The 57,671-nt window shown below is 33.7% G+C and carries 57 protein-coding genes and 1 pseudogene (1 of these 58 running past the window's edge); 4 read left to right on the top strand and 54 right to left on the bottom strand.

Going from position 1 to position 57,671, the window contains the following annotated elements; all coding sequences use genetic code 11:
• Positions 1-347: 347 nt before the first annotated feature.
• The 6 genes from BX659_RS12500 to BX659_RS12525 form a co-directional block, all read right to left on the bottom strand.
• On the bottom strand, positions 348-1,736 hold the full coding sequence (locus BX659_RS12500; RefSeq protein ID WP_097018549.1) for a hypothetical protein: 1,389 nt from the start codon (positions 1,734-1,736) through the stop codon (positions 348-350).
• Between the two features lie 73 nt (positions 1,737-1,809).
• Positions 1,810-2,616 carry an outer membrane lipoprotein-sorting protein gene (locus BX659_RS12505; protein ID WP_097018550.1) on the bottom strand — a complete coding sequence of 269 codons (807 nt, stop codon included), beginning with the start codon at positions 2,614-2,616 and terminating at the stop codon, positions 1,810-1,812.
• Positions 2,617-2,636: 20 nt separating this feature from the next.
• A complete protein-coding gene (locus BX659_RS12510) occupies positions 2,637-5,336 on the bottom strand; it encodes an efflux RND transporter permease subunit (protein WP_097018551.1) in 2,700 nt (899 codons plus the stop codon).
• 22 nt (positions 5,337-5,358) lie between these two features.
• A complete protein-coding gene (locus tag BX659_RS12515) occupies positions 5,359-5,802 on the bottom strand; it encodes a MarR family winged helix-turn-helix transcriptional regulator (RefSeq protein WP_097018552.1) in 444 nt (147 codons plus the stop codon).
• A gap of 232 nt (positions 5,803-6,034) precedes the next feature.
• Complete coding sequence (locus BX659_RS12520; protein ID WP_097018553.1) at positions 6,035-7,222, bottom strand: MFS transporter; 1,188 nt, start codon at positions 7,220-7,222, stop codon at positions 6,035-6,037.
• A 196-nt stretch (positions 7,223-7,418) separates the two neighbouring features.
• Positions 7,419-8,207 (bottom strand): HAD family hydrolase, encoded by a 789-nt coding sequence (locus tag BX659_RS12525; RefSeq protein ID WP_253250769.1) that lies wholly within the window; start codon positions 8,205-8,207, stop codon positions 7,419-7,421.
• Positions 8,208-8,760: 553 nt separating this feature from the next.
• On the opposite strand from BX659_RS12525, the gene BX659_RS12530 reads away from it, so the two are divergent.
• Positions 8,761-9,837, top strand: a complete 1,077-nt coding sequence (locus tag BX659_RS12530; protein ID WP_097018554.1) for a GGDEF domain-containing protein — start codon at positions 8,761-8,763, stop codon at positions 9,835-9,837.
• Positions 9,838-10,059: 222 nt separating this feature from the next.
• A complete protein-coding gene (locus BX659_RS12535) occupies positions 10,060-10,749 on the top strand; it encodes a hypothetical protein (protein WP_097018555.1) in 690 nt (229 codons plus the stop codon).
• 389 nt (positions 10,750-11,138) lie between these two features.
• Here BX659_RS12535 and BX659_RS19055 read toward each other — a convergent pair whose 3' ends face one another.
• Positions 11,139-11,318: a hypothetical protein gene (locus BX659_RS19055; protein WP_097018556.1), complete on the bottom strand. Its 180-nt coding sequence runs from the start codon at positions 11,316-11,318 to the stop codon at positions 11,139-11,141.
• Between the two features lie 805 nt (positions 11,319-12,123).
• Here BX659_RS19055 and BX659_RS12550 point away from each other — a divergent pair.
• A complete protein-coding gene (locus tag BX659_RS12550; protein ID WP_097018558.1) occupies positions 12,124-12,630 on the top strand; it encodes a hypothetical protein in 507 nt (168 codons plus the stop codon).
• A gap of 156 nt (positions 12,631-12,786) precedes the next feature.
• On the opposite strand, the gene BX659_RS12555 is transcribed toward BX659_RS12550, so the two are convergent.
• From BX659_RS12555 to BX659_RS12565, 3 genes are all read right to left on the bottom strand, one after another.
• Positions 12,787-14,319, bottom strand: a complete 1,533-nt coding sequence (locus tag BX659_RS12555; protein ID WP_097018559.1) for a YifB family Mg chelatase-like AAA ATPase — start codon at positions 14,317-14,319, stop codon at positions 12,787-12,789.
• 11 nt (positions 14,320-14,330) lie between these two features.
• Positions 14,331-14,684: a YraN family protein gene (locus BX659_RS12560; RefSeq protein WP_097018560.1), complete on the bottom strand. Its 354-nt coding sequence runs from the start codon at positions 14,682-14,684 to the stop codon at positions 14,331-14,333.
• A gap of 316 nt (positions 14,685-15,000) precedes the next feature.
• Positions 15,001-17,832: a PAS domain-containing sensor histidine kinase gene (locus BX659_RS12565; RefSeq protein ID WP_097018561.1), complete on the bottom strand. Its 2,832-nt coding sequence runs from the start codon at positions 17,830-17,832 to the stop codon at positions 15,001-15,003.
• Positions 17,833-18,114: 282 nt separating this feature from the next.
• Here BX659_RS12565 and BX659_RS12570 point away from each other — a divergent pair, with 282 nt between their 5' ends.
• On the top strand, positions 18,115-18,414 hold the full coding sequence (locus BX659_RS12570) for a hypothetical protein (RefSeq protein WP_106231886.1): 300 nt from the start codon (positions 18,115-18,117) through the stop codon (positions 18,412-18,414).
• Positions 18,415-18,430: 16 nt separating this feature from the next.
• Here the strand turns inward: BX659_RS12570 and BX659_RS12575 are convergent, their stop codons facing one another.
• From BX659_RS12575 to BX659_RS12780, 44 genes and pseudogenes are all read right to left on the bottom strand, one after another.
• The gene (locus tag BX659_RS12575) at positions 18,431-18,670 is read right to left on the bottom strand and encodes a hypothetical protein (RefSeq protein ID WP_253250770.1); all 240 of its coding nucleotides are present in this window, start codon (positions 18,668-18,670) and stop codon (positions 18,431-18,433) included.
• Positions 18,663-19,445 carry a ribonuclease HII gene (locus BX659_RS12580; RefSeq protein WP_097018563.1) on the bottom strand — a complete coding sequence of 261 codons (783 nt, stop codon included), beginning with the start codon at positions 19,443-19,445 and terminating at the stop codon, positions 18,663-18,665. Before BX659_RS12580 ends, BX659_RS12575 begins: the two co-directional genes overlap by 8 nt.
• 129 nt (positions 19,446-19,574) lie before the next feature.
• On the bottom strand, positions 19,575-20,423 hold the full coding sequence (gene ylqF / locus BX659_RS12585; protein ID WP_097018564.1) for a ribosome biogenesis GTPase YlqF: 849 nt from the start codon (positions 20,421-20,423) through the stop codon (positions 19,575-19,577).
• On the bottom strand, positions 20,423-20,929 hold the full coding sequence (lepB, locus tag BX659_RS12590) for a signal peptidase I (RefSeq protein WP_097018565.1): 507 nt from the start codon (positions 20,927-20,929) through the stop codon (positions 20,423-20,425). The genes ylqF and lepB overlap by 1 nt, the downstream gene beginning before the upstream one ends.
• A gap of 152 nt (positions 20,930-21,081) precedes the next feature.
• On the bottom strand, positions 21,082-21,426 hold the full coding sequence (rplS, locus tag BX659_RS12595) for a 50S ribosomal protein L19 (RefSeq protein ID WP_097018566.1): 345 nt from the start codon (positions 21,424-21,426) through the stop codon (positions 21,082-21,084).
• A gap of 126 nt (positions 21,427-21,552) precedes the next feature.
• Positions 21,553-22,128 carry an RNA methyltransferase gene (locus BX659_RS12600; protein ID WP_097018567.1) on the bottom strand — a complete coding sequence of 192 codons (576 nt, stop codon included), beginning with the start codon at positions 22,126-22,128 and terminating at the stop codon, positions 21,553-21,555.
• 1 nt (position 22,129) lies between these two features.
• Entirely contained in the window at positions 22,130-22,873 is a 744-nt protein-coding gene (trmD, locus tag BX659_RS12605; RefSeq protein ID WP_172431931.1) for a tRNA (guanosine(37)-N1)-methyltransferase TrmD, read from the bottom strand.
• A gap of 6 nt (positions 22,874-22,879) precedes the next feature.
• The gene (rimM, locus tag BX659_RS12610; RefSeq protein WP_097018569.1) at positions 22,880-23,386 is read right to left on the bottom strand and encodes a ribosome maturation factor RimM; all 507 of its coding nucleotides are present in this window, start codon (positions 23,384-23,386) and stop codon (positions 22,880-22,882) included.
• A gap of 114 nt (positions 23,387-23,500) precedes the next feature.
• Positions 23,501-23,731 carry a KH domain-containing protein gene (locus BX659_RS12615; protein WP_097018570.1) on the bottom strand — a complete coding sequence of 77 codons (231 nt, stop codon included), beginning with the start codon at positions 23,729-23,731 and terminating at the stop codon, positions 23,501-23,503.
• Between the two features lie 35 nt (positions 23,732-23,766).
• A complete protein-coding gene (rpsP, locus tag BX659_RS12620) occupies positions 23,767-24,036 on the bottom strand; it encodes a 30S ribosomal protein S16 (RefSeq protein ID WP_097018571.1) in 270 nt (89 codons plus the stop codon).
• A gap of 94 nt (positions 24,037-24,130) precedes the next feature.
• Positions 24,131-25,477: a signal recognition particle protein gene (gene ffh / locus BX659_RS12625; RefSeq protein WP_097018572.1), complete on the bottom strand. Its 1,347-nt coding sequence runs from the start codon at positions 25,475-25,477 to the stop codon at positions 24,131-24,133.
• On the bottom strand, positions 25,474-25,839 hold the full coding sequence (gene ylxM, locus BX659_RS12630) for a YlxM family DNA-binding protein (RefSeq protein WP_253250771.1): 366 nt from the start codon (positions 25,837-25,839) through the stop codon (positions 25,474-25,476). Before ylxM ends, ffh begins: the two co-directional genes overlap by 4 nt.
• 164 nt (positions 25,840-26,003) lie before the next feature.
• Positions 26,004-27,131, bottom strand: a complete 1,128-nt coding sequence (ftsY, locus tag BX659_RS12635; RefSeq protein WP_097018574.1) for a signal recognition particle-docking protein FtsY — start codon at positions 27,129-27,131, stop codon at positions 26,004-26,006.
• 12 nt (positions 27,132-27,143) lie between these two features.
• Positions 27,144-28,277 (bottom strand): peptidase S7, encoded by a 1,134-nt coding sequence (locus BX659_RS12640; RefSeq protein WP_097018575.1) that lies wholly within the window; start codon positions 28,275-28,277, stop codon positions 27,144-27,146.
• A gap of 94 nt (positions 28,278-28,371) precedes the next feature.
• A complete protein-coding gene (smc, locus tag BX659_RS12645; RefSeq protein WP_097018576.1) occupies positions 28,372-31,944 on the bottom strand; it encodes a chromosome segregation protein SMC in 3,573 nt (1,190 codons plus the stop codon).
• A 245-nt stretch (positions 31,945-32,189) separates the two neighbouring features.
• Positions 32,190-32,450, bottom strand: a complete 261-nt coding sequence (locus BX659_RS12650) for a stage V sporulation protein S (protein ID WP_097018577.1) — start codon at positions 32,448-32,450, stop codon at positions 32,190-32,192.
• Positions 32,451-32,544: 94 nt separating this feature from the next.
• Positions 32,545-33,561 (bottom strand): elongator complex protein 3, encoded by a 1,017-nt coding sequence (locus BX659_RS12655; protein WP_097018578.1) that lies wholly within the window; start codon positions 33,559-33,561, stop codon positions 32,545-32,547.
• Entirely contained in the window at positions 33,548-34,285 is a 738-nt protein-coding gene (locus tag BX659_RS12660) for a pseudouridine synthase (protein ID WP_097018579.1), read from the bottom strand. Before BX659_RS12660 ends, BX659_RS12655 begins: the two co-directional genes overlap by 14 nt.
• Positions 34,286-34,356: 71 nt before the next feature.
• On the bottom strand, positions 34,357-35,478 hold the full coding sequence (locus BX659_RS12665) for a D-alanyl-D-alanine carboxypeptidase family protein (RefSeq protein WP_253250772.1): 1,122 nt from the start codon (positions 35,476-35,478) through the stop codon (positions 34,357-34,359).
• 58 nt (positions 35,479-35,536) lie between these two features.
• Positions 35,537-35,983 carry a GerW family sporulation protein gene (gene ytfJ / locus BX659_RS12670; protein WP_097018581.1) on the bottom strand — a complete coding sequence of 149 codons (447 nt, stop codon included), beginning with the start codon at positions 35,981-35,983 and terminating at the stop codon, positions 35,537-35,539.
• On the bottom strand, positions 35,964-36,620 hold the full coding sequence (locus BX659_RS12675) for a DUF2953 domain-containing protein (protein WP_097018582.1): 657 nt from the start codon (positions 36,618-36,620) through the stop codon (positions 35,964-35,966). The genes ytfJ and BX659_RS12675 overlap by 20 nt, the downstream gene beginning before the upstream one ends.
• A gap of 305 nt (positions 36,621-36,925) precedes the next feature.
• Entirely contained in the window at positions 36,926-37,495 is a 570-nt protein-coding gene (scpB, locus tag BX659_RS12680; RefSeq protein ID WP_097018583.1) for an SMC-Scp complex subunit ScpB, read from the bottom strand.
• Entirely contained in the window at positions 37,489-38,256 is a 768-nt protein-coding gene (locus tag BX659_RS12685) for a segregation and condensation protein A (protein WP_097018584.1), read from the bottom strand. The genes scpB and BX659_RS12685 overlap by 7 nt, the downstream gene beginning before the upstream one ends.
• A gap of 16 nt (positions 38,257-38,272) precedes the next feature.
• Positions 38,273-39,259, bottom strand: coding sequence for a tryptophan--tRNA ligase (gene trpS, locus BX659_RS12690; RefSeq protein WP_097018585.1), 987 nt, complete (start codon positions 39,257-39,259; stop codon positions 38,273-38,275).
• Positions 39,260-39,355: 96 nt separating this feature from the next.
• Positions 39,356-39,982: a site-2 protease family protein gene (locus BX659_RS12695; protein WP_097018586.1), complete on the bottom strand. Its 627-nt coding sequence runs from the start codon at positions 39,980-39,982 to the stop codon at positions 39,356-39,358.
• Between the two features lies 1 nt (position 39,983).
• Positions 39,984-42,617, bottom strand: coding sequence for a CBS domain-containing protein (locus tag BX659_RS12700; RefSeq protein WP_097018587.1), 2,634 nt, complete (start codon positions 42,615-42,617; stop codon positions 39,984-39,986).
• A 276-nt stretch (positions 42,618-42,893) separates the two neighbouring features.
• Positions 42,894-44,357 carry an SPOR domain-containing protein gene (locus BX659_RS12705; RefSeq protein WP_097018588.1) on the bottom strand — a complete coding sequence of 488 codons (1,464 nt, stop codon included), beginning with the start codon at positions 44,355-44,357 and terminating at the stop codon, positions 42,894-42,896.
• 370 nt (positions 44,358-44,727) lie between these two features.
• Positions 44,728-45,255 (bottom strand): hypothetical protein, encoded by a 528-nt coding sequence (locus tag BX659_RS12710; protein WP_097018589.1) that lies wholly within the window; start codon positions 45,253-45,255, stop codon positions 44,728-44,730.
• Positions 45,256-45,744 carry a hypothetical protein gene (locus BX659_RS12715; protein WP_097018590.1) on the bottom strand — a complete coding sequence of 163 codons (489 nt, stop codon included), beginning with the start codon at positions 45,742-45,744 and terminating at the stop codon, positions 45,256-45,258.
• A 2-nt stretch (positions 45,745-45,746) separates the two neighbouring features.
• Complete coding sequence (locus BX659_RS12720) at positions 45,747-46,271, bottom strand: PilN domain-containing protein (protein ID WP_097018591.1); 525 nt, start codon at positions 46,269-46,271, stop codon at positions 45,747-45,749.
• A gap of 25 nt (positions 46,272-46,296) precedes the next feature.
• Positions 46,297-47,154, bottom strand: a complete 858-nt coding sequence (pilM, locus tag BX659_RS12725) for a pilus assembly protein PilM (RefSeq protein ID WP_172431932.1) — start codon at positions 47,152-47,154, stop codon at positions 46,297-46,299.
• Between the two features lie 58 nt (positions 47,155-47,212).
• Entirely contained in the window at positions 47,213-48,715 is a 1,503-nt protein-coding gene (locus BX659_RS12730) for a LamG-like jellyroll fold domain-containing protein (RefSeq protein WP_106231888.1), read from the bottom strand.
• A gap of 43 nt (positions 48,716-48,758) precedes the next feature.
• Positions 48,759-49,280, bottom strand: a complete 522-nt coding sequence (locus BX659_RS12735; RefSeq protein ID WP_172431933.1) for a type II secretion system protein — start codon at positions 49,278-49,280, stop codon at positions 48,759-48,761.
• A gap of 23 nt (positions 49,281-49,303) precedes the next feature.
• Positions 49,304-49,717, bottom strand: a complete 414-nt coding sequence (locus BX659_RS12740) for a type IV pilus modification PilV family protein (RefSeq protein WP_097018595.1) — start codon at positions 49,715-49,717, stop codon at positions 49,304-49,306.
• 239 nt (positions 49,718-49,956) lie between these two features.
• On the bottom strand, positions 49,957-50,388 hold the full coding sequence (locus BX659_RS19605) for a type IV pilin protein (protein WP_097018596.1): 432 nt from the start codon (positions 50,386-50,388) through the stop codon (positions 49,957-49,959).
• Positions 50,389-50,502: 114 nt separating this feature from the next.
• Positions 50,503-51,735: a type II secretion system F family protein gene (locus BX659_RS12750; protein WP_097018597.1), complete on the bottom strand. Its 1,233-nt coding sequence runs from the start codon at positions 51,733-51,735 to the stop codon at positions 50,503-50,505.
• A gap of 144 nt (positions 51,736-51,879) precedes the next feature.
• A complete protein-coding gene (locus BX659_RS12755; protein WP_097018598.1) occupies positions 51,880-53,568 on the bottom strand; it encodes a GspE/PulE family protein in 1,689 nt (562 codons plus the stop codon).
• 289 nt (positions 53,569-53,857) lie between these two features.
• Entirely contained in the window at positions 53,858-54,793 is a 936-nt protein-coding gene (locus tag BX659_RS12760) for a DMT family transporter (protein ID WP_097018599.1), read from the bottom strand.
• A gap of 163 nt (positions 54,794-54,956) precedes the next feature.
• Positions 54,957-55,340 carry a RidA family protein gene (locus tag BX659_RS12765; protein WP_097018600.1) on the bottom strand — a complete coding sequence of 128 codons (384 nt, stop codon included), beginning with the start codon at positions 55,338-55,340 and terminating at the stop codon, positions 54,957-54,959.
• A 29-nt stretch (positions 55,341-55,369) separates the two neighbouring features.
• A complete protein-coding gene (ilvA, locus tag BX659_RS12770) occupies positions 55,370-56,572 on the bottom strand; it encodes a threonine ammonia-lyase (RefSeq protein ID WP_097018601.1) in 1,203 nt (400 codons plus the stop codon).
• A gap of 235 nt (positions 56,573-56,807) precedes the next feature.
• Entirely contained in the window at positions 56,808-57,242 is a 435-nt protein-coding gene (locus BX659_RS12775) for a TetR/AcrR family transcriptional regulator C-terminal domain-containing protein (protein WP_253250773.1), read from the bottom strand.
• A pseudogene (locus BX659_RS19705) lies at positions 57,237-57,293 on the bottom strand (TetR/AcrR family transcriptional regulator); the annotation flags it as partial. The gene BX659_RS12775 and the pseudogene BX659_RS19705, both read right to left, overlap by 6 nt.
• 3 nt (positions 57,294-57,296) lie before the next feature.
• Complete coding sequence (locus BX659_RS19710) at positions 57,297-57,389, bottom strand: TetR family transcriptional regulator (RefSeq protein WP_253250774.1); 93 nt, start codon at positions 57,387-57,389, stop codon at positions 57,297-57,299.
• A gap of 138 nt (positions 57,390-57,527) precedes the next feature.
• Positions 57,528-57,671, bottom strand: partial view of a patatin-like phospholipase family protein gene (locus BX659_RS12780; RefSeq protein ID WP_097018602.1) — the end only. Its footprint extends 1,698 nt past the window's final position; only the last 144 of its 1,842 coding nucleotides appear in the window; its start codon lies beyond the right edge, outside the window; its stop codon occupies positions 57,528-57,530.

Below are 57,671 nucleotides of genomic sequence, written 5' to 3' on the forward strand. Positions count from 1 at the left end.
GAAGCATTTGAAGACCAAGTAAGAGAAATTTTATATAACTAAATACACAAATTATTACAGTTTGAAATTAGTTCAATTTAATATTGCAATTTAAGATTATTATTCTAATTTAAATATATATATTTAATTCCAAGGTGAAATTTAATGGGGATAATGATACTAAAGTTGGATGAGTATAGGATATTTTAACTTTATAATATATTTTTATTCCATTAAAAGAGAAATGTGACTACTAAAGAGTAAAAAATCTTATAATTAGGTATTTTATCCTAAAGTATCTAATTACAAGATTTCATTTTATTAAAAAAATAAGCCCCTGCCTTTTGGCAGGAGCTTATCTTCTAGTTTTAAAATTCATAATTTACTACCATTGAGATATAATCATTTTCATCAAATTGACCAAATAATGTATCACCATCACCTTGAAATAATTTATAATTGAACTTGATACTGGTATCATCTTTGACAATAAACTCTAATTGGTTATCTAAAATATAGTCTTGACTTTCTAGATTATACATTAAAGATACTTCTGGTAGTATTCTCTGATTATTAAAATCATCAGAGACCTTTAATACCATCATATTTGTAAAATAATCTTCACTATAATCTATATCTGCTGGATTATCATCTACCTTATCCTTGTCTAAAATCAATTCACTCTTAACTTGAAGATTAACATTTACATTATGTAGTGCAAGGTCTCTATCTCCACCAATAATCCAAGCCAGCTTATTATTATGAACTGTGGGATCATCCCCATTTCTATCATCTGTTAAATAATAAGCTAACTCTCCTCGAGAGTTGATACCAAACAATACTGAACTTAACTCAGCCCCCAAGACTGTTACCTCGTCATAATGTAGATCAAGGTCATTTAAAAATGCTTGGGAATCTCTATAGACTCCTTTCTCTAACTTTGCAATAGCACTTTTGTCCATACTAAGATTTTTCAAGCGACCTTGATAGATTGAAAAGCCATAATCATATCCACCTTTGGAGTTGGTATATCTTAAAGCCAACTGACCATCTTTAAACTCATTACTCTCATCACCTGCTAAGCTATCTTCTATTTCTAGGGCATCTGTTAAGCCAAACTCCTTAACAGCTATAGGCTTTAGTTCTTTCATTTTGCTAACCTTAGAGAGCATCCAATCTCCTTCTCTATCTAATTTATTTGCTGTAAATTCTGGTGTATAAACTGCTTCTAATTTTCCAGTACCCAAATAATAATTTAATTTGACCATATTCTCTGCTATTTGGCGATCTAAGTACTCAGGATTGATAAAATCAGTTAAATCCTCTCCATTTAAATTATCTACTACATGTAACTTATCACCTTTACCCCAAACCACCTTCATCTTGCCTGCTTCTAGATCAAAGTCATCATAATATAATCTGATAAAGGCTTCATCTAAAGCTACATCACCATTATCATCAAAGGCTAGTGTAGCCTTTATATCAGAATTATCTCTGCTATAATCTAATCCTAACTCTAATTCAGCCTCAGAGTTTATAGGATAACTTAAGTCACTATCTGATTTTTTATCTAAGATACTTCTAATTTTATATTCCAAGCTTCCTGAAAATTCAAGACTAGAAGTATTTTCATCTCCAAAACCACTGTCACCAGAAGAGCTATCTTGCTCAAAGGCATTTTCAAAGGCACAGATCTTTGCTGTAGATAAACTGAACATTAGAGTAAAAACAATCAAGAATGTCAATAATCTTTTCATTATTTAACCTCCTTTTATATTAAAGGTGGAGTAATTACTCCACCTTTAAGTTTCTATTCCTTAATTAATCTTCTTATCTTCCTGTCTTTAAGAACCTTTTAGTAAATCTCGCAGGGCTAATCTTCTTATTGTATTCAATATAAGGTGCCCCTGATTTGCCTCTAATAATATATAACTTAGTAGAATGTCCACTCTCCATATCTTTCATAAGTGCATCAAACACAGTCCAGATACCATCTATCTTCTTAATGTTATGCTTTACTGTAAGTAACTTCTGTAAGTTACCTGTTTTTTTACTATACATTTCTACCCTTACAGGTACAAAATGTTCTTTTGTTACCCAAGAGATTCTTTTGGCATATTGGGCATCCTTTGAATTCTTAGGAATACTTTCAACCACATAACAATCATAATCACCTAACTTCTCTTCCCTTAAAATCTTATGACTATCCTCATCTACTTCTCTACTAGACATATCATCATAGGTAAAATCAGATCCCACAAAGGATTTACTACCTTCTGATGATGAAATCCTTCTAACCCTGCCTAAAGAAGGTAAATAAATCCATTTATCATCATCACGACCGTCATTCTCAACCTGTAAGAACCTTGTTCCCTTAATAGAAGCAGGAGTTCTAAATTCCATTACCACCTTTGACAAGTCCTTAGCCTGATTGTAGGTAATCCCCCAAACTTCTATTTTACGAGCTTGCACCTCACCATTATCATCTATCAAATCCATTCCCATTAAAGCATGCATACTGTCACCATCATTAATAATATCCTTTGCTTTATCCATAACATCTCTTCCAGTCATAGCAAATGCCTGACTAGTCAAGGCTAAAATCACAATTAAAACCACGATTGATATTCTTCTCATCTTTTAATACCTCCCACTTATTAATTTAATGTAGCAGAAGCTTCATTATCCTCCACCCTGCTATTTTTACTGATAAATTTTGGTTTAATAAGATTCAACAAGATTGGCAAGACAGTCATTGAAGCCACTGATGAGCTAAACATTGTAATACTTACTAATAGACCTAAATTTACTAAAGGGTTAAAGTTTGAGAATAATAGTACTGCAAAACCTGTAGCTACTGAAACTGCATTAAAAACAATTGCCTTTCCTGAAGTAAACAGGGTATTTTTAGTTACTACCTCTAAATCATCAGTCTCTCTTCTCTCATCTTCATAGGTTGATAGAAAGTGAATAGTATAATCCACTCCAATACCAATAGCAATAGAGGCCACCATTGCTGTCCCTATATCCAGCTTAATCCCCAAAAAGCCCATCAATCCAAAGTTAACCAACAAGGAGATTGCTAGAGGTATGATACCAAATATTCCAGCTACAAATGATCTATAAGAAAGTGCAACAATAATAAATACAATTAGCAAAGATACAATGATACTTCTAATCTGGCTAGATACTATCAAATTATTGACTGCTAAAGACATATCAGCTGTACCAGCTACTGTCACCTCATAACCTTTTGGAAAGTTCTTCTCAACATATTGATCTACTCCTTCTTCAATAGTTTTAGTTGTGATATTACTTGCAGTTTTAATCTGTACCATCATCCTTGCTTTAGAGGGATCTAACTGATAATTAATTAAGTCATCTAAGCTTCCTGAATACATCAATAAATACCCATTAATTAATTGAGAAAGTTGCTCTTTACTACTCTTATTATATTTATCTAAATCATAAGGAATTTCATTATAGGCTTCCCCTTGATAGTTCAGCTTCTTATTGATTAATTCTACAAACTCTTCTGCTGTTAAATTTAACTCTTTAGCCTTAAGCAAAGCTTGATTAAATAATAGAGCCAGTTCTTTTTCTGATAGTTTTTCAGTTGATGGTCCCTTTATCTTCACCTCTGCACTATTTTGCTTTACAGAGCTATTAGAGGTATCCTCTCCGAAGTTACTAGTTGTTTCTTCGCTAAAGCTATCACTATTCTCTCCAAAACTACTTGTCGTCTCTTGGCTAAAACTACTAGTATTCTCTTCAAAGCTACTATCCTGTTTATAGGTTGTTTTCTTCTTTTGACTAGATGTTTCTGCTGGATAGTGCATAACCTTATTCATCCTTTTCACAAAATCTGCAAAGGAGGTTACCTTGCCTACCGCTGTAAAGTTATCCTTTAAATAAATTCCTAGCTGATCCATCTTCTTTAAGATATCAGGGTCTGTTAATGCTCCTCTCTGATTACCCTCAATCAGTACATTAAGAATATTTGTACCATTTAAATTGTCATTAGCAAATTTATCAGCCTGTCTAATCTCAGTTTTCTTTTTAAACATCTCAACAAGTATACTATCAGTAACCACCTTTGACATACCTATAATTGAGAGTATAATTATAACTAAGGTAAAGGCTAGAACTCTGATTCTTCTTTTAGAAAAATACTGATATAACCCCATTAAAATCCTGTTTAACAGACCTTCCTGCTTATCATCCTTATCTTGATACTTTAACTCTTTATTTCTTACTATCAAAATTGCTGGTATTAAAGTAATTGCTACTATCAGAGCTGTAGCCACACCTATTGCTGTAAAGATTCCAAAATATTTAATCGGCATTATCCGACTTGTAGCTAACGAACCAAAGCCAACTATTGTTGTTATTCCTGCCAAAGCTACTGGCTTTCCTACCTTTGTAACAACTTCTAAGACGATTTCCTTATTCTCCTGTGGACTTAATTCACCTTTAGAGCTTCTAATTTCATCATAATAATGGCTAATAATATGTATTCCATAGGCACTTCCTACTGCTATTAATAGTACAGGAATTACTGTAGATACCATAGTTAGATTAATCCCGAATATAGCCATAATCCCTAATGCCCAGACAGTACTAATCAATACTGTCATAATTGGTAATACTACTCCTCCTAAATTCCTAAAAGAAAGATATAATGATATAAGTACTACCAAAATTACAAAAGGAATCAAACGCTTTAAATCACTTTGCATATTCTCCCCTAATAATACTGTTACTGCTGGAGAGCCTGCTATATAGAACTTTAAATCATCCTGCTTATATCCTTTTAATATATCCTTAATCTTAAAATAGACATCTTCTTTTGCTTTAATGTCTACTCCAGCCTTTAATTTAATCATAATTTGGCTTGCTTTAAAATCATTGGTATAAAGATTCCCCTTATAGATATCCCAAGAGATTAGCTTTCTCTTTATCTCTGAAATTTCTTGAGAGTTTTTAGGAATCTCTTTGGCTAAAGGTGCTACTTCTAGCCCTTCTGCTGTTCCATCTATATAATCAGCATTAGATAGCGATTTGACATCATTAACATTCTTGATGTTTTCTAGTTTATCTGTCAGCTCACTAATCAACTTAATATTATCTTTGTCTAAGATAGTGCTTTTTTTAGCATCAATAGCTATTACCATTGTCTCTGAACCACCATAAATATCCTCCATCCTCCGATTAGCAACTCTTGATGGATGATCATTAGGTAAGAAGATATCAACCTCATTATTTATCTTTAAATCCGGAAGTTGATAGGCAAAAAATGCTGTCAAGATAAAGATTATCACTATAATTAATTTGGAATGATTAAAAATTTTATTCAATTTAATCCCTCCTTAAGCAAGATTATAGAATTTTAAATTCATCATCTTTAATCTTATTGAACAATATCTCTAAATTCTTCAATATAATATCTACCTCTTCTTCTGGAATCCCCTCCATTATTATAGAAAACCACTCTCGGTATGTATCTTTAATTAAATTCCTTAGTTTATTTCCATTATCACTTAAATAAATCAAGTAGACCCTTTTATCATCTTGTGAGCGTTTTTTAAAGATATATCCACCTTTAATTAAACTTTTAATTCCTCTAGAAATTGTAGACTTGTCAACACCCATCTCAGAAGTCAACTCTTCTTGATTAATCCCATCACCATTATTATAAAGATAGATTAAAATGCTAGATTGACTCCGATTTAAATTATAATCTTTTAACCTCTCACTAATAAATTTTTCATTATGCTTATGAATACCTAAAATCCACTTTCCAACTGGTTTATTTAACTCCATCTTGACCTCCTTCAAGAAAATTAATCAAATAACTGTTACTTTTAATTTGGTTGCGTCTGCAACTATTATATTAACATAAGTTAGTTGCACTTGCAACCATTGCGTTTTCTAGTAGATTTTTATTTAGAAAATATATCTTTAAAATTAAAAAAAGAGCATATATAGGATATGCCCTTAATGATAAATTTCTTAAAAACTAAAATACTTTAACACGAATTGTACGAATTAGAATTTAATCCATCTTAAATAATCGATATCTATCTAAATATTTATTTAGATAGATAATCAACCCTGCCAACAATAAAAAGTATGATATAACTACTCCATAACCAAGTCTTATACCAAATAAATCATTACAAAATCCAATAAATAGATTACCTAAAAGAATAGCTCCTATACTCCCTGTGGTCATTGTAAGACCAATGATAGTAGGGAGATTCTTATCAAAGATTTCAAACATCGTTGCTTGCATTGTGGGGAAATGGGTAGCTATAAATAATCCTGAAATGGAGAAGAAGATAGCAAAGGAGTCAGGACCAAAAATCCCTAATAAGACAGAGATTAAGGAACCGATAGCTGAGATTAATACTAAACGTAAATACCCTACTCTCTCTACTATCACACTTGCCAAAAAACGCCCTGTACTAAATAAGATAAAGAATAATGAAAAATAAAAACCTGCCTCAACTTCACTTCTTCCTTGAATTTCCTTTAAATAAAGCACCAACCAAGTAACAACACCTAACTCTCCACCACCATTAGCCAAGAACATTAAGGCAAAGACTCTTACCCTAGCATCCTTTAATACTCCTCTAAAGCTGATATCTTCCTTCTTTGTATTCTCACTTACTGTATCTGCTTTAGGAAATTTAGAATACATAGTAAAAATAAGAATAGCTGATACCAATATGATTGAAAAGGTATAAATCATCTCCCATTCAAAGCCTAGACCTAAAATGGCATTGGCATAAATAGGAGTAATTACTCCACCTATTCCAAAGAATAGATGTAAGCGATTCATCATCTTACCCTTGTTTCTAGTAAACACTTCAGAGGCTAGAGTATTCATCGAAATATTTATAATACCTAAACCTATACCTATAGTCAAAATAACTATAATAAGTAAATAATACTGACTAATATAGTTAAGCCAGATAAAGCTTAAAATTGACAACAAGGTTCCTGCTATTAGTACCTTCTTTAAACTGAACCTCTGTATCGAGATTCCACTTAAAAAATTAGCAATAATTCCTCCAATAGAGAGACACCCTAGAACAAGCCCTAGCTTAGAGTGGTTAATTTGATAATCCTGCTGTATTAGAGGACCAATCTGACCTCTTAAATTGGCTATAATTCCAAAGATAAACATCATAAAAAATACTAGTATAATCAATTTCTTGCGATTAACATTATTTAACATATCTTATCTGCTCCTATTCTTATATTCTAAAATTATATTCTTCACTCAATAACACTTACTGATACTTTTATCAAATAAATTTCATTATATGCTTAAATATAATGTCTATAATAAATTTGATTTAGATAAACAAAAACCAGATAATCTACCATTTTATTGGTCAATCATCTGGCAAATATGTAGCTTTTATAATATATTAGAAATTTTCTTTAATATAGTCTACAAACTGCCCCAAGCTTCCTCTCCAATCTGGAATAATCTCTTCTTCTGACCCTCGATCAATTAAATAGTCTTCTACTAAGAAGGTTTTAATCCCTAGTCTACCTGCCACAATATCCTCTTGCAAGTCATTACCAACTAAAATACATGATTTAGCACTAACATCCAATTTATCAATCACCTCTTGAAAGTAGGCTAAATTAGGCTTAGCATAATGCATCTCTTCATAGCTGGTTACTAGCACAAAATCTTCAGGATTTAGACCAGCCCAGCTAATCCGCTGCAAGATAGCCTCTCTTGGAAATAATGGGTTAGTAGTTATAGCCATAGTATAACCTAAGTCTTTCAATAACTCTATCATCTCTAAAACCTTAGTATTAGCCTTGACATTCTGACCTAGTAACGGAAATTTATCTTTGTAAAAGCTGTTAAATCTACTTTTGGTAGCTTCTATATCCTCTACTTCTATCATAGAAAAGAAAGAAGCCATAAAAGCCTCTTCATTGGTCAAAGTCCCATCATTTACTATCATCTCTTGAGTAGACTTCATCAACACCTTGATAAATAATTCTGGTTTAGCCAAATCTGTAAACTCTCCTGTCAAAGCCTTAAAATACCTATTCAAGAAATTATCAAAATCTATCCTCAATAAGGTTCCATCTAAATCAAATAAGATCATATCCCTTTTCTCCATCAAACCAGCTCCTATTCTAATTGCTACTATAATTAAAATTTTCTCTACACTACTAGATTCTATACTAATCACGACTATCCTGTTGTTAATCTAAATAAATAAAATATATTATGAGTTACACTTGTTTATATAGATCTTCAAATCTAAAGTGATGCTTAACTTTTACTTTTTAAAAAGTAAACATAACTTCTTAGGTTCCGCCTAAAGGCAGGTTACTTTTAGCATTGCCCCAAAAGTAACCAAAAGATCTAGAAAAGAATTAAGACTCACTCAGCAATCAAAATATTAATTATTCACATTAGATTGGGTTCTCTAATTAAAACTTCTTAATTGTACTCTAAATTCAAACTCAATTTTTGCTTCACTCAAACAATAATTCTTTTCGACTTTAAAATCTTTTTAGCTGTAAATTATACATTATTGATTATAAATTCAAAAGTGTCGCTTTATCTTTATATAACAGTATATTCAAATTTTAGAACTCCAACTATATATGCCAATAAAACAATTATACTGGTTATAGACCCAAAATCAAAATATTGATATTTGCTAGCAGCTATTATATAATTTTAATGAGAATCATTGCCATTTTTCTAAATTTTAATATAAAGGAGCTATTAGTCTTATGCTAAAAGACCTCTTTATCAATAGTAGTATTTTAATTTCCTTCTTATTTTTGGGTGGAGAGATCTTTAAAGATACTACACTATCCCCTTCTGCTCCACTCAAAATAAGGGTTTTTGGTGGTATTGTCTCAGGACTTTTAGGCAGTATATTAATGATTTTTAGTGTAAGAATCTCTCCTGAGATAGTCTTGGATTTACGACACTTTGCAATTATTATTGTAGCTATCTATGGTGGACTAAGCTCCTCTATAATAACTGCTCTGATAATAGCTGCCTTTCGCATCTATTATTTTCCTATTGGTTCTTTATCAATAACAGCAGGCTCTATTATTGTCTTATTAGGGATAATTAGTGGACTAATCAGCCAACTGAATACCTCCCAAAAAAGAAAGTGGTTATATATGAATATAGTTAATATGGCAATTATATCTACAGACCTATTGCTTGCTGCTAAGGAGAATGACTTGGTCTTAGAATCAACTATTTATTTTATAATGATGTCTATAATTACAGGCCTATTAGTGTATCACTTTTCTAATTACATTACAGTATCAAATAGCCTTTATAAAAAATTTAAAATCGAGGCTACTCAAGATTTTCTGACTGGTCTTAATAATGTTAGAAGCTTTGATAATAAACTCAATGATATGATAACAAAACTAGACAAAAATAAGGAAGACCTCTCTATTATCATTCTAGATATTGACCACTTTAAAAGAATAAACGATACTTATGGCCATGTGGCAGGTGACTATGTCTTAAAAGAATTGGCTAAAGTTCTGTCTAGTTCATGTAGAGACCTTGATATAGTATCAAGAACTGGTGGGGAAGAGTTCTGTATCCTACTACCTGATTGCCCTAACAAAAAAGCCATAGCAGTAGCAGAACGGATTAGAACGAATGTAGAAAAGCATCAATTTGTCTTATCAGATCAACAAAAAATAAATATTACTGTCTCTCTTGGAATAACTACTTATCCAGATAAGACCACAAATTTAAATAGTATAGTCGAAGAAGCAGACTATGCCTTATATCAGGCTAAACAGACAGGAAGAAATAGAGTATGCACAGGTTGATAATTAATAAATCCAAACCATAATAACTCTTAAAGTAGAGTATCTTATGGTTTGGATTTTTATATTCTCTTCTCAAAAATTATTAATTACTATAATTCAATTTCATAATTGACTTAATTTAATAACTATATATTCTTAAAACAAAGGTGTTTTAAAGCTAATATAGAATTAAAATTAATACATCAAGGAATATTAAAATCATAGAGAAAGGTGGCTGATATTTTGTTTGATAATAAAGAGGATCAGAATAAAATAATCGACCTAAATCAAGAGGAAATTGAAATAAAAACAGAGCAGGTAAATGAAAATAAATCTAAGGTTAACTTTGAAGAGAATACTACCATTAGTGATAAGCCTTTGAGTGAAAGATTCTCTCATTATTTTCAAACCATTTCCTCTTATAGTAAAAGAGCTCTATCAATTTTATTTTTAGTAGTTTCAATGCTCTTTACCGGTGTATTGATTATAGAATTATATACTAAGAACTTCTCACTACTTTGGTCTGATAAACCAGCTAAACTTATAGCTCTTGCACTAACTACAACTATCCCTGTTTACTCAGTCAATATTCTCCTTCTAACTACCCTAAATGCTTTTAAAAACACCTTATTCTCTAAAGAAGAGATCAGCGAATTGAAGGTAAGCTTGACTAGAAATATATTCTCTGGAACCTTATTCTCTTTTACTTTAATCCTAATACTCCTAAATTATGACTTCTTTAGCTACAAGATACTCTTTAGTGATAGAGTCTTAACTATTGCTGACTTTATTAGACATATTCTAGTCCTAGAGATAACAGTATTTTTAGGAATGTTCTATGAGAAGATTAGAAAGAAGTATCTTCTTTATGGATTGCTAATCATCTCAACTCTGCTGATTTATTTTACTATTAGGTATATTATCTATACTTAGAATTATATGTCTGATATGTTTTTACAAATTTAAACATTCTCTTGTTGTATATATTTCAATCAGTGTAATTCTTTTAGTAATAACATAAGCTATTAGATTAAAGATAATTATAGAAATTATTAAAAAAGCCATCTCGATCTTCCTCCTTACGTTACAACCTTTAATTAGTCTGTAAAATCCTTAAAGGCAGACCAAATAGATATAATAGAGCATAAGCAAATATAAAGTAAAGAATCCATGCTAAAATTGGTCTTTTATAATGGAGCCTGAGCATCGGAAACATCACAAAATAGAATATTAAACTATATAAATACCTCCACCCATTATGATAGGTTATATAACCTAATGTAAATAACCCTCCTTCAAGCATGGCATAGCCGCTAATAAAACTACCTATATGAATCAATTTCTGCTTTAATTTTTAGGTTAATTAGACAAAAAACTATAACTATCGCTGGAAAGATTGTAAAGATCCATAGTATATCCAAAAAAGTATGGGTAAAGACTGGAGACTCCCATCGCCATAACTTTTCATCCTTAGTTAAGAAATTATAGATTAAATCTCCCATGCACATATATAAAACTGTGGGATAATATTCTCTCCATTTCTTCCAATCACCTTACTTAAGCATAATTTCCAAAAATAGAATAGATATACAGATGTGCAATATCTCCATAGTTTTTAACCTCTCAGTGTTTCTATGATTGATTACACTCTAATCTAATAATAGCTTTTGTTAAGGTAAGTTTTATATTCATGATCATATTTATTCCTATATTAATTTATAATTTGAGAAAAGATAGTGAATATATAGAATAAAATATCTACTTCTATCTTAAGATAAAGGAAGATAAGCTTATAAATAATAGAATTCTCTTACTAATAAATCTGGAGGATATAATAATGATTATCGTATTTTTGCTTGCCCTAACTATAGTATTAATCATCACTTTCTTTAGAATTGAAAAAAGTTTAAATTTATTTCAAAATATATTTATGTACTTTGTACTATCCTTTTTAATCACAACATCTTTTGATATATTGATACTAAATTTAGAGTATATTAAATTGTCCTCTAATTTTTATTTAGTACTTTTATTTTTCTTGATGCAGACAAGCTTTTTTCCCTTAATAATTATTCTATACTTTAATTATCTCAGTGCTAGTAAATCTAGACTACAAAAATTTAATTTGATTATTCTCTGCTTAGCTTCACTTTTTCTTATAGAATATACGCTGTTATCTAATAAAATTATTATCTATAAGAAATGGACTTCATTAAAAAGTGCCCTTTATTGGATTTCATTATTGTTAATTATCTATCTTTTAAACAAAGCCTTTAATAAATCTATTTCTGATGAGGTCGATTGCTAATGCTACCTTTACCTAAAAGCTTTGATAAAAATGAAATTTTTCTTATAACTGTGTTATTCTTATTAATATTAATCATTCGTTTTCTTCCCAAACGTTTCCCAAAGGTTATTACTATTTTAATCTTATTAGAAGCATTTACTATAGCACGCTTAGCAGATCATCTCTTAGCTTCTGCTCATGTAATGGGGATAGATTTTTATGATATTATGGATACTGGAAAATATGAATTCTTTGGACTATTTACTTATTTGATCTTTGCCCCTTTTGGATATTTATTTGTTTACCTCTATGATTGGATAAAACCTAGAGGCGTCTACCTCTGCTTATATATAATAAGCTGGTCACTATTTTCAACCTGCTTTGAATGGATAATGGTCCTTTTTGATATATATAAGTATAAAAACTGGAACCTTGCTTATTCTTCAATTGTATACTTAGTAGTTCAACCGTTAACTATATTATTTTTTGAATTCCTGATAAGAGAGTATAATAAAATGAAAGAATAGAGTTTATCCTATAGCTTTAAAGTATAATTCAAATTTATCATTATATAGAGATATTACGACAGTAACAAGTGACGAGAGGAGATTTTTACTCGTTACCTGTCACTCGTTACTGATTACTAAACTGTCGCAATACATCAATTAAATTTCACTTTAAACTCATACTCCACCAATATACTTTCTATCTAAACTCCGATATTGTATTGCTTCAGCTATATGTTCTGATAAGATTATCTCTTCACCTGCTAAATCAGCTATAGTCCTAGCCAATTTCAATATCCGATCATAGGCTCTAGCACTTAGGTTTAACCTGGTAATCGCCTGCTCCAATAAATTAACGGCAGCTTGATTCATAATACAGTATTTCTCTACCATCGAGCTAGTCATCTCTACATTGCAGTTAATCTCTTCAGCTTTAAACCTAGCTGCTTGAAGCTCTCTTGCCACTTCTACCCTCTTTTTGATATCAACAGAACTTTCACTTTTTTGATAATTAGTTAACTCTTCAACCTCTAAGCGAGGAACTTCAAGGTGAATATCAATTCTATCAAGCAAGGGACCTGATATTTTGCTAAGATAGCGATTAACTTGCTTAGGAGTACAAGCACATTCCTGTTTGATATCCCCATAATAACCACAAGGACAGGGATTCATCGCTGCAATCAGCATAAATTTAGCAGGATAATCTAAACTAGTTAATGCTCTTGAGATAGTAACCCTTCCTTCTTCTAAAGGCTGGCGTAAAACCTCCAATACATTCTTCTTAAACTCAGGCAGTTCATCTAAAAATAGAACACCATGATGAGCTAAACTGACCTCACCAGGCTTTGGAATCCTCCCACCTCCAATTAGACCAACATCAGAGGTTGTATGGTGGGGACTACGAAAGGGTCGATTGGTAATTAGAGATTTTTCCTTTGCCAGCCGACCCATTATACTGAAAATCCTAGTAACTTCAATAGCTTCTTCTTTAGTCAAACTAGGCAATATAGTAGGTAATCTCTTAGCCAGCATCGTCTTTCCTGACCCTGGCGGTCCAATCATAATCAGATTATGACCACCTGCTGCTGCAACCTCTAAGGCTCTCTTAGCAGCTTCTTGCCCCTTAACATCAGAAAAGTCAATCTTATACTCTTGATTATTAGACAATTGATAATTCTCTTTAATAGCATCAATCTTTAAAGTCCCATTAAGATAAGCAATAGTCTCCTCTAAATTCTTGACAGCAATTACTTCTAATCCCTCTACTACAGAAGCCTCCTGAGAATTTTCAACTGGTAGAATAAAACCTTTTTTAGCTTCCGCTTTTGCCGCCAATGCCATCGATAAAACCCCTTTGACACCTCTAATCTGGCCATCTAAAGAGAGTTCTCCAATCAATGCATAATCATCCAATCTCCTATTATCTATCAGGCCTGAAGCTGCTAAAATAGAGATTGCAATAGGTAAGTCAAAAGCTGCTCCTTCCTTTTTAATATCGGCAGGGGCTAAATTGACAGTTATCCTCTTAATTGGGAAGGGGTAACCAGAGTTCTTAATGGCAGAACGTACCCTCTCCTTGGCCTCTCTAACAGCCACATCAGGCAATCCTACTATATTAAAAGCAGGTAATCCCTTAGCCAAATCAACTTCCACCTCTACCAGATATCCATCTATTCCTAATACTGCATTACTTATAGCTTTTGCTAACATTTAACTTCCTCCTAACAATAAAAAGCATTCTTAAATAATTCTATCTCCCTATCTCTTTTGTCTCCAGAGATTGCTACTACATCAAAACGAAAATCACTCTCTACTTGCTTATTACTCAAATAGTATCTAGCTACTTGCTCTAACTTCTTCTGTTTTCTATAATCAACCTTCTCCTGTGGGTTCATATATGATTTATTGCTGCTTAATTTAACCTCTATAAAGACTAGATAGTCCTTTTGCAAAGCTATTAAATCTATCTCTCCATAACGGCACCAGAAATTCTCTTCTATAATCTGATATCCTTCTTTTTCTAGAAATAATTTAGCTAATTCTTCTCCCATTCTGCCTAAACTTCTTGTGTCCAAAAAAATCCCCCCTAACCTTATTACTAAGATATGGTAACCTTTTCATCTATAATTATACATAAATATCCAATATTCATTAATAAGAAATACAGCATCATAGTTTAATGGTTATATCAGGCTAAAGGTTAATGAAGAAAATTGTATTTAATATACAATGCTAACATAATCTTTTTAGGAATCAAGTACTTATTTTTCTCCTTTTGCATATAATAAGATTAAAGGTAATCTTCAAGGTTACCTTTTAATATAGATAGCCCCATCAAGTAACTTGATGGGGCTTTTATTTTAACATAAATTCAATTATAAGAACTAATAACTATAGACCATAAACATCAGAAAATTCAAGATTAATTATATCAACTAAATTTCCTATATTATTATTAACAGCTATCTTATTATCTTCCTGTTTCAATTCAACATCTGGTAATTCAATAATAAAGTTACTTCCTTGACCATACTGACTCTCTACCTTTATACTCCCATTGTGTAACTCCACCAACAGCTTGACAATAGCAAGACCGATACCACTTCCCTCAGTATTTCTACTAAAGGATTTATCAATCTGTCTGAATCGATCAAAAATAAACTCTAACTTGCTAGCTTCTATTCCAATTCCAGTATCACTAACAGAGATTATAACCTTATTATCTGCTTGATATAACTCCACCATTATCTTATCACCTTCATTTGTAAACTTTACAGCATTAGATAATAAGTTTAAAATAATTCTCTCTATAGCAAAGAAGTCACAGACTATTACCTTTTTATCAAGTTTTGAATCAAATTCTAATATTCTATCCTTGTTCTTAATATACTCTGCTGTAGAGAGGGTAATTTCTCTAACTGACTCTACTATATCTTGATTTTTTAAATCTAACTTAAAGGAATTAGAATTAATCTTAGTGATATCTACTAAATTATTGACCAGTCTTAACTGCCTATATCCATTCTGTTTAATAATATTAAGATATCTTGTTACATCTTCTTGCTCTGCAGCTGGCAGCTTCTTTTTATGATACATCTCTAGCATTTGGGCAGCTGAGAAGATTAGATTTAGAGGGGTCTTTAGCTCATGGGTCAAATTAGCAAAAAACTCTACCTTCAATTTATTATATTCTAGCTTCTCTTCTAATAGTTTACGTTCAGTAATATCCACACCTGTACTAAAAATAGCTTGCACAACTCCATTGTCATCTTTTAAAATAGAGATATACCAAGCTATTATCCTCTCTCTGCCATCCTTAGTTAAACAGCTAATCTCAATATAGAATGGTAATTTCAATCTCTGGGCTAATATATTGTTAAGAGTTTGATCTACCTCATCTCTCTCCTCTTTTTTAATAAACTCCAATACCTTAGTGCCAATAATCTCTTCCCGATTATACCCAAACACATCTTCAGCTGCTTGATTAGCCATTACAAATCTCTTCTGTCTATCCATAACTATAAAAGAGATTTCACTAATATCTAATATATGGAGTGAGGAAAAGATCAAGCTCAAAGGCTTTTTTAATTCAGGAGGAAAGTTTAGAAGGTCATCAATATTAATTATACTCTTTTCCAATCTCTCTTCTAATAACCTCTCTTTAGTAACATCTATCCCTGAACTTACTGTTCCTGTAACGTTTCCATTCTTATCTTTTAAGATTGCATTATGCCAAATTATTATTCTAGTTTCGCCACTTCTACTTACTAGAAGGTTCTCTGTTGTCTTAGTGATAAAGATTTCCCCTTCTTCATACTTCTCTCTATTGACAACTCTATTTTTAAATAAATTCTTTACTGCTTTTCTATCCTCCTGTCTCATAAAATTATCAAACCAGTTCTTACCTATTATCTCTTCTTTAGGATATCCTAAAAGCTTACAGCCTTTCTTATTAATCATTGTTACCTTCTGTTCTAAATCCAATGCTACAAAAACCACATCAGCCATATCTAAATAACTATGTAGCTTTTCTTTTTCAAGCCTTAATTTAATAGTTCTCTCTGCTACCTTCTTCTCTAGCTCTTCCTTTATAAGCAATAATTCACCTTCTACTCTTTTGCGCTTGAATATATTGATACTGAGAATAATCACTAAAAAGAGTAGAATAATTATAGAAAAGATGATAACTTGAAAGATCGGCTTATCTTTATTTTTCATAAAAAATGATTGGTCTCTACTTATAATAATACTTTCTAGAGGTAAATTAGAGACTTTAATACCAAACCTCTTCATCTCTTTATAGTCAAACATATACAGATTAGGGATATCTTTTATAACAGATATATTATTGATATCCTCTCCAGATAGAACTTTATTAGCTAACTCATTAGCAAAGACCCCTTGATAATGACCATTAGTCAACTTGCCACCTACAATTCCATGTCCTAAAAAGAACTTCCAAAGACTATAGATTGGTACTTGGCTATTGCTGGCTAATAAATTACTAGTATCCTTTAGTGAGAGTCTATTACCATTTTTATCATTAAAGCCTCCTGCCAAAATTACTATGTCACCTTCAGCTAGACTTCTAACCTTCTCTTGAGCTATTATTATACTCTCTGCTCTAATAATCTCATATTCAACCTCATTATTGTAGTGTAATAGCTCTTCTTTTAAAATCTCATCTTTAACAGTTCCTATAGAGGTATCATCTACAAATAATACTACTTTATCTATATCTGAATGTAATTGTAAAGCAATGTCTAGAGTACCTATCAGATCTACTTTCTCTACTACACCTGTAAAGCCTTGCTTTCTTGCAAGAAGTTTATCGTCAAAATTATTTACTCCACAAAAGACCACCGATGCCTGAGGAAATAAATCTTCTTTATATCTCAATAAAAAATCAAAAGCTGCATTGTCAACAGCAATAATAAGGTCAAATTGATAATTTTGATATTTAGACTTATAGATATCATATAATCTATTAAGATAAGACTCACCGTTAGCATGATGAATATCCATATACTCAATATGAATATTATTCTTACCAGAACCCAAGCCTTTAAGCAAAGTATTGTTAATATCATCTTCCCAATTATACCCTCTATAATAGGAGTTTAAAATTAATATCTCATTATCCTCCAAAGCCTCCACATAAGAAATAAGATTTAATATGATTAAAAATAGAATGAATAGGTATATTTTTCTAGCTATTTGCACATCTAAGAACCCCTTTATCTAATGTATTATTTTCTATTTGTTTCTATTTAATTCTATATAAAAGAAAATAAACCTTCTCTATATTAAAAAAACGGTTTCCTTATCAGAAAATCATCCTATAAAAATAACTAAAGAGCCTCCTTTTGACTAAAAGTCAAAAGGAGGCTCTTGACAACCATTCCCCTTTAAATAATACTTCATTTATGATTATGACTTATGTTATAATTATGGTAAAAGAAATTAAATTTACAGTTAATAGACTGAATAAAGGAGTGACAACTTATGGAAAACAATACAACTATTCAAGAATATATCGAAAAGAAGTTAGAATACAGTAATGTCTTATTAAATTTTACAGAAATGCTAGTAATGATGACAAAAAAGGACTCTACAATCAAAATTGAAAAGGTTGAGGCTGAAGAGCTAGCAGAAGAATTTGATCAAGAATTATGGGGATTAGACCTGACAATCAGTATAGTACTAGGTAATGAAGCCTATGGAAAGACAGAATTATTCCTATTTGAAGATAAAGAGAAAAGAGATAATTTATATGATTATTTAAATCAATTAGTCTCTCTTTAAAGAATTATTAAAGACCCTAAACTCTTATATCTATAGAGTTTGAACCAAGTCCATCGTTTTTATTTAAGACTTTAAGCAGTAGCTTACCATTATACCAGCCCTTGATCTTGACTTTAATCTTCTCCCCTTCTTCTAGCTCTGCCTTACAACTTGCTTCAATTGCCCTTCTACCAAATTTAATAACCACGCTCTCTGCTTTAACCTCCAATACCGTACCTTCTATGATATCTCCTGCCTTTAGCATATTATCACCCATTCATGGATTCTCTGACTATCCCAAAGGAAGTACGGTGTAAGGGAGTTATTCCATATCTCTTTAAAGCTTGGATATGCTCTCCTGTACCATATCCTTTATTTGAAGCAAATTTATACTGTGGATACTCCTTATCATATTCAACTAACATTCTATCTCTAGTGACTTTAGCTACAATTGAAGCTGCTGCAATAGAGACGCTATGGGCATCACCTTCAATGATTCCTGCTTGAGCAATAGTGATATCTGGAATCGTTTCAGCATCGACTAATAAGTACTCTGGTCTATGCTCTAAACTATTTATAGCTTCTCTCATTGCCTGATATGTAGCCTGTAGAATATTAATCTCATCAATCCTGTTATTATCAACAATTCCTACACCTATATCTATTGCCTTCTCTTGAATTATTCCAAAGAGCTCTTCTCTCTTCTTCTCAGATAACTTTTTAGAGTCATCTAAGCCTAAAATCTGTTCATCCTCTGGCAAGATAACTATAGCCGCCACCACAGGTCCTGCTAAAGGTCCTCTTCCTGCCTCATCAATACCCCCAATTATCCTATATCCCTTCTGCTTTACTCTCCTTTCATGAACACTCATCTTCTCATACTTTGCTCTTAGCTCTTCTTCTTTTCTCTGTTGTCGTATCAGTTGTTGGGCTAAGCGCTGTACACCCTTTCTTGAATCTAAAGCTAGACTTTCAACTAATTCATCAGCAACCTCTTCCATCTCATCTAACTTAACTTTAATCTCTTTGATACTTAAATTAGATAAATCCATGATTTATTTACCTCCTTTATAATTCAGTAATGAGTAATGAGTAACTAGTAACTAGTGACAAGTAACTACTAATAATCTACAATAAAAGTTTTTACTCGTCACCCGTAACTTGTTACTTCGTCACTAACCTTATCCCTGTGGTGGTAACTCTAAGGTTAAATTACCAAACTTACCATCTCTGAACTCTTTAATGATTATATCTGAAGTTCGATCACGATCAATTCGACCACCAGACTGCAGGCAACCACGCTTTCTACCAATATCGGCTACCAATTCATAGGTGTCAGGATTTAAATAATCTAATTTAAATCTCTCCTCTAACTTCTCTGGGGCAACTTCACTTAATAGTTCCACCAATTTATAAGCAAGTAGTTCACTATCAAAGATGGTCTCTTTAATCGCTCCAGCAAGAGCCAATCTAAAACCAACCTGCTGATCTTCAAATTTAGGCCATAAGATACCAGGTGTATCTAATAACTCAAAACCTTTTTTAAGCTTAACCCACTGCTGACCTCTAGTAACCCCAGGTCTATTACCAGTTTTAGCACTACTTTTATTACTTAATTGATTAATTAATTGGGATTTTCCTACATTAGGGATTCCTACAATCATCATTCTAATATTCCGTTCATTTCTACCCTTCGCTTTTAAAGCTACAAACTCTTTATCCATTAAATCCCTAGCCAACTTCAAAATTTGACTTACCCCTTGTCCTGTCAAAGAGTTGACTGCTACTGTAGGAGCAATATTAGCAAAATACCTTTTCCAGCTTTTAGTCTGCTCTGGATCAGCCAAATCAATCTTATTAAGGACTATCACCCGTTTTTGATCTTTTAAAATATCATCTATATCTGGGTTTCTACTGCTAAAGGGAATTCTAGCATCTAATAGCTCAATAACTACATCTATTAACTTTAATCTATCCTCAACCTGCCTTTTGGCTCTTACCATATGACCTGGATACCATTGTATTGTCATTAGTTCCCCTCCCTAATTAGCGCCATTCTATTTAAAGGCCAGAAAATAACAAATGCTTTTCCTACTATATTCGCCTGAGGAACAAATCCCCAAAACCTACTATCTTCACTATTATTACGATTATCACCTAACATAAAATAATGACCTTCAGGGACTTTAACCTCAGGAAAATCAGTATAGCTTCTCTCTAATGTATAATCCTCCTCTAAAGGCTTATCATTAACATATACCTGCCCTTCTACTATCTTCACTCTATCACCTGGCAGACCGATCAATCTCTTGATAAATCTACGCTTGGGATCGACTGGCCACTTAAAGACGATTATTTCTTGCCTTCTAGGTTCTCGGAATCTATAGATAAACTTGTTAGCAAAGATTCTGTCACCTGGCTTTAAGGTTGGTAGCATCGAACCTGATGGAATATAAAAGGCCTGTACTACAAAGGTAATGATAAAAAAGGAGATTAAAAGAGCAATTACTATCGATTTTAAATATTCCTTAAACAATTCAACTCCACTCCCTTGCTATAAAATAACTAATTAATATATCGACCTGAATTCAAATTTAAGCTTAAGTTAAACTCAGACTTAAAGCAATTATTTAGAATAGAAAAAAAGGACAGGCTTAAATAGCCAGTCCCTCTTGTAATCTAAGTTAATTAGAATCTCTTTTCTTTTACTTGAGCAGCCTTACCTCTACGTTCTCTTAGGTAATATAATTTAGCTCTATTTACATCTCCACGTCTTGCCACTTCAATCTTAGCAATTTTTGGAGAATGGATTGGGAAAACACGTTCAACTCCAACTCCAAAGGAAATCTTTCTTACAGTGAAAGTCTCTCTGATTCCTCCACCTTGCTTTTTGATAACGATTCCTTGGAAAATTTGGATTCTCTCTTTCCCACCCTCTTTAACCTTTACGTGTACTTTAACAGTATCACCAGAGTTAAATGCAGGAACATCATTCTTTAATTGTTGGCTTTCAATAGCATCAATTATGTTCATTAGTCTTGCCTCCTCTCTCAAAACGTTCTTAAACCCTTAGGGCCAGAGGACCGTCTGTCTTCACACTAGGATATTATAACACAAGAATTTCTAGATTACAAGAGAATTTATTAAATTGTCATAAACTTAACTAAACCAGCTTTCACCTAACAGCCTATCGAGTATAATAGCAGCAGCACTTCTAACCGATAGATGATTATAGTCTCCTCTACCATAAATTGGCTCTAAAATATACTCTGTTGAGTTCATTACCTCTTTGGTTAGACCCCATCCTGTCCCTAATAGAACTAAATAAGGTCTATCACCACTATGTATCTTCTCCCTTAAGTCTTTATAAGTTATTGTATTAGGATAAGTTCTAGCATCAGTAGTTATCAGGATCGGCTCTTCTTTTTCTATGCTTTTGATATCTGCTATAACCTCGGCCAATTCTGCCTTAATATCAAGGATGCTAAAGGCCTCTTTTCTATCTGGATTATATTCTGCCCCAAAATCCCCTGACCAATACTCCTTCATTCTACCTACTAACTTCTGTTGTGAGTCTAGATGATTAACAATATAATATTTATTTACATCATAGGTTTTACTAGAGCGGGCAATATCATGTAAGTCAAAGTTGGTAACGGTAGTGGTAATAACCTCCATCCGCTTATTATAAACAGGATTATGTAATAATGCTAGATAAAATCTAGGCTCTCCCATCTTATCCCTCCTTTTTTAGTTCTTCTCTTATTTCTGCTAATAACTTTTTATCTTCAGAAGATAGTTCAACCTCTTCTAATAAATCTGATCTTCTTAGTAATGTCTTTTTCAGAGCCTCTTTTCTTCTCCAGCGAGCAATCTTCCCATGATCACCACTTAATAAGATATCAGGAACTTCTAAGCCTCTAAACTCCTGTGGGCGGGTATATTGGGGATAATCTAGTATCCCATGATAGAAAGAATCCTCAATATAGGACTCATCACTTCCTAACACCCCTGGTACCATTCTAGAGATAGCATCGACTAAAATCATAGCAGGCAACTCTCCACCTGTTAAAACAAAATCACCAATTGAGATCTCATGGCTAACTAGCTCACCTCTTACTCTTTGGTCAATACCTTCATAATGACCACATAACAAGACCAATCTCTCCTTCTTAGCAAAATCCTTTGCCATCTTTTGATTAAAGGTCTTACCTTGTGGTGTTAAGAAGATAACTGGAACATCTTCATCTATCTCTAAGCTATCAACTGCTCTAAAGATAGGCTCTGGCTTCATCACCATTCCTGCCCCCCCACCATAAGGGTAGTCATCAGCTTGCTTATGTTTATCAGTAGCATAAGCACGAATATTGATAGTCTCTACCTCAATTAACTCTCTCTCTTGTGCTTTATTTAGGATACTACTTCCTAAAACTCCTTCGAACATTTCAGGAAATAGTGTCAAAATCTCAAACTTCATCATATCACCTTACCTTAATCCCGGTAATAGTTTGACTACCATCTTTTGTTCACTTAAATCTACATTTAAGATAACATCTTTAATTGCAGGTAATAATAATTCTTCCCCATCATTATTTACTATATAAACATCATTAGCACCAGTCTCTAAAACCTCTTGTAAAGTTCCTAGATACTCTCCATTTTTAGTATAGACCTCTATCCCTATAATCTCATCTACATAATAATCATCTTCTGCTAGCTCTACCTTCTCTTCTTCAGCTATCTGGATTAAATAACCTTTATGGTCAATAGCCTCAGAAATCCCATCAAAGCCTTCAAATTTTAAAATAACAAACTGCTTATGATACCAAACATCCTCTAGATAGACCTCTTTTTTGATTCTATTCTTAACTAGATAGACTCTATCTAACATTTCAAACCTTTCAATAAAATCTGTTAAAGGCTTAACCCTAACTTCTCCTTTATTTCCCTGATGACGAATAATCTCTCCTATAGTAATGAGTTTTTCAGCCATAAGACCCCTCCTTTTATTATATCCGATATAGCTATAAATTAAAGTATTTATAAGAAATTAGCAAAAGGCTAGAGATTTACTCTAGCCTTTTATCAAATAAGTCGATTTTATAAATCAATCTACAATTTTTACTGAAACATGTTTATCAGTCTTAGTTGCTGCCGCACCAATGACAGTTCTAATAGCTTTGGCAACTCTTCCACCTTTACCAATCACCTTGCCCATATCATCAGCAGCCACCTTTAACTCTAAGATCGTAGATTGACCCTCTTCTTTTTGATTTATCAGAATCTCTTCAGGATTGTCCACAATATGTTTAACGATTGTTCGCAATACCTCTTTCAAAAAGAGCACCTCCAAAGCTGAACTTTAAGCTAAACTTATTTTCTCTTCATTTCGTCAAACTTTTTCATGATTCCTTGACGACTTAAAATATTTCTTACAGTATTAGAAGGTTGTGCCCCATTGCTTAACCAATTTAATGCAGCCTCTTCATTAACTTTAACTGTTTCTGGATCAGTTGTAGGGTTGTAGTATCCAAGCTCTTCGATAAATCGTCCGTCTCTAGGCTTACGAGAATCAGCAACAACTAATCTATAAAAAGGATTTCTTTTAGAACCCATTCTTTTTAATCTAATCTTAACTGCCATTATACTTCACCTCCTTTAATTTAATAATTTACTTTATATGAAAGCTGTGAATAACCTTAATCTTAAATTACTCACACTCATCATTATCTCTATTTTACATAAAAGGTAGTTTGAATTTACCTTTAAGCTTACCTGAGCCTAATCCTTTACTCATCTCACCCATCTGTTTCATCATCTTTCTAGTCTGCTTGAATTGCTTTAATAAACGATTTACATCTTGAACCGTTGTTCCACTTCCCATTGCAATTCTGCGGCGACGACTACCTTTGATCAATTCAGGATTACGACGTTCCTCTATTGTCATAGAATTAATAATTGCTTCAATTTTATCTAGCTCTTTTTCATCAACTTGAATCCCTTTAAGTTGTTTTCCAACACCAGGAATCATTCCCATTATCTCCTCAAGAGGTCCCATATTTCTGACCTGTTTCATCTGGTCTAAAAAGTCCTCAAAGGTAAATTCTTGTTTTCTTAACTTCTCTTCTAATTCTCTAGCCTTCTTCTCATCAAATTGAGCTTCAGCCTTCTCAATTAGAGTTAAAACATCACCCATCCCCAAAATTCTAGAGGCCATACGGTCTGGATGAAATTCTCTTAAATCTTCTAATTTCTCTCCAAAACCTCCAAATTTAATTGGCTTTCCTGTTACTGAACTGATAGACAAAGCAGCACCACCACGAGCGTCACCATCTAACTTAGTTAAAACAACACCATCAACACCCAAAGCCTGATCAAAGTTTTCGGCAACATTAACGGCATCCTGCCCAGTCATAGAATCTACCACCAATAATATCTCATGGGGCTTTACAGCCTTCTTAACATTCTTTAGCTCATCCATTAAGGCTTCATCTATATGTAAGCGACCCGCAGTATCTATAATTACTACATCATTACCATTAGACTCTGCATGGCTAATAGCCGCTTTAGCAATATCTACTGGGTCTTGCTTATCTCCCATAGTGAATACTGGCTGCTCTACTTTCTCACCTAATACCTGTAACTGCTTAATTGCAGCTGGTCGATAGATATCAGCAGCTACTAATAGAGGATTCTTTCCTTGGGATTTTAATAATTTAGCTAATTTACCAACAGTGGTCGTCTTACCAGCACCTTGCAAACCAGCCATCATAATAATAGTTGGAGGATTAGAAGCAAAAGTTATCTTACTTTGAGTTCCTCCCATCAACTCTGTTAGCTCTTCATTAACTATCTTAATTACCTGCTGAGCTGGAGTCAAACTAGTTAATACCTCATGCCCTACAGCTCTCTCTTCAATCTTTTTAACAAACTTCTTAACAACCTTAAAGTTTACATCAGCCTCTAATAAAGCCAACTTGACCTCTCTTAAAGCTCCCTTAACATCCTTTTCTGACAGCTTACCTTTTCCTTTTAATTTATCAAAAGCTCCTTGTAGCTTATCTGCTAATCCTTCAAAGATCACATCAATTCCCCCTCTTGGTAGGCTTGCAATCTAGCCAAAACACCTTTTAACTTCTCTACATCATCTTCTTCCAATCTGGGTTCTATCTTCTCTACCATATTATTTAATCTATCAAGTTCATCTCGAATACCATCATAATATTTAAGTAATCTCAACTTCTCTTCATAATCCTCTAAAGACTCTTCTGAACGCTTTAGATTATCATAAACTGCTTGGCGACTAATCCCCTGCTGCTTGGCTATCTCACCTAGAGATAAGTCATGGTGATAATATAACCTAATAAACTCCTGCTGCCTTTCAGTTAAAAGTGGTGCATAAAAACTGAATAATCTGGCAACTCTAACAACCTTATCTATATTCAACAACAAAATCACCTTCATTTACTGTTAAGGAATTTCCCTTTACAGATGATAATATAACATATGGATAACCTATTGTCAAGAAAAATCATTTTAGTTTAAGCTTAAATATGAGCTAAGATTTATTCAATCCTAGCTTAATTTCAAACTCAAGCTTAGACTTAATACTATCCATTAAACAGTGCTTCAATAAAGGATTCTGCTTCAAAGTCCTGTAAATCTTCTGCAGACTCCCCAACACCAATTAGCTTAATAGGAATTCCTAGCTCCTCTTTAATTGCAATTACCACTCCACCTTTAGCTGTTCCATCTAGCTTAGTTAGAGCAATACCATCTATAGCTACTGCATCATTAAATAGCTTGGCTTGATTGACTGCATTTTGACCAGTAGTTGCATCCAATACTAACAGTACCTCTACTCTCATCTCACCGGCTTCACGAGTAATTACCCTTTTGACCTTCTCTAACTCTTGCATCAAGTTAGATTGGGTGTGTAATCTACCAGCAGTGTCAACAATCAATAAATCTACACCTCTAGATTTGGCTGCTTGTACAGCATCATAGGCTACAGCTGCTGAATCTGCACCTTCTTGGTGGGCAATGATATCTACTCCTACTCTAGAGCCCCAAACCTTTAGCTGATCGATAGCCGCAGCTCTAAAAGTATCCCCAGCCCCTAACAAGACCTTCATTCCTGCCTCTTTAGTTCTCTGAGCTATCTTACCAATAGTTGTAGTCTTTCCAGCACCATTTACTCCTACTACCATTAATATAGTAGGTTGCTCACTATCCTCTTTTTCTTCACCTTGGCTTAATATCTCAATCAATTGATTCTTAAATAACTCATTTAAATCCTTAGGCTCTTTTATATTCTCTTCTTTAGCTTTCTCCCTTAAATCATCTACCAAGTTCATTGTAGTATGTACACCAACATCTGCTTGAATTAAAATCTCCTCTAACTCTTCAAATAGCTCTTCATCAATACTAGTAAATTTACTAAAGAGGTTCTCTACTTGTGCTACAAAACCATTTCTAGTCTTACTTAGCCCCTTCTTTAATCTACCAAAGAAACTTAGCTTCTGCTCTTCTTGTTGAGGTTCTTTAACCTCTGCTACTTCCTCTTCAATCTTCTCTTCCTCTTGTTGAGCTACTACTTCTTTCTTTTGACCAACTTCTTCTGTTATCTCTTCTTCTTGGGGCTGATTAAGCTCTTCAACTCTAGTAACCTCTTCAACCTTTTGAACCTCTTCTTCTTTCTTCTTTTTCTTAGCAAATCCAAAAATCTTCTTTAACATAAATCTTCCCCCTTACTTCAATTCTAATGGTTTACATAGATCTGTATACTCTTGAGCAATTCCAAAACGTCTTTTTCTAATCTCTGCTTCCTCTTCTGGGGTCTCAGCAAGATAGTATTTTTGACCTACCTCTTCATATTCATCAGCTAACTTAGCTACCTCTTCTCTTAGCTCAATCACAGTAGCACCTTTGATATTACCATCCTTATCATGACCGATAGCTATTACTGGTCTTCCCCAACTGCCTGGTCCAGCCATGGCATCACCCATATGCATTACTCCAGTTCCACCAGGATGGGTATGTACAATTGCAACATTATGAGGAATAATATTAGTATAAGCCTCTTTTAAGGAGATACCTGAGATATCAGTATAGCTAGATGCTAACATCCTAGAAGGAACATAACCCATACCCCCAACAACTATCTCTCCTTTTTGGATGATATGACCATCCACAATCTCTCCAATCGCTGCAACTTCTCTGCCCTGCTCCACTTCAGTAGATTTGGCAACTAAGCGCTTGGCAAACTCTTTATCAATAGTGTTGACTTCAATTGCTGGTATCTGCCACTTCTTTTCTGGAACCTTGGCTAAAGAAACCTCATCCTCAGGGATATCTACTTGTTCTAACTCTTTGCAGATATCTAGATAATTCAATTGTAAATTGAAGGACTCTCGTAAAATCTCCCTTTCTTCCTCCATAGTCTTAGCTGTTAACCTATGTAATTGTATATCCTCAGATTCAGTAGCTAAATCAAAGTATTCCTTCTTAGGATAAATCAACCCTACTCCAGCCGCCTTACCCATCTTCACTCCAATACTAATTAGTGGTATATTAAATACATCAAGACCACCTGTACCTACAATAATACCAGTCTTGCCTGGATTGGTAGTAATAATCACTGCATTTTCAGGCAGCTGATTGATAATCTCCAATAAAGCTTCTCCCTCAGTCTTAGCCACCTTAGACAGCATCTGCCGATAAGGGAGTCCTGATATTCCACCATTGACTATTTCTGTCATCGAATCGATATACCCCTCTTGATTAATAAACCCTATCGCTCCTGCCGAACGACCTTGGCTTAGATGATTACTTCTATCAACCAATCGCTCTACTATAAAAGCTGCTATTCCCTTGACTTTCATTATACGCCCTCCTTTTAGACTATATTTTTCCTGTTTATCTAAGACAATATACTATAATATTTTTGGCTGATAGCTACTAGCTAGTGGCTATCAGCTACTCTTCATAATCTCCAACCTCATCTACCTTCAATGATAATAACTGTGAAACCCCAGATTCTTGCATAGTCACCCCATATAAGGCATTGGCAGCTGCCATAGTCCCTTTTCTGTGGGTAATGACAATAAACTGGGCAATCTCTGACAATTGATTTAAATAGTTAGCAAACCTATTTACATTAGCATCATCTAAAGGGGCATCAAGCTCATCTAAAACGTAAAACGGACTTGGATTGACCTTTAAAAGTGAAAATATTAGTGCTGTTGCAGTCAATGCCTTCTCCCCACCAGACATCAATGATAACTTTTGTAGCTTCTTACCTGGTGGTTGAGCATTAATCTCAATTCCTGTCTCTAATAGATCATCTTCATCCTCTAATGCCAACTGCGCCTGACCACCCTCAAATAAATCTGTAAATATCTTCTCAAACTCTACTTTTACTTGATTAAAGGTCTCTAAGAACTTCTCTTCCATCTCATCCTCTATCTCTTTAATTACCTCTTCTAAAGATTCTTTAGATTCAACTAAGTCCTGATGCTGCTCTTGTAAGAAATTAAATCTTTGACTTAGGGTTTCATACTCTTCAATCGCTCCTAAATTAACTGGCTCTAACCTCTTCATTGAACTCTTAAGCCCTTTAATCTCTTTTTCAACCTGATTTTGATTAGTAATCTTTTTAATATCAACACTTGCCGCTTCAATACTCAGTTCATACTCCTCTTGCAACTTAGTTTGAATATTCTCTAGTTTAACCTGCAACTGCGCTACATCAATTTCAATCTTATTATACTCTTTTTGTAGCTTTTCATATCTAGCTCTAATATCCTTAGATTCCTGTTGATATGAATTGATCTTAGCTTTAATCTCTGAAATCTCTATTCTAAATTCATCAAGAAGATTCTTTAAGCGGACAACCTCCTTGCTCATCTCTTCCTTCTCTTTATCTAGCTCTTGCTTTCTGAAATTAAGTTGTTTATCCTTATCCATCAAGCGTTTTATCTCTTCTTCTTTATTAGTAATTTCATCCTTAGCATAGGCTATTGCCTTCTCTTTAGACTCTAGCTCTTCAGCCAAGCTTCCTTTTTCTTGCCTTAAAGCAGCTATACTTACCTTCAGCTCTGTAATCTCATCTGTGTATAAAGCTTTAGTTGCCTCTAGCTTTTTTATCTTCTCTTCTAGCTCTATAACCCTCTCTTTAATACTAGAATCATCATTGTTCAATCTACTTAAAGCTTGAGATAACTCTTTGCTCTCAGACTCTAAACTGATAATCTCTTGCCTTAGCTCTTTTATTCTAGAGTCTTTAGCAGCCAACTCACCTCTTAATCGCTCTACCTCTCTGTTAGCCTGTTGATAGTCCTTTAAGTAATTGGCCTCTTTAAGCTCTAGTTGGTGAACCTGTTCTTCTACCTTAGTTAATTTATTCTCAGATTCAACTAAACTCTCTTTTACCTTAAGACCTGATTCTTCTCTTTTCTTTAATTTAAGAGTCAAATCTTCAACCTGATTAGATAAAACCCCAATCTCTCTAGAACGCCCCAATAAATTGTTGTTCTGATTGCGGCTTCCTCCTGTCATAGCACCTCCAGGGTTAACTACATCACCATCTAAGGTCACTACCTTTACCCTCTTATCAGCAGCCTTGGATACTTTAACAGCAGCATCAATATCCTTGGCGATAATTACCCTACCAAGGAGGTTCTCGATAATATTCTGATATTTTGAATCATAGCTGATTAAATCTTTGGCAACACCAATAGCTCCTTCTATCTTTAAGGCAGAGAGTTCAGATTGGTTTAAAGAGCGAGAAGATATTAAGTTAAGGGGCAAGAAGGTAGCTCGTCCACCCTTGCTAGTCTTTAAATATCTAATTGCTTGTTTGGCAACCTGATCATTCTCTACAACAACATTCTGTAAAGTACTACCTAAAGAGACTTCAATAGCCGTTTCATACTCTTGGGGTGTATTAATTAATTCTGCTATTACCCCACAAACACCTTTTATCTGCTCACTATCTTCAATATGTTTAAATAGATTCTTAACCCCTCTATAGTAGCCTTCATAGTTCTCTTCCATCCCTTCAAGAACCTTTAATCTTGAGCTTTTAGCATTTAAGCTATCTTTTATCTCTTCATACTCATCCCTTAAGGAAGTTAAGCTGTCTTGGAGCTGGCTATTGTTAGTTTTTTCTCTATTATATTCATTACGATAATCACTTATGTTCTTTTTAATCTCTTCTAGTCTACTCTCTTTATTTCTCATCTCTTCTAAGGCTTTATCAACTTCTTTAGTTAAAGACTCTCTTTGCTCCACTAAAGCAGTTATATCCTCTTGATAACGTCTGATATCTCTACTTGCTGTCTCTAATTGATGTTGCTGCCTATTAATTTTAGTAATCTGCTTTAATTGATTATCTTGAAAGCCTTTCTTGACCGCAAATTTCTCATCTAATTCTCTAGATAAAGTATCTAACTCTTTATTCTTCTGATCCAATAACAAAGACTTTTCTTTGATCTTCTCTAGTAACTCTATCTCTTTCTTATCTTTTTTTGCAATCTCCTCTTTATTTAAGTTAATCCTCTCTTTTAACCGATTAATCTCACTCTCTAGTCTACCCTTCTGCTCTAGAATATTATCCTGTTGCTGTTTAGCCAAAGTTAATTTGTTCTCAATCCGCTCTACACTACTTTTAGCCTCAAAGATATTCTCCTTTTGCTGGTCAGAATCTGCTGTTAGCTCCTCTAAGCGTTCCTTCTCCTTGCCTATTCTCAAATCATATTCACTTACAGCTGATTTTGCCTCAGTTAGTTGATAAGATAGTCGTTGCTTACTAGTAATATCTTGGTCAAGCTTCTCTTCTAATTCCAAATAAATATTAGCTAGTAAGTTAACCTCTAACTCTTTTAGTTCACTTCTATACTCTTGATATTTTTTCGCCTTCTTAGACTCTTTCTCTAAAGGCTCTACTTGCCTCTCTATTTCATGGATAATATCCTTTATTCGCTGTAGCTTCTGCTCTGTACTATCTAACTTCTTTTCTGCCTCTTCTTTACGGCTCTTATGCTTACTGATTCCAGCAGCCTCTTCAAAAAGCTCCCTTCTATCTACAGAGTTTTCACTTAAAATAGCTTCAACCTTTCCCTGTCCAATTATCGAATAAGCATCCTTACCAATCCCTGTATCCATAAATAGTTCCTTAATATCCTTTAAACGGCAGGTATTATTATTGATTAGATAGTCACTCTCTCCACTACGGGTTACTCGTCTACCAATAATCACCTCTTTATAATCAATCGGTAGAGCACCATCACGATTATCCAGGGTCAAGGTAACCTCTGCTAAACCTAAGGCTCTTCTTTTGCCACTTCCTGCAAAGATAACGTCCTCCATCTTGCCTCCCCTTAAGGTTTTGGCACTCTGCTCACCTAATACCCAACGGATAGCATCAGAGATATTACTTTTTCCACTACCATTAGGACCTATAATTCCTGTAATAGCAGGCTCAAAATCTACCTTTACCCTATCAGCAAAGGATTTAAAGCCTTTAATGGTTATACTTTTAAGAAACATAACTTTCCTCCTTTCTTGCATATAGACTTGTAAAATATATTCTATTAAACGTAAAATTCTTTTTATAGTTTAGCTATTGTAATACTTTTAGTCTAAGATTAAGGTTTTACTTAGTCTTAAATTTATTCTGTATTTTATATAGGCTCAAATTTTATTTTAACATAAATATAGCAAAAAATAAACAAAACTATAACCCCACCTTAAAAGCTAGCAGGGTTATAGTCTTTATTCGATATTAATTTTAATTATCTTGGTTCAACAATAAACTTAATGGCAGTTCTTTCTTGCCCATCAATTTCAATTTCAGAAAAAGCAGGAATCGCAACTAAATCTATACCATTTGGTGCTATAAATCCTCTTACAATGGCAATCGCTTTCACAGCTTGATTTATAGCTCCAGCTCCAACACCCTGTAGCTCTGCTCTACCTTCTTCACGTATTACAGCAGCTAATGCTCCAGCTACAGATTTAGGCTTTGAAGTTGATGATACTTTCAATATTTCCATATTATTTCCTCCCTTAATTTAGCCTATTAATTATTCCTTATATTCATATATAGTAAGTTAGCTGCTATATTATGACTAATTTAGAAAATAAAATTTAGTAAATAACGTTTATTTTAATCTTGCCCCTAGCTAAAGTATCATCATCCTTGATAATTATCTCTTGAAGTTTGTAATGATTATACAAGTACTCTAAATTACTATTCTTCTGTCCTCTAAGATTGGAGATATCTTTGGAATTAACCGTTAATTCTAATTTATTAATAGTTTTTTCTCTAATCTCATCTTCAATTTTATTCAATAGTAACTTAGATTCTACTAATTGTCTAAAGGAAGGATGAAAAGGTCCTGCTAAAACCTCTGTAGAATTGACCCCCTCAGAAGGCTGGAGCCCAACTCTAATTATATCAATCCCAGCTTTTTTGAAATTCTCTACTAATTGAGCACTGATAGCAACTGCCTCTGCTAATGATAAAGGCTCATACTTACCTGCTTTATATAGCTTAGCTAATTGAGTATTTTTGATGACCAAGGTAGGATATATCCGTACAAAATCTGGATTAAGCTTAATAACCTCTGTTACTGTATCTAAATCAGAAGTTTCCGTACTGTTAGGTAGACCAGGCATAACCTGTAACCCTAATTTAAAGTCATACTCTTTGATTAAAGAGACCGCCTTCTTAACATCTGCTCTACTATGTCCCCTGATTGCAGCAGTTAATACATCATCGTCTAGAGATTGAACCCCTAATTCAATAGTCCCTACACCATATTCTTTTAACCTATCTAATATCTCCAGATCTATATAATCAGGTCTAGTAGATAACCTAATCCCAGTAATATCCCCTTTATCTAAGAAGATTTTTGCAACTGATAGTAGCTCCAGCTGATATTTGGGGTCAATTCCTGTAAAGCTACCTCCATAAAAGGCAACCTCTATCCTTGTAGCTGTTTTGGGAATTGTGCTTAAATATTCATTGATCTTAGCCAAGACTTCTTCCTGGCTTAAATCCTTTGTAACACCTGTAATCTCCCGCTGATTACAGAAGACACAGTCATGGGGACAGCCCAAGTGGGGAACAAAGATGGGAATAATATAATTACTCTTGCTCATTTTCCTTTACCTGCCTAGCAATCTCTTTAAGTTCTTGAATCTCATCATACTTTAAAAATCTATATGTACCCAACTTCAAATCCTCATCTAAGGATAAAGGTCCCATTTTAATCCTCTTTAATTCTAATACTGGATGGCCTACTGACTTGAGCATCCTCTTAACCTGATGCTTTCTTCCTTCATGAATCTCTAAAGATACTATTGATTTATTATTAAATTCTACAACCCTTTCTGCTTTAGCAGGTGCAGTCCACCCATCACCTAAGTGTACTCCACGCTCTAAAGCTTTTAACTTAGCATCATTAGGTACTCCATCAACAGTAGCCAAGTATTCCTTACTGATTTGGTGGCTAGGATGGGTTAGAGCATAGGCAACCTCACCATCATTGGTTAATAATAATAGACCTTCGGTATCATAATCTAATCTCCCTACTGGATATACTCTCTCTTTTACCTTAACTAGATCTATTACTGTCTTTCTTCCCTTAGGATCACTTACTGTTGTAACACATTCTCTGGGTTTATTTAATAAGATATAGACCAATTTCTCTTTCTTAATCTTCTTATCATTTACCTCTATATCATCTTGCTGTGGATTAACCTTAAATCCCAATTCTTTTACCACCTTGCCATTAACCTTTACTTTACCTTGCTCTATCAACTTTTCACTCTGTCGTCTTGATGCTACTCCTGCTCTAGCCATTACTTTCTGTAATCTCTCCATTAACTAACACCTCAATTTATTTATTTGTTGCTACAGTTATTCTTATTCTAGTATAATAGTAAATCTCCTTGTTAAAAATAGATTTGGATTTCAGCTGATAGCTTCTTCCAGAAATTATTGACTGCAGAATCTTCAACATAACGGTCAGAGATTAGATCTATTCTATCCAATAGATTATCATCCTTATCATATAAAGCAATATTGCCTAATTTTTCCCCTTTCTTGATTGGTAAAGTGATATCATTCTTAACATCAATTACTTTCTTTATCTTAGTACTGCTACCTTTAGGGAGGACATAATTAAACTCCTTAGCAGCCTTTAACTTTATCTTTTGCTCATGAATAGAGATTTGATGAACCTCTTCTCCTTTAGCAATCACTTCTACCTTCTGATAACGATTAAAACCATAATTTAATAAAGCTAAAGATTCATTCCACATCGCCCCACTCTTTAGAACTACACTAACCAACTGTTGACCATTTTTAGTAGCAGAAGAGACCAAACACCTTCCTGCTGCTCTAGTATAACCAGTTTTAACACCATCAACTATATCAGAGCGGGTTAATAATTTATTGGTATTGCTTAAGATTCTATCCCAACTATGACCAGGCCACTCAATTCTCTTCTTTTTTGTTGAAACCACCTTAGCAAAGATGGGATTTTGTAGAGCATAACGGGCTACCTGTGCCAAATCATAGGCTGTTGTTAGATGACCCTCTTGGGGTAAACCATTGGGATTTTTAAAGGTTGTATGTAAAGCACCTACTTCTCTTGCTTTAAGATTCATCAACTTGGCAAAATTCTCTACAGAACCACCAATGTGTTCAGCAATTGCTACAGCTGCATCATTACCTGATTTTAATAAAAGACCATAGACCATCTCTTCTAAGGTTAAAGTTTCATCAGGAACCAAATAGATTGAAGAACCACCTTCGTAGGCTGCTCGTTTACTAGCAGTTACTTTGTCAGAAAGATTGCCATTCTCTATTGCTAAGATTCCAGTCATAATCTTAGTAGTACTAGCAGGAGCACGACGCTGATGAATATTCTTCTGATAAAGTATCTGACCAGTCTCTACATCCATTAAGATCGCTGCTTGTGCAGATAATTGAGGATATGCTAAAGCAATTGCATTAACCGTTAAAACTAAGCTACAAACTATTATTAATGTTATTAAGTATCTTTTAATCATGATTACACCTCCAAAAAATTCAAAGGAAAAGTGAAGGTTCCCCTTCACTTTTAGTCTTTTATACACTAATCTCCACATTTGTATTATCTTCTTTCTTGTTCTTGTCATTCTGTTTAGTAAGACCTTTGAGATGATCTAATAATTCAGGAGCCAAGTTTACTAGCCGCTCAACAACGGCATTGTTATTAACTGGCAATAATCTTACTTGACCTTCACTGACTACTAAAAAAGCAATCGGCTGTAGCATTACCCCAGCTCCACTACCTCCACCAAAGTTTGTACCCTTAGCTGAATTTCTTTCTCTATCCTTATCTTCACCATTGTTCTTTTTTAATAGATATTCAGCACCACCAGCCGCAAAACCAAAATTGACCTTTGAAACAGGGATGATTACACTGCCATCCTTGGTCTCTACTGGATCTCCTACAATAGTATTTACATCAACCATAGTTTTTATATTCTCCATTGCTGTGGACATTATATTTTCAATTGGATGATCGGCCATTTCCCTTTAACCTCCTTTTGAGTTGAGAAATTAATATCTTCAATCCCATATGTATAATATCACCTATCTTAAAAGTAAATATACCCTCAAATTCCATACCAAAATCCTGAGGATAATTAAAAGAAGGCTCGACTTGAATAACAGGTACAGCTTCAAATCTTATAAAATTTTGTAAAATAGAGACAACAGAACCTTTAACTGCCCAAATCATTCCTGTTAAAATTCCTGTATAAGCCTGATTTATCAGTCCAAAGTTTGTAACCCACCAAAAATCATCACATTTATCAATTATCACTACAACATCTTCTATATGTGTAAAAACCTTTTTGACTTGATTGAAAAAGTTAATAATATGTGCTATATCACCCTTATTTCTTTCTCCTTTTTCTAACTTCTCATCTATCTTCACTTCCCTTTTAAACCTTTCATTTACCCTAGCTTTAAATTCAAAATCTGAGAAGGAAAACCGCTCCTCAATCTCTACATAAGGTAATTTGAATCTATATTTAAAGAAGGTAAAATTGAGTTTAGCTACCAAATCATCACCTTCTTGCTGGACATTAATATCAATCATAAACCTTATCTTGCCAAAGCGTAAAATAATTAAGATTAAAAGGATTAAAATTAATATTATCATGTGATCCCCCTTTCAACCTATAATAGTTATCTTATCCATAGCTTCTAAATTGTATACTAACTTTATTAATTTGCTAAGCTTTCTAAAGCTAAATCTAAGATATAAAAAGTAAAGATACAATTTCATTATTCCTTTTAGGATAATATAAAATACAGACTAGTAAAAATTTATAATTGTATCTTTAAATGACAAAAGAACTTGAGCTAGCTCAAGTTCTTTAATTTAGATCCATATATTGTAATAACTTGATAATCATAATATTACTCTAAAAAAATAATCAGGTGCTTACAAGCACCTGATTATTCTTAGTTATCCTCTATATTATCAATTGCTTTCTCTATCTCTTCATCATATAACTCTGTAAACTCCTGAGCTGGTGGTAGCTCATCTAAGCTATTTAACCCCATATACTGTAAGAATTCAGCTGTAGTTCCATAAAGAATTGGATTTCCTATAGTATCCTTTCTCCCTTGCTCTTCTATTAAGCCTCGCTTCTGTAACGTCTTTAAAGCCTTTTCAACATTGACACCTCTAATATCCTCAACCTCTGCTCTAGTAGCAGGCTGTTTATAGGCAATAATCGCTAAGGTCTCTAAAGCAGCTTGGCTTAAAGTATTATTCATCTCCGGTTTATGTAACTCTTTGATAAAAGGTAGAAATTCTGCTTTAGTCTGTAATTGATAGCCATTACTGACCTGTACCAACTCAATTCCCTTATCTCCCCTAGTATACTCTGCTTCAAGTAACTCTAAAGCATCTTTGATATCTTTAACTCCAATATCCAAGACCTCTTTGATCACCTTAATTGGCAAAGGGTCTGTTGCCATAAACAATAATGCTTCTATTGCAGCCTTTACTTCAACTTTACTTAGCACCGACCACCACTCCCTAAACGGTAAATCATAATCTCATCAAAGTTATTATCCTGTTTAATCTTGACCTCATTAATCTTAATCAGCTCTAATAATGCCATAAAAGTAACAACTACCTCTAATCTAGAGCTGAATTGAGAGAACAATTCCATAAAACTAATTTCACCATCAACTACAACTAATCTTTGCATTATATAACCCTGTTGCTCTTTGATAGTAATTTCTTCTGCCTTTAAGTGGTCTAAAGTATCTACATGCTGTTCTTCCTTCTTATCAACCTTCTTATTTTTACCTTTCTTCAATGCTGTATGGAAGGCAGAGATGAATTGATCTATAGTAACCCCTTCTAGAGGATTAGACTTTTCAAACTCCAACTCACTTAACAAAGGAGCTACATTACGAGTATATGACTTTCGCTGCTTCTGCTCAAAATCCTGTAGCTCTAAAGCCAATTGTTTATACTTCTTATACTCTAGTAGCTTCTCCACCAACTCTTGGCGAGGGTCTACCTCTTCCTCATCATCGCCACTTCTCTCTTTAGGCAATAAGGTCTGGGCTTTGATCTCCATTAGCTGTGCTGCCATAATTAAAAATTCACTAGCCACATCTAAATCTAACTTCTGCATATTAGCAATGTACTCTAAATACTGGCGGGTAATCTCTGCAATGGGAATATCATAAATCTCTACTTTATTCTTCTTCAACAAATGCATTAATAGATCAATAGGACCTTGAAAAGCATCAATCTTTACCTCATAGCCCATACGCTCACCTCTAACCCTATCTTAGATTCATAGCAGTTCTGACTTGAGTTAATGTCTCTTTAGCTATAGCTCTAGCTTTGTTAGCACCTTCAGCTAAAATTTCATCAACAATTTCAGGCTTAGCCTCTAGCTCTTTTCTCTTTTCATGGATTTCAGATAGGTAATCGATAATTGAATCTGATAATATCTTCTTACAATCCATACAGCCTAAAGTAGCATTACGACAGCCCTCTGCCACCTCTTCAACTCTATCTGGAGTAAATAATTTATGGTAAGAATAGACTGAACAGACCTCAGGATCACCAGGGTCCTTTAACCTAATTCTTTGTGGATCTGTCACCATACTCTTAACCTTTCTTGCAATCTCTTCAGGGCTATCAGCCAAGTAAATAGAGTTGCCATAGCTTTTGCTCATCTTACGACCATCTAAACCTAATAATTTAGTAACCTCACCTAACTTAGCTTCTGGCTCTGGGAAGGTCTCCACATATAAGTGGTTAAATCTTCGAGCAAGCTCTCTAGTTATCTCAATATGTGGTAGTTGATCCTCTCCAACTGGAACCGTATCACCCTTAAAAGCTAAGATATCAGCAGCCTGTAAGACTGGATACTCTAATAGTCCAAAAGGAATAGAATCCTTTACTCCCAACTCTTGAACCTGCTCTTTATAAGTTGGATTTCTCTCTAAGCGTGAAACTGATATAATCATTGATAATAATAGATTCAACTCAGCAATCTCTGGTATATGGGATTGAACAAAAATAATACTTCTTTCAGGATCAATCCCTGCAGCAATCCAATCAATCACTTGTCCTCTAATATTATTTTGTAGTTGTTCAGTATCTTCATATTTAGTAGTCAAGGCATGCCAATCAGCAACCTCAAAGATACAGTTATATTCATCTTGGAGTTGCTTCCAATTATCAAGCACCCCAATTAAATGTCCTAAATGTAATTTTCCAGTAGGACGCATCCCACTGAATATAGTTCCTTTTTTCGACATAATAAATCCTCCCTTTTTAAATGCAATGAATAGTTAATAATTAATGGTGAATAGTAAAAAACTCAAAACTATTTTTTATTAGTTATTCTTTGTTCTCTACATTAATCCTACTAATTTAAAGATTCCTATCCTTAGAATATTTATAGCAGGACTCAATATTACTCCAATTCCATTGGTAAATAGTAAAAATAGTAGAATAAAAGGTCCATAGGCTTCTAAATTATAGATAAATTTATTCATACTAGCTGGCAACAATCCCGCTAATATCTTAGAACCATCTAAAGGTGGTACTGGCAATAAATTAAAGACAGCCAATCCTAGATTTAGATAAATCCCTGTGATAAATAGAGTATTAACGACTCTTGGGTCTATTAAAGTATAAAAGAAATTACCTACAAATCTATATAAGAATGCAAAGCCTATAGCTAGTGTTATATTTGATAAAGGACCAGCCAATCCTACTAGCATCATCCCCTTTTTACGATCTTTAAAATAACGAGGATTGACCTGTACTGGCTTAGCCCAACCGAATCTACGGGTAATCAGTAATACTAATGTTCCCATCGGATCTAAATGGGCTAAGGGGTTTAAAGTCAAACGACCAGTCATCTTTGGTGTTGGATCACCTAATAAATCTGCCATCTTTCCATGGGCATATTCATGAAAGGATAAAGATAATAACAAAATAGGTATTAATAAGACCAATTCTGCAATTGTATTCACTTTATTCACCCCTCTTTTCTATATAATCTCGCAGATATCTCTGCTCTTGTTGATAATTCACAATCTTTCCATCTAATTTGGCCTTCTTAACTGCTTGCAAAGCATCTTGAAAGAAAGGACCTGGTTTATAACCAAAGTCAATAATATCCTCTCCAGAGACTTTGATATCTATCCAGCGTAGCTCTTCTAAATATAGCTTAACCTTATCCTTTAAAGTAAAATCTTTAATCAATAGTAATAGTAAATCTTCAATCGCAAAGCCTTCCAATAAATAATAGATCTCACTATTATCCTCTGCAGCTTTTAACCTACTGCTAAGGCTATCAAAACTTAAAGTAAAGAATAAGCGATAAGATAGATTCTTATTTAAATTAAACTTCTGATTAAACTCTTTAATCTGTTCATGATTCATCCCCCAGATTAGAACCATCAAATAGAGTACCCATTCATTAAATTTAAAGGAGAGATTTAAAGTCTTCAACCACTCTAACACATCTACTACTTTAGTGGCTAACTTTTCTTTCTCTTCATTCCACCGGATATCTGGAGAGATATAACTTAAAATATTCTCCTCTTGTAATAGATTAATAAATTTAATTGGGTACTTATCCTGTAAACCCAGCTGTAATTTACTAAAAAGTCTATTATTACTTAGCTTCTCTATCACATCTAGATCAACAGCCTGCTTAATCAACTCTTTGGTACGGGGTTCAAATTTAAATCCATAGCGGCTAGCAAATCTCAATCCTCTAAAGATTCTAGTTGGGTCATCATATAGACTGAAATTGTGTAAGAGTCTAATAACTCCTTGCTCTAAATCTTCTCTGCCATTAAAATAATCGACAAGCTGACCAAAGGAGTGACCATTTAACTGAATAGCTAGAGCATTGATAGAGAAGTCCCTTCTAAAGAGATCCTGTTGAATACAACCAAGCTCTACCTCAGGAAGACTAGCAATTCCAGAATAATACTCAACTCTAGTTGTAGCCACATCTAATTTCATCCCATCCTCTAAGGTCAATACTGCTGTACCAAATTCATGATAGATATCAAGCTCCCCTTTTAACTCTTTATTGAGCCTACGAGCAAATTCAATTCCATCACCTTCAACCACCAAATCTAAATCTAGATTGGCTTTACCCAATAATAGATCACGGACAAATCCACCAACAATATATAGATTATACTCTAACTCCTCTGCTAGAGCACCTGCCTTTTTAAATAGCTGAAGGGTCTGTTGATCTATTAGTTTCAACCTATCACTGATATCATACCTCTTCTCTTGTACCTTTACTAGACTTCTACCGTAAAGGTGCTGCCTGTTCTTTAAATAATCATCCCTACCATAAAAGATTCTCAACAGGTCATTTCTAGTAATAATACCTACCAATTCACCTTCAGAGTCAAGTACTGGTAGGCGCCCAACATTATTCTCTACAATAGCATCCTGTACCTCTTTCAAGGATGCTGTTTCATTAATAGTAACTACCCCATTGGACATATAGCCTTTTACGGGAGCATGTAATAAGCCATGCTTTCTCACCTTATCTATATCATTGCGAGATATGATCCCTATAATCTCATCATCATCTGCAACTATCAATCCAGAGTACCCTTCCTCCAACATAATTTCATCGGCTTTGCCCATAGTTGTATCAGAGGTTATAGTTCTTACAGGGCTTGACATAATATCTTTAACTAAGACTGCTGGATTGACCCGCTCTTTAACAATACATAATAGATCCTCTTGATAATCTAGCAAGTCCTTATCATCTTCGGCTTTTAAATTGGCTGAGGCCGCCCTTGTGTGACCACCTCCACCATAATATTTCAATATCTCTGCTACATTGATACTATCATTATTGCTACGACCAATAATCAGTACCTTACTATCATATTTAACCAGTACAAATAAAGCATCAGAGTTATGTAATTCATTTAACTTATGGGCTAATAATGAAATATCTGGGACATATTCATCGATCTCTGATTGGAAGATATCGATTTCAAAGCCCTTAATATGAATTGGATGGATAGAATCCAACAATTTATTGAATAATTGATGTTGCTTTCGGCTCAAAGAGTACTCTATATACTCTTCAACCACTTCCAAGTTTGCCCCTTTCTCCAGTAAGTAAGCTACTGCCTGAGCATCTTTAACAGTAGTACTCTTATAGACTAAGCAACCTGTATCCTCATAGATTCCTAGAGCAAATAAGGTGGCTTCAAAGGAGGTTATCTCAATACCTTTCTTCTTCAACCTACTGACCAGCATAGTCGTAGTTGCTCCAACCTCTTCAATAATTTCCTCGGCATTCTCTAAATTTCTCTGTCGCTCAAGGTGATGATCATAGATTAATACATCAATCCCATCACTTTTGACTAGTTTAGAAAAAGCACCTACCCTTGAGGCAACTCTAGTATCTACCATAATTACTTTAGTAACTTTAGATTTATCTATCTCTTTAGCATATTTAATAGGAATTCTGCCTTTATATAAAGTCGTAAATTTCTTCACATTATTAGTTAACTTACCTGAAAAGACCATAGTAGCTTGAGGATGTAACTTCTGTGCTGCTACCATAGAAGCTAGTCCATCAAAATCAGTTCTTTGATGACTGATAATTATCTCCATGTTTCCTCCCTTTAAACTCACTTTTTTTATAATTTAGAAATTATCACATTAAAATTTATTATAACACATCTAACCGATAAAAAAAAGAAATTGCTAGATTAGAGAACTATTAGTAATCACAAGGAAGTATCCTTATAAATTATATCTAACAAAATATAGCTAAGAGAAATGATTAAGTACCACAGCTAGCTGTGGTACTTAATCAACAAACTTTATAATAGCTTAGGCACAAGTAAGACCATCTCTATAATAAACAGAAATTTAAATCTAAGCTTGCTATAATTCATACCCTTTATGATACTTAAAGTCCTTAATATAAAATTTTAAGCCTTGCTTTTTAAGCAGTTGCCCTGTTTTTTGAGCTGAAGCCATAGTCTTAAAAGGACCTAACTGTACTTTATAAGTCCCTTCATTTACAATATCAGCTTCAAAACCTTTTTTCTTTAATTCTTGCGAGAAATTTCTAGCATTCTCTTCTTTATCAAAAGCACCAACTTGAATTATAAAAGCTTTAAGCAAATCATCATTAGATGCCTTTTGGCTAACTAATAACAGTTCTTTGTGATCCTGTTCTTTCTTTAAGCTGATATTTTCTTGGTTATCATTAATATTTTCTGTCTCTATAGAGGGCTTCTTATCTTGTTTTTTAGTTGGAGTATCTAAGCCACTATTATCATTAATAATCTTAGGAGTAATAAAGATAATCAACTCTCTCTTTTCACTTTCAAAGTTCTTTTGACTAAAGAGCTTGCCTAAAATAGGTAGATCACCTAACAGGGGAACTTTAGACATAGTTTCATACTCTTTTTCTTGAATCAATCCACCAATAGCTAAAGTCTCTCCACTATTGACCTTGACCTTAGTTCCAACCTTCTTGATACTAACTGTAGGATACCGGGTCCCATTAATCTCAACCCAGTCTAAAAAGGTGGTTATCTCTGGCTGTAAATCGATAAAAATATTATTGTCATCAGTTATCTTAGGGGTTATCTTCAAATCAATCCCGATATTCTTAAACTCTATCTCCTGAGAGGTCTCATCCTCATCTGTTGTCTGGAGTGTTAAAATAGGAATCTCATCACCGATATTGATATTGGCCTCTTCACCTTCAATCGTTGTAATCTTTGGATTTGCCAAAACATTGGCTACCCCTGAACTCTCTAAAGCCTCTAAAGAGACACTATAATTGAAGTTTAGATTCCCAATCTTTAAATTCGGCGTAGTACTTGAACTCCCATCATCTACCTTGCCCTCACCTGAAAACTCCCAATTGACCCCTAAATCCTTTAACCCTGTATGGGATATCTCTTCAAAACGAACCTGTAAAGCAATCTGCCTTCTAGAGTAATCTAAGGCAGCAATAGTCTCTTCAATTTGATCGAAATTACTTTCATAAGTTGTAATAATTAGACTATTAGTGCGCTGATTAATCTTGATTGCCCCATCATCGATTAAATGGTCTAAATTCTCTTTGATCTTTTCTGGGTCAGAGTTTTTGAGTTTAAAGACTCTAGTTAGCTTAGCTTCATAATTCTTCTTTATCTTCTCAGTAGGAGCAACAAAGATGGTATTATGAATAATTTTATAGCTTAAACCATTGGTCTTAGTTAGAATATCCATCGCTTCTAAGAAGGACACATTGTCTAAATAAAGGGTAATCTTTCCCTCTATCGAGCTATCAGTGGCTATATTCATTTCTGCTGTCTCTGCCAAGATTCTAAAGGCCTCTATTAAGTCCATATCCTTAAAATTGAGATTAATCTTATCTTCCTTAGATAACGCCTGTCCAGTAGAATTAAATAAAAATAATAGCAGTAATAGTAGTATAAATTGATTAATCCTCTTTCTTTTAATGATTCTCCCCTCCTTTTTTTAGAAAGATTTGATAATGTATATATCTCATTCTGAAATAAAGTTTAAGATAGATAATGCGACATTTTCGTTATTTTATAAATTTTAATCTTTTTGTAGAGTCTGGTCGCGACCAGACCCTACTTTAGAAATTGTTCGTTATCCATTTGAAAAAATGTCACAATATACCCACATAAAAGATACTATTTATCCTGAAGTTTAACTAGAACGATGAATATAATAGACAATGTAATCACCTCTAATCTCTATCATCAATTCTAAATTCAAAGTAACTCTCACCCTTTTTAAAGGTAGCACTATTTCTAGAGATATCTACTAGAGTAAACCTATCGATTTCCTGCCCCTTACTAAGGCGTTTATAATCTCCAGCAAATTCGATATTAACACGCCGATATTCACCAATTATCACTATCCCCTTCAAATCAAAGTCAGGTCGTTGAATCTCTATCTTCTGCTTTTTCTCAATCTTCTCTTTAACTTCATTATTATTTTTAACCTCTTTAACTCTATCCTCTGCTAGTTTCGTTGCCATAGCTACTGCTAGCTTAGAGTTAAAAGGTGATTTCAGTTCAACATCACTATCACTAACTTGACTCTCATTTTTGGGGGATATCTTTATCTTGTGAGACTCTTTAAGATTACCTTTAGCTATTTTCTCCTTAAAAGCATTTATCTCTTCTCTTTTTTGCCCCCAATTATCTTGATGGTGAAAATACAGTCCACAACTTAGAATTACTAGCAGTACTAAAATTATCAGTTTTCTCAATTATGACTCATTCCTCTCTATAGGAAAAAGGAGGGATACATTTACGACCACTTCTTCTTTACTCTGTCTGATATTTATAGCTTTGGTATTATAGAGATATTCAATACTCTCTAAAAGATCATATATCTCTTGAAAATTCCCATTGATTTCCAAAGAGATTAATAGTTCTTCCTTAGGCGGTAGTGTGAAATCTACCTTTTTAATAATTGTATAACTATTCAATTTGATAATAAAGCTATTTATTTCATCCTTATTTAAGAGATTATTATCACTACCTTCTTCTAATTCTGCTAATAGAGACTTATACTCCTCCTCTAACTTCTGCAAGGCCAATACTTCTACTCTCTTCTTATCTAATTCGCTACTCAGATGGCTAAATTCGATAATATTCTGTTGATATTTAGCATATAAGGGGTTATAGATAAATTCATAGAATCCAGACCCTATTAGTAATAGGATTAGTACAATCACAAGCCATTTTTTCCACATCTCTATTCTCCTTTCTGCAGGGTCCCCCTTAGCTTAAATTCAAGTCTATCATCTAATTTATCAATTCCTTCTAAATAGAACTCATCGAAAAAATCAGATACTTCTAGCCTTTGGTTTAACTGATTTAAATACTTTACCTCAGTTGTAACACCTAAAAGTTGAAAATTATTATTGCTCAATTGAAAATTCTTCAAATATAATTGATTGGAATATAATAAATCAAGCTCTTTAAAAATCCTAGTAGAAGAAACCATCTTTGCTAAAAATTCATTCTTTTCACTTAATTTCTCCTCTATATTCCTTCTTTTATCCTTTAAATCCTCCACCTTAAGTAGGCTACTATCTAATTTTGATAGCTCCGTTCTAATTGCTTCTTGTTTCAATTCTAACTCTTTATTCTCAAAATATAGTTTTAAGTATATATGGCTTATAGAAGCAATCAAAACCAGAGACAGTAACGCCCCTACAAAGATAAGGTTATTAATCCTCTCTTTCTTAAAAAAATCATCAGTTAAGAAATTAACCATAGAAAACACCCCTTAATGAAGTTAACTACTCTTCTCTTAAAGCCAGCCCCTTTACTACAGAGTATAAATTATCCTCTAGCTTAATAGCCTCTATCCCAATCTGATCCTCTAAATAGCTCTGCAGCCCTTTAAAATTACTACTGCCTCCAGTCAAAAAAAGCTTAGCTACCCTTACCTTATACTCTGACTGAAAATAATCTATCGATTGATAGATTTGGCTCCTTAATTCCTCTAATATAATCCTTAACTCTTCCTTAGTAACCCCTTGTTTCTTATAACGTTCTGCTTGCTCAGAGGTGATTCTATTGATAGTAGCTAATTTCTCAGTAATATGCCTTCCTGCAAAATCAAAACTCCTTAAAAAGATCAGCCTTCCACCTTGGGCAATAATTAAATCTGTGGTCTTATCGCCAATATCTATCAATGATACCGTCTCACTCAAATCAGGATATTGGCTATATAAGTATCTGATATTGGCATGAAATTCCGTTTCTACAACTTTAGGTTTTAGCTTTAAAGCCTTTAGCTGCTCAAAACGCTCTTTAATCAAAGGCTTCTCAACCCCATATCCTATCACATACTTCTCTTGTAAAGATTCTACTACCTCATGCTGAATCACCAAATTCTCATCGGCAAATTCAAGCTCTACCATCTGTTCAATTTCTTTTGTTGATAGGTCATCGGGTATTTTGATAAATTTTATTTTAATATCTTTAGTACTGATGGAAGTGATAGTATCTTTAGAAGTAAAATTTTTCAATTCTTCTATAGTTAGCTGCTTGTATTCTCCTGTTTTAAATTTATTCTCTTTAAATTCAGCTATCTTAATAGAGTTGCTGATTTCTATCCCTAATCTTCCTGAATTTTTAAAGATATTGAACAAAATCTCACCTCCAAATCTAAAATATCCAATTAATATTAAATTCTTATACTTATCAATCTTATGGATAAACAAATATTAGTCCCGCTTCAGCCGTTGTTAAATGCTTATCTTTATTATTGGCTATCTCTTCTTGACTTCTAGCATAATCCCAAACCCTTAAATCTTTAATATAGCCATGCCATTTTTCACTATAATCAGGATTGGCTCCAATTACTAATTCATTTGTATTGATAGGAAGAGAGGTTTGAATATTACCTGCACTCTTTTCTTTGCTAGCATTTACATAAAATTGGTAGCTTCCATTTCCATTTCCATTTCCATTTCCATTTCCATTTCCATTTCCATTTCCATTTCCATTTCCATTTCCATTTCCATTTCCATTTTCTTTTCCTTTTTCAGCAGGTTGATCATTCTCCCAATAACCTTCATAAACAAAATTTCCATTTTGGTCATAATATCTTCCATAACCTGCCTCTCCTTGATTCCATTCACCTTCATACCTCAAGCGACCATTTTGATCATATAATTTGCCATATCCATCATAAACCCCGTTATCCCATCCACCTTCGTATCTCTTTTTACCATTTTGATCATATACAATTCCCTCACCATCAAGTTTCCCTTTATTCCATCCACCTTCATATCTCATCTTTTGATTCTGGTCATATAAGGTTCCCTCTTCATCATATTCGCCATTATCCCATTGACCTTCATATCTCAAATGATTATTTTGATCATATGACTTTCCATATCCACTATAAGTTATATCTTCTCGTGCCCCTTCATCATATACTATCTCTTGATTTTGATCATATAAAGTTACTGGACTATAAGATATATCTTCTAAATTATCTTTATATTTTATTGGACCATTTGGCGGATAAAGAACATCACTACTACTATTACCTCCTCCACTTCCACTATCTGCTTGAAATTCATATACTACTGCTATATGAGTCCACCCAGATAAATCAAGTTTAGAGGTTCTTACTGTTTGAGCACCACCATTATTTTTAGTATAGCTATCTACAGCTAGCTTAGAATTTTTGTCTATATAAACTTTAAAGATACCCCTTCTACTTAATAAAGTAATAGGGAAATTAGCTTTCTCATCCACCTTAACCCATGCTTCGATAGTAATGGCATTACTTATATCAAAGTCACTACGATAATCTATTCTTTCATGATCATTTACTCCATCAAAATAATTGCTTATTTTTTTCTTAATCTGTATACTTTTGCTTATATCTTCTATTATTCCAGTACTTTTAATTAGCAAATAATCGTCAACTAATTTAACCTCATCAATTCTATAGTCTCCTTCTCCTAAGCTTTGTAGTTCAGTTGTAATAGTACCCTTATCATAGCTAATTAATGCTACTTCTACGCCACCCTCTGCCAATAATTTTGCTTTCTCTATTTTTTCCTCTTTTTCAGTCTGATTAATAGTACTATAAATAATATTATTCATAGTGGTAATTAAAGTGATAGCTACAGTCATAAGTATCAAGACCAATAATAAAGCCGAACCTTCTTCTTGCTTAATTTGATTATAAATCATTTATTAAATCACCACTATTCCCTTAAATCTTTTAGTCAAGTAATTATTCATATTCAATATAAGAGTATTCAGATAAATAATATTCTTTATTCAATTCTCTAATCATATCCTTATTCTTTAATTTAATCCTAATAGTCAATTGTTTCTGACCTTTAGTGAAATTTATATCCTCAAGCATATCAGTGATTATATAACTATCAGCTATAGTATCAGTTTGATTACCATTATAAACGATTCTTTTTAGTTTAGTATTTTCTTGCTCATACTTAACTATCTTATCTGTCTCTTTATCTAAATCTATATCTAACTCTAAAACTAACCTTTTAGAATCTTCAATAGATACTTCTGCAGATCGGTCTATATCCCGCTCTAAATAATTAAAGATCAACTCACTCTGGTCATTTAATGCACCTTGCTTAGTATTAAAATCAAACATTTCAAATTGAGTAACTATTAGACTTCCCAAAGAGGCAGAGATTAAAGCAATCAACCCAATTACCACTACCAACTCCAATAAGGTAAAGCCTGACTCATCGCTAAGCTTAATATTATCTATCTTTAACAATCCTCTCACCTCAAAGCTCTATATCAATCGACTCTTCTTCTATCCGCAAGCAAGGTAGTCAGCTTAAAGCTCTGCTCACCCTGATACCAGCTCACTTCTATGATTATCTTCTTCAATCCCACTTCAACATCCTCTAGACTAATATTTCTACTAAAATCTATCTTATCTAGCTCTACCTCTCCACTCTGCTCAGTGGCTACCCCTTGCAAGAAAGCACTAAAATCATCACCATCCTCTAAAGAGTCAGCCTCTGCCCTTAAGACCTCTAAAGAGTTCTTAGCTAGTTCTCTCGCCACAGTTCTTAAATGAATATCCTCTAAGGCTTGGCTACTGCTAGTCCAATAGCTACTGAAGGCTACTGCTACTATTCCTAAGATTGCTGTAGCTAGAACTATTTCGATTAAGGTAAAACCTGCTTCCTCTTGCTGTAGTTTCATTAAATCACCACACTCTTTTTTTAGTTGACAATTTACAGTGTACAGTTTACAGTGGAGCCGCAGTTATAAACTTCCATTTGAAACTCAAAGATTCTCATCGGCTCAGGTCGAGTTTTCGCTTTGTAAAACTCGTAGGATAAATAATAACTATAAACTTTACATTGTAGACTGTGTTTGCTTTAAGGAGAACAATGGGCAAATATTTGCCCATTGTTTTCTCTTTAAACAAATAATTATAATTATGGTGCTGTTGGCTTAGTAGTACCAGTAACCTCAAGTTTCTGTACTCCAGATTGAGAACTGTCTACAAATAAATAATCATCTGCAGATGTATCATCACTATCTAAAGCAAATTTATCATCGTAATATAAAACATATGTTGTATTATCAGTACCAGTTAAATAAGTATAATCACCGTCAATAGTAATACCAGCATCTGATAAACTATCTTCATCAGCAGGATAACCAGTATTATCTTCATCTAGTTTATATTGCTCTAATGCAGTTTGAGCATTTGCTAAACTTGCTCTTACACTATTTTCTGTAGCATCATTACTAATATCACTGACCTGTGGTACGATAATCGCAGCTAAGATACCAATTACTGCTACTACTACGATTAACTCTAATAGAGTAAACCCTTCTTGATTTCTGATTAGCTTTTTAAACATCTTCATTCCTCCTAAATTTTATTAATTTATATTATAAACTGTAAGAACAGTCTACACTCACATTTATCTCTTGACCTTAACTCTTCACTAGTCACTCATTACTCATCACTGCCCTTAATACCCTTGTGACATCTTAAAGATTGGTAAGATAACTGAAGCTACAATCCCACCAATTCCAAAGGTTAAAAAGATAATCAAGCTCGGCTCCAATAAAGCAATCATTCGAGCAAACTTCTCCTCCACCTCATCTTGATAAAAGTCGACAATATCATTGAGTTTTTCTTCTAAACTCCCAGTATTCTCAGCAGTCTGTATCATCTGTAACGCAATATCAGGAAAGACATCCTGCTGCTTGAGAGCTGTAGTGATATTGAAGCCATCCTTAATCTTCAGCCTTGCCTTGTCTAACTTGTAGCGGATAGCCCTATTGGTGATATTCTGGTTGACTATCTCCATTCCCTGTAAGAAAGGGATTCCAGTTCTTTCTAACAGACTTAGATTCTTAGCAAAGATAATCAGTGAATTCTCTAGAATAAAACCCTTTAAAATAGGTATCTGTAATAATAACTTATCAATCTGATATCTTCCCTTGTCAGTTCGATAATAATAGTAGGTCGATAATAATAATAGAATTATACCTAATAACAAAAGCCACCAATAACTGCTCATCAAGTTACTGACTCTCAATAAAATCTTAGTTGGCAAAGGTAGCTCAACATTGAGTTTCTCAAAGGTCTTCATGAAGTTAGGCAAGACCTTGACCATCATCAAAATCAGTACAATTATTGACGAACCCATAGTAATAATTGGATAAGTAATATTGGAGATTATCTCTTTTCTCTTCTCATTCTGATCCTTGAAATAATCTGCCAAGTTCATCAAAGTCTCATCTAAAAATCCCCCTGTCTCACCAACCTCTACTAATCTAATAAAGTAATTAGAGAAGATATTGGGGGATTGCCTCAAAGCAGCAGAAAAGCTCCTTCCCTTCTCAATCTCTATCGCTATATCTTTAACAGCCCTCTTTAAGCTCTTATTCTCCACCTGCTTTGCCAAGGACTGCAAGCCGTTAACGATTGGAATTCCTGAGCTAATCATAGATGAGAGCTGGCGACAGAAGATATATTTATCCTTTAAACCTACTCGAGCTGGTAAAATCTCAATAGAATTCAATTTATCAAGATACCCTTTCAAGCTAAACCCCTTCTTCTCCACTTCTAAGCCCAATACCAATAAGCCCATAGCCTTTAATTTGGTCAGTGCCTCCTGCTTCGATTGAGCTTCAATTTGCCCTGACTTCTTCCTTCCCGATGAGTCTCGAGCTTGATATTGAAATTTTTTAGCCAACTTATATCCCCCCCACTCTTAATTAAGACTTATTATTAATCTATGGAGACTAGCAATAGATATTGGATCGTTTAAGTCTAAGGTTGAGGATAAGTAAACCATACAAATATTGGTCTAATGTTTTACTCAAACTCCGCCTTAATTCTAACTAATATCAGCTACTCTCAATACCTCTTCAATACTGGTTATTCCTTGATTAACCTTATCTAATCCATCTCTAAATAAGGTAATCATTCCTTCTTCAATCGCAACTTGTTCAATCTTATCTGAAGGATCCTTAGCGACGATAGATTCCTTGATCTTAGGAGTAACCTCTAATAATTCATGGACAGCAGTTCTCCCTTTATAGCCAATCTGATTACAGAAGTCACAACCATCTGCTTGAAGTGCTGTGAAATCAGCAGTCAAATAATCATTAACTAGATGATACTCTGTACTATCAACATCACTACTACATTGAGGGCATAGCCTTCTAACCAATCGCTGAGCAACTACCCCTATAACAGCATCAGCAATCAAGAAGGGTTCTACTCCCATATTAACTAAACGGCTAATTGCTCCTGCAGCACTATTGGTATGGAGGGTACTCAAGACTAAATGCCCTGTTAAAGCAGCCTGAATAGCAGTCTCAGCAGTCTCCTTATCTCTTATCTCCCCTACCATGATGATATCTGGATCTTGCCTTAAGAATATTCGCAATACTCTGGCAAAGGTCATATCTTTTTTAGGATTAACAGGGGTCTGAGTAATCCCTTCAATCTGATACTCCACAGGATCTTCAATAGTTAATATATTCTTAGTATCTTCATTTAGATAATTTAAGGCTGTATATAAAGTTGTTGTCTTTCCACTACCAGTAGGACCTGTCAAAAGTATCATCCCATTTGGTTTCTTAATTAACTCTTTGAACTTTCTCAAATTATCTGCCGAAAAACCGATTGAATTAAAGCTCAATTTCAGATTTGTGTTATCAAAGATTCTAATTACAACCTTCTCCCCTAACACAGAAGGTAGAATCGATATTCTTAGATCTGCTTTAATATTTCCAAACTCAATATTTATCCTTCCATCTTGGGCCTTTCTCCTCTCAGCTATATCTAGACCACTCATAACCTTAATTCTAGATACTAAAGCCATATGGATATTCTGATGGAAGACCATCTCAGTCTGTAAAACACCATCAATTCGATACCTGACTCTTGTCCCCGTCTCCATAGGTTCAATATGGATATCACTGGCCTTATGGCGAATCCCTGTTACTATTATCTGATTAACAGTCTTGATAATAGGTGTATCCTCTAACTGCTCCTGTAATAAGCTCTGATCTATATCATCATCGTCAACAACCTGTTCAAAGGCAATCTCATCGATGCTATCAATAAACTCCTCTAACTCCCTCTCTCCCAAATAAGTCTCAATCAAGCTATCTATATTGCTAGGAGTAGTAATCCGCGGCATTACCTCTAAATTGGTCTTCTCCTCTATCTCATCAACAGCTACAATATTTTGAGGGTTCTCCATAGCTAAGATCAACATCTTACCCTCTCTTCTAATAGGAAAGACCCTATTCTCTCTAATATACTCTTCATCTAAAATTCCAATTATCTCATCTTTAATATTCTTTTTATCACTCTCTGTCAACAATAAGATACCTAACTGGTGATTTAAAGAAGTTGCAATCTCCTCTTCTGTAACTAGACCTAACTCTACTAATATCTGCCCTAACCTCTTATTTGACCTTTTCTGTTCCTTTAATGCTTCTTGTAAATCTTGCTCATTTATTAAATTTTCATCTATTAATATATCGCCTAAGCGCTTTTTATTTAATCCCATCTATTGTTTCCTCCTCAATTTAGGAACAATAAAGTTATTTTTCAGATGAAAACCCATTTTCTTGTAGATTGTTGTCGAAAAATAGGTTTTAATAGTATTTATATTCTATGGGCATATTGATAATTCCTCCTTTTAGAGATTATATATCAAAAGTAACTTATGTAATTATTAAGAATATTTTATAAAATAAAGGGATAGCTTATAAGCTATCCCTTTATTTATCCTATACTATTTTAGTCCTTCTAAGATTTGTTTATTAAGAGTAAAGTCATCAATTGATATCAATCATTTAATAATCTAAATTACTCTCTTCTATTATCTTTACTCTACCATAGTAATTAGTACCCCATACCCCCATCATTATCATCAAGCCACCTACAAGATGGAACCAATAAAAGGGCTCACCTCTAAAGAACACACCTGCAATCACAGAGATTATTGTAGTCAAGTTAGCAAATACTGCTGAACGGGATGCCTCTAACTTAGATAATGTAAAGTTGACCAAAAAGAATGCCAATACTGAGGATAAGACCCCTAAATAGAATATAGCAAAGAGTACATCTAAGTTAGTCAAAGATACTAAATAATTGGCTATAGTCCCCTCTCTAAAATGATTAAAGATAGAGATTGAGTTGAATACACCTGCTCCCATTATCATCATCAAATAGGTTATCTCTATAGGCTTGAACTGTAATGAAGACTTTCTAGAAATTATATTGTAAAATGCTGCAGAAAATACAGCCCCTAATAGAATAAACATTCCCAATAAATTCCCATCAACCTCTCTATTGCCTTTCATCACAACGATAAAGATTACTCCAATTACCGAAATAATGATAAACAATAATTGCTTCTTATCAGGAACCTCTTGGAGAAATATCGCTCCCAAAATAGTTACTAACACGGGAATTAGAGCAATCATCATCCCTGCTTCTGAAGAGGTTGTTAACTCTAAACCGACAGTTTCACAGATAAAGTAAGCTACAGGTTGGCAGATTCCTAATAAAATTAACAACCCCAACCTCTTACCCTTAAAATCTATCTTGATAACCCCCAAAGCCTTTAATACCATCAATAACAGTGCAGCAAAAGTAAATCTCAAAGCCAATAAATGAAAGATATCTAAATAATCTAAAGCCCGCTTAGTAAATAAAAAAGAGAAGCCAAAGATCGATGAGGTTATAACCCCTGCCAAAATTGGCAGATAATCTTCTTTCTGTAACAACTACTACCACCTTACTTTCTATAAATTATGATTTGAATTATTATTTTCAATTGCTTTTTAATATAGCTAAATACCTATTAATTAATATATTTACAAACTTCAGTAATCGGTGACAAGTGACGGGTGACAAATAAAAACCTCTTCTCGTCACTCATTGCTGCTCCTATCCCTTCATAGCAATTAAGGCTATCTCCACCTTAACATCTTTAGGCAATCTACTTACTTCTACGCAGGCTCTAGCAGGTGGCTCTTTGGCAAAGTACTCTGCATAAACTCCATTAATTTGACTAAAATCATTCATATCAGCGATAAATACCTCTGCTTTCATTACATCCTTAAAGTCATAACCTGCTTCTGATAAGATAGCTTTTAAGTTCTCCAATACCTGTCTTGTTTGAGCTTCTACATTCCCCTCAATCAACTCACCTGTTGCTGGATTAATAGGTATTTGCCCTGAGACAAAGAGTGTTCCCTTCAACTCAGTTGCTTGAGAATATGGTCCTATAGCCTGTGGTGCTTGGTCAGTATGAATAATTCTTTTACCCATTATTAACCCCTCCTTGATATGTAATTATATTATAATTTTATACTATAACCTTGATTCTTTAAAATAGATATTACTTCAGAAATATGTGCTGAATCTCTAGTCTCCAATACTAACTTTACCTCTGCCTGTTTTAGAGAAATATCTGGATTCATACGGTCATGATGAACTGAAATGATATTGGCTCCACTTCTACCAATAATACCTGCTAGCCTCTCTAAAGCACCTGGAATATCAGGTAATAAAGTTGTAAAGGTCAATCTTCTTCCGGCTTTCATCATTCCCCTATTAATAATAGCAGAAATCATATCTAAGTCAATATTACCACCACTTAAAATAACAGCAAGCTTCTTTTCTTGTAAAGAAGCTTTATTATTTAATACTGCAGCCAATGCTGTTGCTCCTGCACCTTCGACTATTAATTTTGCCCTTTCTAATAAGATAGAAATAGCATAGGCTATCTCTTCATCATCTACTGTTACAATCTTATCTACATACTTAGATATAATTTCATAAGTTAACTTACCTGGTCTTTTGACAGCAATACCATCGGCAATTGTATTTACTTCTGTTAAATCTATTGGCTTCCCTGCTTTTAAGGAAGCTTTCATAGAGGCTGCCTTATCTGCCTCTACTCCTATTACCTTTATTCTAGGATTTATCTCCTTAATAGCTATGGCTATACCAGCTAATAATCCTCCTCCACCAACAGGAGCAATAACTGCATCTACTTTAGGTAAGTCTTCTAAGATCTCTAATCCAATAGTTCCTTGACCAGCAATTACATCTAGATCATCAAAAGCTGGTATAATAGTTGCCCCTGTCTTTTGAGCATACTCCAATTCTTTTTGATGAGCTTCATCATAGGTCTCACCACTTAAAATAACCTCTGCTCCATAACCTCTAGTAGCCTTGATTTTAGCAATAGGAGCACCTTTAGGCATAATAATAGTTGAGTTAATTCCTATTTGGGTAGCTGCTAGTGCTACACCCTGAGCATGATTGCCTGCTGAAGCTGCTACTACTCCCTTTTCTTTCTCTTTAGAGCTTAAGTTGCTTATCTTGTTATAAGCCCCCCTTAACTTAAAAGAGCCAGTCTTCTGTAAATTTTCTAGCTTCAAATAGACCTGATTACCACTTAGCTGACTAAAAGTTCTTGAACTGTCTAAATTGCTTCTCTTGATTATCCCTTTCAATCTATTTTGAGCATCTTTAATATCTTCTAACCCCACCATTAAAATACCTCCTGTTGTGACAATTGAATAAGCTGCTTTGCCTTAATGGTTTTCTACTAATTTATCATAGTTAAATATAGTATCTTAACTATGATAGAACTTCTCTTCTTCCAGTTTAATCATCTTTATTTAAGTTAATTAACTAAAAAAGTTGCCCTCTTTAATTATAAAACAGAAAGCATATTAATATGCTTTCTGTTAAATTAATAGAATCTTAACTTAAATATCAAAAAAGTTACTCTTTAATAATTCCATTAAAATAGATCTCCATAATATCATCTTTAATCTCCTCAACCTCATCAGCTGAAAAATCTTTTCCAAACATAATCCTATGAGCAGAAGTTATATAAATCATACCAAACAAAGAGATAGTAACATTAAGTGGATTCATCTCTTTAAGCTTCTTCTGCTCGATACCTTCTATAATTATATCTTCAATTATTTCTGTATACTTATCCATTATCTCTTTAATCTCATCCTTAAATTTAAGTTTATGCCCCCAAACTTCTCTGGTAAGAAATTTATGGAATTCGCCATGATTTTTATAAAAATTCAATTGGACAGTTATTATCTGTTCTATCTTCTTAATTGGATCATCTAATTTATTTATCTCTTTTTTTACCTTCTCTAATACATCATTTAAACCAAATTTAATTAAAGAAGAGATCAAATCCTCTTTATTCTTAAAATAACGGTACAGGGTTCCTTTACCTATCCCAGCTTCTTATGCAATCTCTTGCATAGTTGTAGCAGATGTCCCCTTTTTAGCAAACTTCTGTATAGCCGCTGCAAATATCTTCTCTTTTTTGGGATGCATTCTATCAGCTCCTCAACCTTAAAATTATAGTTATTAAGAGATTATTAGACACTTATTTTTTAAAAATATCATACCAAAATCAAATAGTCAATCATAGCTACTATTAAATAATCAAATTAAAGAAAAATTTAATAAGATTTAAAAATTATAATTTAAATTAATCTTAATAATAGGATCATTGGCATTTTGATCATAGGATAAATAACCATCTAACCTCACAGGTTTAAGTCCTAACAGATAAAAATCACCATTAAGACCTATACCATAGGCCATAGATGATAC

The sequence above is a fragment of the Orenia metallireducens genome (genome assembly GCF_003001995.1).
GTDB lineage: Bacteria > Bacillota > Halanaerobiia > Halobacteroidales > Halobacteroidaceae > Orenia > Orenia metallireducens_B.

Bases quoted from the DNA above. Each gene is read 5' to 3' on its own strand.
- BX659_RS12580 (WP_097018563.1), bottom strand. From the start codon at position 19,445: ATGGATTTATCTAATTTAAGTATCAAAGAGATTAAAGTTAAGTTAGAT.
- BX659_RS12765 (WP_097018600.1), bottom strand. From the start codon at position 55,340: ATGGGTAAAAGAATTATTCATACTGACCAAGCACCACAGGCTATAGGA.
- BX659_RS19605 (WP_097018596.1), bottom strand. From the start codon at position 50,388: ATGTTTAAAAAGCTAATCAGAAATCAAGAAGGGTTTACTCTATTAGAG.
- BX659_RS12520 (WP_097018553.1), bottom strand. From the start codon at position 7,222: ATGTTAAATAATGTTAATCGCAAGAAATTGATTATACTAGTATTTTTT.
- BX659_RS12660 (WP_097018579.1), bottom strand. From the start codon at position 34,285: ATGGAGAGATTACAGAAAGTAATGGCTAGAGCAGGAGTAGCATCAAGA.
- ilvA (WP_097018601.1), bottom strand. From the start codon at position 56,572: ATGGTGGGGTTAGAAGATATTAAAGATGCTCAAAATAGATTGAAAGGG.
- BX659_RS12740 (WP_097018595.1), bottom strand. From the start codon at position 49,717: ATGAAACTACAGCAAGAGGAAGCAGGTTTTACCTTAATCGAAATAGTT.
- BX659_RS12640 (WP_097018575.1), bottom strand. From the start codon at position 28,277: ATGAAAGTCAAGGGAATAGCAGCTTTTATAGTAGAGCGATTGGTTGAT.
- BX659_RS12655 (WP_097018578.1), bottom strand. From the start codon at position 33,561: ATGAGCAAGAGTAATTATATTATTCCCATCTTTGTTCCCCACTTGGGC.
- ftsY (WP_097018574.1), bottom strand. From the start codon at position 27,131: ATGTTAAAGAAGATTTTTGGATTTGCTAAGAAAAAGAAGAAAGAAGAA.
- BX659_RS12575 (WP_253250770.1), bottom strand. From the start codon at position 18,670: ATGGGTGATAATATGCTAAAGGCAGGAGATATCATAGAAGGTACGGTA.
- BX659_RS12500 (WP_097018549.1), bottom strand. From the start codon at position 1,736: ATGAAAAGATTATTGACATTCTTGATTGTTTTTACTCTAATGTTCAGT.
- ytfJ (WP_097018581.1), bottom strand. From the start codon at position 35,983: ATGGCCGATCATCCAATTGAAAATATAATGTCCACAGCAATGGAGAAT.
- trmD (WP_172431931.1), bottom strand. From the start codon at position 22,873: ATGATGAAGTTTGAGATTTTGACACTATTTCCTGAAATGTTCGAAGGA.
- BX659_RS12505 (WP_097018550.1), bottom strand. From the start codon at position 2,616: ATGAGAAGAATATCAATCGTGGTTTTAATTGTGATTTTAGCCTTGACT.
- smc (WP_097018576.1), bottom strand. From the start codon at position 31,944: ATGTTTCTTAAAAGTATAACCATTAAAGGCTTTAAATCCTTTGCTGAT.
- BX659_RS12705 (WP_097018588.1), bottom strand. From the start codon at position 44,357: ATGGACTTAATAGAGGCCTTTAGAATCTTGGCAGAGACAGCAGAAATG.
- BX659_RS19710 (WP_253250774.1), bottom strand. From the start codon at position 57,389: ATGCATCCCAAAAAAGAGAAGATATTTGCAGCGGCTATACAGAAGTTT.
- BX659_RS12665 (WP_253250772.1), bottom strand. From the start codon at position 35,478: ATGATTAAAAGATACTTAATAACATTAATAATAGTTTGTAGCTTAGTT.
- rplS (WP_097018566.1), bottom strand. From the start codon at position 21,426: ATGAACATAATTGATGCTATTGAAAGCCAACAATTAAAGAATGATGTT.
- BX659_RS12715 (WP_097018590.1), bottom strand. From the start codon at position 45,744: ATGTGGAAAAAATGGCTTGTGATTGTACTAATCCTATTACTAATAGGG.
- BX659_RS12515 (WP_097018552.1), bottom strand. From the start codon at position 5,802: ATGGAGTTAAATAAACCAGTTGGAAAGTGGATTTTAGGTATTCATAAG.
- BX659_RS12650 (WP_097018577.1), bottom strand. From the start codon at position 32,450: ATGGAAATATTGAAAGTATCATCAACTTCAAAGCCTAAATCTGTAGCT.
- trpS (WP_097018585.1), bottom strand. From the start codon at position 39,259: ATGTCGAAAAAAGGAACTATATTCAGTGGGATGCGTCCTACTGGAAAA.
- BX659_RS12755 (WP_097018598.1), bottom strand. From the start codon at position 53,568: ATGGGATTAAATAAAAAGCGCTTAGGCGATATATTAATAGATGAAAAT.
- BX659_RS12570 (WP_106231886.1), top strand. From the start codon at position 18,115: ATGGAAAACAATACAACTATTCAAGAATATATCGAAAAGAAGTTAGAA.
- BX659_RS12600 (WP_097018567.1), bottom strand. From the start codon at position 22,128: ATGGGAGAGCCTAGATTTTATCTAGCATTATTACATAATCCTGTTTAT.
- BX659_RS12685 (WP_097018584.1), bottom strand. From the start codon at position 38,256: ATGGGCTATGAGGTAAAGATTGATGCTTTTCAAGGTCCTATTGATCTA.
- BX659_RS12555 (WP_097018559.1), bottom strand. From the start codon at position 14,319: ATGTTAGCAAAAGCTATAAGTAATGCAGTATTAGGAATAGATGGATAT.
- ylqF (WP_097018564.1), bottom strand. From the start codon at position 20,423: ATGACAATACAATGGTATCCAGGTCATATGGTAAGAGCCAAAAGGCAG.
- BX659_RS12530 (WP_097018554.1), top strand. From the start codon at position 8,761: ATGCTAAAAGACCTCTTTATCAATAGTAGTATTTTAATTTCCTTCTTA.
- rpsP (WP_097018571.1), bottom strand. From the start codon at position 24,036: ATGGCAGTTAAGATTAGATTAAAAAGAATGGGTTCTAAAAGAAATCCT.
- BX659_RS12720 (WP_097018591.1), bottom strand. From the start codon at position 46,271: ATGGTTAATTTCTTAACTGATGATTTTTTTAAGAAAGAGAGGATTAAT.
- rimM (WP_097018569.1), bottom strand. From the start codon at position 23,386: ATGGCTGAAAAACTCATTACTATAGGAGAGATTATTCGTCATCAGGGA.
- BX659_RS12675 (WP_097018582.1), bottom strand. From the start codon at position 36,620: ATGATAATATTAATTTTAATCCTTTTAATCTTAATTATTTTACGCTTT.
- BX659_RS19055 (WP_097018556.1), bottom strand. From the start codon at position 11,318: ATGGGAGATTTAATCTATAATTTCTTAACTAAGGATGAAAAGTTATGG.
- BX659_RS12550 (WP_097018558.1), top strand. From the start codon at position 12,124: ATGCTACCTTTACCTAAAAGCTTTGATAAAAATGAAATTTTTCTTATA.
- BX659_RS12700 (WP_097018587.1), bottom strand. From the start codon at position 42,617: ATGGAGATAATTATCAGTCATCAAAGAACTGATTTTGATGGACTAGCT.
- BX659_RS12730 (WP_106231888.1), bottom strand. From the start codon at position 48,715: ATGATTTATAATCAAATTAAGCAAGAAGAAGGTTCGGCTTTATTATTG.